The 57,671-nt window shown below is 66.8% G+C and carries 37 protein-coding genes and 1 pseudogene (2 of these 38 running past the window's edge); 16 read left to right on the top strand and 22 right to left on the bottom strand.

Annotated elements, in window-relative coordinates; translation table 11 throughout:
• The 6 genes from pmbA to Q352_RS23390 form a co-directional block, all read left to right on the top strand.
• Window positions 1-76 carry the 3' end of a metalloprotease PmbA gene (pmbA, locus tag Q352_RS0111025; RefSeq protein ID WP_028499393.1) on the top strand. It extends 1,271 nt beyond the left edge of the window, so only the last 76 of its 1,347 coding nucleotides appear in the window; its start codon lies beyond the left edge, outside the window; it ends in the stop codon at window positions 74-76.
• A gap of 84 nt (window positions 77-160) precedes the next feature.
• Window positions 161-664, top strand: a complete 504-nt coding sequence (locus Q352_RS0111020) for a disulfide bond formation protein B (RefSeq protein ID WP_233495258.1) — start codon at window positions 161-163, stop codon at window positions 662-664.
• Between the two features lie 16 nt (window positions 665-680).
• Window positions 681-2,144, top strand: coding sequence for an aminoacyl-histidine dipeptidase (locus Q352_RS0111015; RefSeq protein ID WP_028499391.1), 1,464 nt, complete (start codon window positions 681-683; stop codon window positions 2,142-2,144).
• A 92-nt stretch (window positions 2,145-2,236) separates the two neighbouring features.
• Window positions 2,237-2,860 (top strand): PAQR family membrane homeostasis protein TrhA, encoded by a 624-nt coding sequence (gene trhA, locus Q352_RS0111010; RefSeq protein WP_028499390.1) that lies wholly within the window; start codon window positions 2,237-2,239, stop codon window positions 2,858-2,860.
• A gap of 71 nt (window positions 2,861-2,931) precedes the next feature.
• Window positions 2,932-3,645, top strand: coding sequence for a response regulator (locus Q352_RS0111005; protein ID WP_028499389.1), 714 nt, complete (start codon window positions 2,932-2,934; stop codon window positions 3,643-3,645).
• A 63-nt stretch (window positions 3,646-3,708) separates the two neighbouring features.
• A complete protein-coding gene (locus Q352_RS23390) occupies window positions 3,709-3,849 on the top strand; it encodes a hypothetical protein (protein ID WP_156952528.1) in 141 nt (46 codons plus the stop codon).
• Here Q352_RS23390 and Q352_RS0110995 read toward each other — a convergent pair.
• The 8 genes from Q352_RS0110995 to Q352_RS22300 form a co-directional block, all read right to left on the bottom strand.
• Window positions 3,846-4,547: an RHS repeat-associated core domain-containing protein gene (locus tag Q352_RS0110995; RefSeq protein WP_158537458.1), complete on the bottom strand. Its 702-nt coding sequence runs from the start codon at window positions 4,545-4,547 to the stop codon at window positions 3,846-3,848. The genes Q352_RS23390 and Q352_RS0110995 overlap by 4 nt on opposite strands.
• 192 nt (window positions 4,548-4,739) lie before the next feature.
• Window positions 4,740-6,200, bottom strand: a complete 1,461-nt coding sequence (gene baeS / locus Q352_RS0110990) for an envelope stress sensor histidine kinase BaeS (RefSeq protein ID WP_028499387.1) — start codon at window positions 6,198-6,200, stop codon at window positions 4,740-4,742.
• The gene (locus Q352_RS0110985; protein ID WP_244879574.1) at window positions 6,197-7,609 is read right to left on the bottom strand and encodes an efflux transporter outer membrane subunit; all 1,413 of its coding nucleotides are present in this window, start codon (window positions 7,607-7,609) and stop codon (window positions 6,197-6,199) included. Before Q352_RS0110985 ends, baeS begins: the two co-directional genes overlap by 4 nt.
• The gene (locus tag Q352_RS0110980; protein WP_028499385.1) at window positions 7,606-10,704 is read right to left on the bottom strand and encodes a multidrug efflux RND transporter permease subunit; all 3,099 of its coding nucleotides are present in this window, start codon (window positions 10,702-10,704) and stop codon (window positions 7,606-7,608) included. Before Q352_RS0110980 ends, Q352_RS0110985 begins: the two co-directional genes overlap by 4 nt.
• On the bottom strand, window positions 10,701-13,790 hold the full coding sequence (locus Q352_RS0110975) for an MdtB/MuxB family multidrug efflux RND transporter permease subunit (RefSeq protein WP_028499384.1): 3,090 nt from the start codon (window positions 13,788-13,790) through the stop codon (window positions 10,701-10,703). Before Q352_RS0110975 ends, Q352_RS0110980 begins: the two co-directional genes overlap by 4 nt.
• Before the next feature lie 37 nt (window positions 13,791-13,827).
• The gene (locus Q352_RS0110970) at window positions 13,828-15,075 is read right to left on the bottom strand and encodes an MdtA/MuxA family multidrug efflux RND transporter periplasmic adaptor subunit (RefSeq protein ID WP_036386026.1); all 1,248 of its coding nucleotides are present in this window, start codon (window positions 15,073-15,075) and stop codon (window positions 13,828-13,830) included.
• A gap of 163 nt (window positions 15,076-15,238) precedes the next feature.
• Window positions 15,239-16,402, bottom strand: coding sequence for a diguanylate cyclase domain-containing protein (locus Q352_RS22305; protein ID WP_051528882.1), 1,164 nt, complete (start codon window positions 16,400-16,402; stop codon window positions 15,239-15,241).
• A gap of 195 nt (window positions 16,403-16,597) precedes the next feature.
• The gene (locus tag Q352_RS22300; RefSeq protein WP_051528881.1) at window positions 16,598-17,596 is read right to left on the bottom strand and encodes a helix-turn-helix domain-containing protein; all 999 of its coding nucleotides are present in this window, start codon (window positions 17,594-17,596) and stop codon (window positions 16,598-16,600) included.
• Between the two features lie 207 nt (window positions 17,597-17,803).
• Here Q352_RS22300 and Q352_RS0110955 point away from each other — a divergent pair, with 207 nt between their 5' ends.
• Genes Q352_RS0110955 through Q352_RS0110945 form a run of 3 tightly spaced genes read left to right on the top strand, consistent with a single transcriptional unit; the run spans window position 17,804 to window position 20,739 of the window.
• The gene (locus tag Q352_RS0110955) at window positions 17,804-18,961 is read left to right on the top strand and encodes a branched-chain amino acid ABC transporter substrate-binding protein (protein WP_028499381.1); all 1,158 of its coding nucleotides are present in this window, start codon (window positions 17,804-17,806) and stop codon (window positions 18,959-18,961) included.
• Between the two features lie 24 nt (window positions 18,962-18,985).
• Window positions 18,986-19,477, top strand: coding sequence for an L-2-amino-thiazoline-4-carboxylic acid hydrolase (locus Q352_RS0110950; RefSeq protein WP_156952527.1), 492 nt, complete (start codon window positions 18,986-18,988; stop codon window positions 19,475-19,477).
• Window positions 19,474-20,739 (top strand): Zn-dependent hydrolase, encoded by a 1,266-nt coding sequence (locus tag Q352_RS0110945; protein ID WP_028499379.1) that lies wholly within the window; start codon window positions 19,474-19,476, stop codon window positions 20,737-20,739. The genes Q352_RS0110950 and Q352_RS0110945 overlap by 4 nt, the downstream gene beginning before the upstream one ends.
• 50 nt (window positions 20,740-20,789) lie before the next feature.
• Here Q352_RS0110945 and Q352_RS0110940 read toward each other — a convergent pair whose 3' ends face one another.
• A complete protein-coding gene (locus Q352_RS0110940; RefSeq protein ID WP_084300079.1) occupies window positions 20,790-21,191 on the bottom strand; it encodes a hypothetical protein in 402 nt (133 codons plus the stop codon).
• Between Q352_RS0110940 and Q352_RS0110935 the strand changes: the two genes are divergently transcribed.
• Window positions 21,190-22,062, top strand: a complete 873-nt coding sequence (locus tag Q352_RS0110935; RefSeq protein WP_084300077.1) for a pyruvate formate lyase family protein — start codon at window positions 21,190-21,192, stop codon at window positions 22,060-22,062. The two genes, Q352_RS0110940 and Q352_RS0110935, sit on opposite strands and share 2 nt — an antisense overlap.
• On the opposite strand, the gene Q352_RS0110930 is transcribed toward Q352_RS0110935, so the two are convergent.
• From Q352_RS0110930 to Q352_RS0110915, 4 genes are all read right to left on the bottom strand, one after another.
• Window positions 22,052-22,501 (bottom strand): pyridoxamine 5'-phosphate oxidase family protein, encoded by a 450-nt coding sequence (locus Q352_RS0110930; RefSeq protein WP_028499376.1) that lies wholly within the window; start codon window positions 22,499-22,501, stop codon window positions 22,052-22,054. The genes Q352_RS0110935 and Q352_RS0110930 overlap by 11 nt on opposite strands.
• Window positions 22,502-22,595: 94 nt before the next feature.
• Window positions 22,596-23,309 carry a DUF554 domain-containing protein gene (locus Q352_RS0110925; protein ID WP_028499375.1) on the bottom strand — a complete coding sequence of 238 codons (714 nt, stop codon included), beginning with the start codon at window positions 23,307-23,309 and terminating at the stop codon, window positions 22,596-22,598.
• Window positions 23,310-23,323: 14 nt separating this feature from the next.
• On the bottom strand, window positions 23,324-23,956 hold the full coding sequence (locus Q352_RS20735; protein WP_051528880.1) for a UbiX family flavin prenyltransferase: 633 nt from the start codon (window positions 23,954-23,956) through the stop codon (window positions 23,324-23,326).
• A gap of 9 nt (window positions 23,957-23,965) precedes the next feature.
• Window positions 23,966-25,417, bottom strand: coding sequence for a UbiD family decarboxylase (locus Q352_RS0110915; RefSeq protein ID WP_199905489.1), 1,452 nt, complete (start codon window positions 25,415-25,417; stop codon window positions 23,966-23,968).
• A gap of 348 nt (window positions 25,418-25,765) precedes the next feature.
• Here Q352_RS0110915 and Q352_RS0110910 point away from each other — a divergent pair, with 348 nt between their 5' ends.
• The 4 genes from Q352_RS0110910 to Q352_RS20730 all read left to right on the top strand — a co-directional run bounded on the left by Q352_RS0110910 (window position 25,766) and on the right by Q352_RS20730 (window position 31,236).
• Window positions 25,766-27,277, top strand: a complete 1,512-nt coding sequence (locus Q352_RS0110910; RefSeq protein WP_028499373.1) for a NosD domain-containing protein — start codon at window positions 25,766-25,768, stop codon at window positions 27,275-27,277.
• Between the two features lie 77 nt (window positions 27,278-27,354).
• The gene (locus tag Q352_RS0110905; RefSeq protein ID WP_036386024.1) at window positions 27,355-28,449 is read left to right on the top strand and encodes a porin; all 1,095 of its coding nucleotides are present in this window, start codon (window positions 27,355-27,357) and stop codon (window positions 28,447-28,449) included.
• A gap of 120 nt (window positions 28,450-28,569) precedes the next feature.
• Entirely contained in the window at window positions 28,570-29,478 is a 909-nt protein-coding gene (locus Q352_RS0110900) for a LysR family transcriptional regulator (protein WP_028499371.1), read from the top strand.
• A 129-nt stretch (window positions 29,479-29,607) separates the two neighbouring features.
• Window positions 29,608-31,236 (top strand): methyl-accepting chemotaxis protein, encoded by a 1,629-nt coding sequence (locus tag Q352_RS20730; protein ID WP_084300075.1) that lies wholly within the window; start codon window positions 29,608-29,610, stop codon window positions 31,234-31,236.
• A 15-nt stretch (window positions 31,237-31,251) separates the two neighbouring features.
• Here Q352_RS20730 and Q352_RS0110890 read toward each other — a convergent pair whose 3' ends face one another.
• The 9 genes and pseudogenes from Q352_RS0110890 to Q352_RS20710 form a co-directional block, all read right to left on the bottom strand.
• A complete protein-coding gene (locus Q352_RS0110890) occupies window positions 31,252-31,716 on the bottom strand; it encodes a GNAT family N-acetyltransferase (RefSeq protein WP_028499370.1) in 465 nt (154 codons plus the stop codon).
• A 96-nt stretch (window positions 31,717-31,812) separates the two neighbouring features.
• On the bottom strand, window positions 31,813-34,719 hold the full coding sequence (locus Q352_RS24295) for a salicylate synthase (RefSeq protein ID WP_051528878.1): 2,907 nt from the start codon (window positions 34,717-34,719) through the stop codon (window positions 31,813-31,815).
• A 4-nt stretch (window positions 34,720-34,723) separates the two neighbouring features.
• Complete coding sequence (locus Q352_RS0110880) at window positions 34,724-35,497, bottom strand: thioesterase II family protein (protein WP_036386023.1); 774 nt, start codon at window positions 35,495-35,497, stop codon at window positions 34,724-34,726.
• Window positions 35,494-36,615, bottom strand: coding sequence for a Gfo/Idh/MocA family oxidoreductase (locus tag Q352_RS0110875; protein WP_028499368.1), 1,122 nt, complete (start codon window positions 36,613-36,615; stop codon window positions 35,494-35,496). The genes Q352_RS0110880 and Q352_RS0110875 overlap by 4 nt, the downstream gene beginning before the upstream one ends.
• Complete coding sequence (locus tag Q352_RS20720) at window positions 36,612-46,199, bottom strand: type I polyketide synthase (RefSeq protein ID WP_036386022.1); 9,588 nt, start codon at window positions 46,197-46,199, stop codon at window positions 36,612-36,614. The genes Q352_RS0110875 and Q352_RS20720 overlap by 4 nt, the downstream gene beginning before the upstream one ends.
• On the bottom strand, window positions 46,192-47,403 hold the full coding sequence (locus Q352_RS0110865; protein ID WP_028499367.1) for an MFS transporter: 1,212 nt from the start codon (window positions 47,401-47,403) through the stop codon (window positions 46,192-46,194). Before Q352_RS0110865 ends, Q352_RS20720 begins: the two co-directional genes overlap by 8 nt.
• Entirely contained in the window at window positions 47,400-49,217 is a 1,818-nt protein-coding gene (locus tag Q352_RS23915; protein ID WP_211249622.1) for a condensation domain-containing protein, read from the bottom strand. The genes Q352_RS0110865 and Q352_RS23915 overlap by 4 nt, the downstream gene beginning before the upstream one ends.
• A gap of 1,387 nt (window positions 49,218-50,604) precedes the next feature.
• Window positions 50,605-53,556: pseudogene (locus tag Q352_RS24105) on the bottom strand (non-ribosomal peptide synthetase); the annotation flags it as partial.
• 296 nt (window positions 53,557-53,852) lie between these two features.
• Window positions 53,853-54,680, bottom strand: coding sequence for a helix-turn-helix transcriptional regulator (locus tag Q352_RS20710; protein ID WP_211249621.1), 828 nt, complete (start codon window positions 54,678-54,680; stop codon window positions 53,853-53,855).
• A gap of 376 nt (window positions 54,681-55,056) precedes the next feature.
• Here Q352_RS20710 and Q352_RS0110850 point away from each other — a divergent pair, with 376 nt between their 5' ends.
• The gene (locus Q352_RS0110850) at window positions 55,057-57,198 is read left to right on the top strand and encodes a TonB-dependent receptor (protein WP_211249620.1); all 2,142 of its coding nucleotides are present in this window, start codon (window positions 55,057-55,059) and stop codon (window positions 57,196-57,198) included.
• A 47-nt stretch (window positions 57,199-57,245) separates the two neighbouring features.
• On the top strand, window positions 57,246-57,671 hold the beginning of the coding sequence (locus Q352_RS20705; RefSeq protein WP_211249619.1) for an ABC transporter ATP-binding protein. Its footprint extends 1,404 nt past the window's final position; 426 of the gene's 1,830 nt are visible here — the first part of the coding sequence; the start codon lies at window positions 57,246-57,248; its stop codon lies off the right edge, out of view.

Genomic DNA, 57,671 nt, shown 5'->3' with positions numbered 1-57,671 from the left:
CACCGACGTCGAAGTGCGCGGCGGCAAGCAGACCGGCTCGATCCTGATCGAGCGCATGACCATCGCCGGCGAGTAACGGGTCGTTAACGGACCGTTCATTTGCCATAAATCAGTATGTGATAATTTGAACGGTCCATCCTGAATTCCGGAGTCATCCAACGTGCTGTCGAACTTGCTGCCGTCCCGCCGGGGCGGCTATTTCCTGATTTTCCTCGCTTGCGCCGGTGGCATGGCCTTTGCGCTGTATGCGCAGTATGTGATGGGCCTGCAGCCATGCCCGCTGTGCGTGTTCCAGCGCGTGGCCATCATCCTGACCGGCCTGCTGGCGCTGCTGGCGGCCATCGTCAATCCGCAGGGCGGCGTCAGTCGCGGCCTGTTCGGCGGGCTGGTCACGCTGGCCGCGCTGGGTGGCGCCGGCGTCGCCGGCTGGCAGACCCGGCTGCAATTGCTGCCGGCCGACCAGGTACCGGCCTGCGGCCCGGGCCTCGACTACATGCTGGAAACCATGCCGCTGAGCCGGATGCTGGCCAAGGTGTTCCATGGCAGCGGCGAGTGCGCGGCCATCGACTGGACCCTGCTGGGACTGTCGATGCCGATGTGGTCGCTGGTGTTCTTTATTGGCGTGATCGTATTTTCGCTGTGGCTGCTGGCCCGGCGCCGTTGATTCGGGAGTTGTTGTCATGAGGGTGTTGAACGAGCTGGAGCCCCGCCCGCTATGGGCCCATTTCCAGACGCTGTGCGATTTTCCGCGGCCGTCGAAGCACGAGACGGCGCTGCGTGACCATCTGCGCGCCTGGGCCGAGGCACGGGGCCTGGCCACCCGGCTGGATGCAGTCGGCAATCTGCTGATCTGCAAGCCGGCGACACCGGGCATGGCCGACCGGGAAACCGTCGTGCTGCAGGGCCACCTCGACATGGTGACGCAGAAAAATGCCGGTACCGAGCATGACTTCCTGCGTGACCCGATCCGCCCGCTGATCGGCGACGACGGCTGGGTCCGCGCCGAGGGCACCACGCTGGGGGCCGACAACGGCATCGGTGTTGCCGCTGCGCTGGCAGTGCTGGAAAGCGACGATCTGCCGCATCCGGCGATCGAGGCGCTGTTCACCCTGGATGAAGAAGCCGGCATGACCGGTGCCCAGGGACTGGGCACCGACCTGCTGACCGGGCGCCTGTTGCTGAACCTCGATACCGAGGACTGGGGCGAGTTCTATGTTGGCTGCGCCGGCGGTATCGATGTGCTGCTGGAACGCTCGCTCGACAGCGAAGCGCTGCCGGCGGACCGCGAGGCACTGCGGATCGAACTGACCGGGCTGCGTGGCGGTCACTCCGGCGTCGACATTCACCTGGAACGCGGCAATGCCACCAGACTGCTGGGCCGGGTACTGGCGGCACTGGCCGCCGAACATGACGCCCGGCTGGTGTCGCTGGAAGGCGGCACGCTGCGCAATGCGCTGCCGCGCGAGGCCTTTGCCGTGATCGCCGTGCCGGCCGCGCAGCGTGCGGCAGTGGCAGCAACACTGGACCAGTGGCAGGCGCTGCTGCGCGACGAGCTGGCCGGGGTGGATGACGGCGTGACGCTGGTGCTGCGCGAGGCGCAGGCGGCACGCATGCTCGACACGACGGCCTCGGCGGCGGTGATGGATCTGGTCAACGCCTTGCCGCATGGCGTGGCGCGCTGGAGCCAGCGGGTGCCGGGCGTGGTCGAGACCTCGAACAATATCGGCGTGGTCCGCGCCGGGGAAGACGGTTTCTCGGCCGTGCTGCTGGTGCGTTCGCTGCTGGACAGCGGGCTTGCCGCCCGTGTCGGCGAGATCGCTGCCGTCGGCCGGCTGGGAGGCTGCCGTACCGCGACCGAAGGGCGCTACCCGGGCTGGACGCCGAACCCGGATTCGCCGCTGCTGGCGCTGGGCCTTGACGTGTACCGCCGCCATTTCGGCGGCGAGGCGGCGGTCAAGGTCATTCATGCCGGCCTTGAGTGCGGCATCCTGGCCGGCAAGTACCCGGGACTGGACATGCTGTCGTTCGGGCCGAACGTGCGGGGTGCGCACTCGCCGGACGAGCGGGTGGAAATCGCCAGCGTGGCGATGTTCTGGCAGTTGCTGGCGGCGCTGCTGGCCGCGACCCCGGTACGTCACATGTAAGCAGTCGTTGCCGGCGCTTGCGTGCCGGCAACGATTTTGTGACCATTTCCCCCATGCGGCAACCGGGCCGCGCAATGAACAAGAAGGCAAGCATGTATCGTGGCGAACGTTTCAACGCCATCAGTCACCTGATCGGCGCCGTGGCCAGTGTCGTGGCACTGGTGGTGATGGTGGTGCGCGCGGCGGACAGCGGCGACGCCTACCGGATCGTCGGCGCCAGCCTGTTCGGCGCCGCACTGGTGCTGCTGTACGCGATTTCCACGCTGTATCACAGCGTGCGCGGCCGGGCCAAGAGCGTGCTGCAGAAATTTGACCATTGCGCGATCTATCTGCTGATCGCCGGCAGCTACACCCCGTTTGCGCTGGTGACCCTGCAGGGTCCGTGGGGCTGGACGCTGTTCGGGCTGGTCTGGGGGCTGGCCGTGTTCGGCATTGCCCAGGAGGTCACCATCGGCCGCAAGAGCCCGACGCGCTGGCTGTCGCTGGTCATCTATCTGGTCATGGGCTGGCTGGTGCTGATTGCCGTCAAGCCGCTGATGCAGCAACTGGCAACCCCGGGTCTGGCATGGCTGGTCGCCGGTGGCGTGACCTACAGCGTCGGCGTGTACTGGTTCATCAACGATGAACGGATTCCCCACGGCCATGGCATCTGGCACCTGTTCGTGCTTGGCGGCAGCCTGTGCATGTTCGTCAGTGTCTTCCAGTATGTGATCTGAGCCGGTTTCCCCATGGATGGGGCGGGCGAGCCCATGGCAAAATGACGCCCCATGCATTACGGAAGGCACGGATGAACGAAACCACAGCCAGCGACGCATTGACGGTCATGGTGGTCGAGGACGAGCCCAAACTGGGCCAGCTGCTCGTCGACTACCTGCGTGTGGCCGGCTACCAGACTGAATGGATTGCCGATGGTGAGGCGGTAGTGCCGCGCGTGCGCGAGGCCGAGCCGGCGCTGATTCTGCTCGACATCATGCTGCCCGGACTCGACGGCCTGTCGATCTGCCGTGAGCTGCGCGCTTTCTCCAGTGTGCCGATCGTCATGGTTACGGCCCGGGTTGAGGAAGTCGATCGCCTGCTCGGGCTCGATATCGGTGCCGACGACTATATCTGCAAGCCATTCAGCCCGCGCGAAGTGATTGCCCGGGTCAAGGCGATCCTGCGCCGGGTACGACGTGGTGACGCACTGCCGGCCGAGCCGGCGCTGGTCATCGACGAAGTCCGCTGCGAAGCCCGCTTCCAGAGTCAGCTGCTGGATCTGACCCAGGCCGAATTCCGCTTGCTGAAGACGCTGGCATCGGCCCCGGGGCGGGTGTTCTCCCGCGATCAGCTGCTCGACCAGTTGTATGACGACTACCGTGTGGTGACGGATCGAACCGTCGACAGCCATATCAAGAACCTGCGCCGCAAGCTGGAGCACGTCTGTTCCGACTGCGAGGCGATCCGCTCGGTATACGGGGTCGGCTACAAGCTCGTCGTCCAGACCTCGGACGGACGGCCGTAACGGACCAGCCTGCCAAGCGTTGTGCCGAAGAAACGGGCAGGGCCCGGCAGCGAAGAGGACACCATGCCTACGGTATACGGCGAGTCGATCGCGAGCACTTCCCGCTGCAGGGTCCTGGCGATGATGGCGGCCGGTGATTGCGCGCCACCGTGGGTGGACTGGCAGACCATCAGGTACAGCGGGGAGTCGGGGGGGCTGGCCTAGTAGGCCGGGATCCGGGCCAGGTCGTCGGCCCACAGCTCCGGGGGCAGAAAAATGCCCTGAAAATTTTCTATTCTGCCTCGCTCGTTGATGTGGGCTGCGGCCAGGGAACCGTCCCGGTAGCGGGCACCAAACAGGAAACTCCTGCCTGATCGCCCGTGCATGCTGTTCATGATTTCCCCGTGCACAGTCCCGGAGTACAGGCGACCGGTTGCTTTCACGATGCCCATTCCCACCGGGACGAGCAGCCCGAGCAGCATCGAGGCGATGCCCAGACCCGTTGCAACCCAGCCCAGGGTGCGTGCCAGTTCGGGATCACCGCTTGCTGCATGCACGCTGGCAGCGATGCCGACAGCCGAGGAGGCCAGGCCCAATACCCCGCTGGTCGCCGCAAGCAGTGCTCCGGTGGCGGTCATGCCGATGAACACCGAGATGCCCAGGGTGAGAAGGCCCAGCACCAGACCCAGAACACCCACGGTGACCCCGGAGATGACCGCCGCGCTGGCATGGCCGGACGGATCGGTGTGGTTGACCGGATCGCCCCCGCAGAAGGCATAGGGATTGATTTCCCCCATGCCGAACGGGCTGTCCGGGTCCTTGCCGAGAAAACCCTGCAGCATCGGGTCATGGCTGCGGGTGCCATGGCCAAGGTGACAGAGCTGACTGCGCACGCTGATCCCGTCGACGCGCTCGCCATGCATGCCGATCAGCGGACGGATACTCAGCGGGGGCGCTGCCTGTATGCTTGTGCTGGACTTGATGGACATGAGAACGGGGCCTCGGGTGGGTGTCGGGGCGGGCCCGGTTTCCTTCGTTCTATAAAGCCTGCCTGCACGTAGCCAGACCGCTCTGACAAGCGGCCATCGCCCGCCCGTGGCGCCCGGGGCCGCCGGTCAGACGCTGCCGCGCAGCCTCGGCAGGCTGATCTCCATCCACAGCCCGCCCAGCGGCGACTGGCGGGCGGTCAGCGTGCCGCCATGGGCTTCGACGATGTTCTGGCAGATCGCCAGGCCGAGTCCCGATCCGCCGCTGGCACGGTTGCGCGAACTCTCCATCCGGCTGAAACGATCGAACAGGCCCGCCAGCGACGCCTGCGGCACGCCAGGCGCGGAGTCCTGGATATCGATGCGGACCCGGTCGCCGTCGGCATGGCAGGCAATGTCCAGTCGCCCGCCGGCATCGGTGTAGCGCACGCTGTTTTCCAGCAGATTGTTGAACAGCTGGTTCAGGCGGTCGGCGTCGCCGAACACCCGGCAGCGGCCCGCGTCGCACGGTGACAGCGACACGGTCAGCGACTTGCCGGCCAGCCGCTCACGGAACGCACCGAGCGACAGCAGCAGCAGCTCGGCCAGATCGACCTCGGCCTTGCGGTAGCTCAGGGCACCGACATCGGACAGCGACAGCTGGTACAGGTCATCGACCAGCTTGGTCAGCGTCGCGACCTCGACCTGCAGCGAGCGCAGGGAGTCCGGCGTCAGCGCGCGAACACCGTCTTCCAGTGCCTCCAGTTCGCCGCGCAGGACCGACAGCGGCGTGCGCAGCTCGTGCGAGACATCGGCCATGAACTGGCGGCGCATGTTCTCGTTTTTTTCCAGCGTATGTGCCAGCTGGTTGAAATCCTGGCCCAGCCGGCCGAACTCGTCGCTGCGGGTGATCGGCACCCGGGCGCTGAAATGCCCGGCCGCGAGCTGGTGGGTGGCGCCGGTCAGCCGCTTCAGCGGCGCCAGAAAGCCGCGTGCCAGCCACAGCGCCGCGCCGGCGGCCAGCAGCACCGACAGGCCGACAATGATCCAGCTGCTGCGCAACTGCTGGTCGAGGAAGTGCAGGTCGGCCATGCGCGTCAATCGCGCCGGCGACGTGCTCAGTACCCAGCCGACCGTGCGGCCGCCGACTTCGATCGGACGCGAGAACGTGTCTTCCTGCGGCGGTTCGCCACGGCCGCCGATCACCTGGCGCTGCTGGTCGAGCAGCCACAGCCGCGTGCGCAGCCCGGGCAGCGGCGGCGGAGGTGGCCCGCCGCCGCCACCACGGTGTTCCATGCGGCGATGGCGGTGGCCATTGCCATCCAGCTCGCTGTCGCGGTCGGCCGGCGGGGTCAGGGTACGGATCAGTCGCAGCCAGTTGTCCGGGTCCTCATGGACAAAGGTCCAGTCGCCGTGCTGCGCATACAGCCGCGCCATGGCATCGGCGACGATCTCGACCCGGGTCTCGTTGCTCTTGCGCACATAGTCGAGGAAGCCGTTCTGGAAGCTGATCCGGAACGCCATGCCGATGCCGAGCGCCAGCAGCAGGCAGGCGGCGAGAATGGCGAGAAACAGCTTGCCGGTGACGCCTGGCGGCCTGAGCAGGTTCATGGCGTGGTCGCCTCCGGGGCAAGGTTGCCGTTCCAGCCACCGCCCAGCGCCTTGATCAGCAGCACGCTGGCCGAATAGCGCCGGCCTTCCAGCTGCAGCGCGGTAATCTCGCTCTGGCGGCGGCTGGCCTGCGCGGTGGCCACGGTGGTGAAGTCGGCCGTGCCGGCGCGGTATTCGTTCAGCGCCAGCCGCTCGGCCTCGCGGGCCGCGGCGACGGCTTCCTGCTGGCGGAGGGCTTCCTCGGCCAGCAGGGTCAGCGCGGCCAGGTTGTCTTCGACCTCCTGCAGCCCGGACAGTACCGTCTGCCGGTATTGCGCCGCGCTGGCGTCGTAGGCGGCGCGCGCCTGCTCGACCCGGGCCGAGCGCGCGCCGGCATCGAACAGCGTTTCCGCCAGTCCGGCGCCGAGCGACCAGACCCGGGCCGGGGTGTTGAACCAGCTGGCAAAGCCGGCCGCGCTGAAACCGCCCGAGGCCGACAGGGTCAGCGCCGGGAAATACGCCGACTGCCGGACGCCGATGGTGGCGTTGGCTGCTGCCACCGCGCGTTCGGCGGCGGCGATGTCGGGCCGGCGTTCGAGCAGGCTGGACGGCAGTTCGGCCGGCGTCGCCGGCAGTGCGGGCAGGGTGGCGGTGGCAGGCAGGTCGAAATCGGCCGGCGCCTTGCCGACCAGAATGGCGATGGCGTGTTCGAGCTGGCGGCGGCTGAGGTCGTAGTCGATGGCCTGGGCCTCGACCGTTTTCAGTTGCGCCAGGGCCTGGGCGACATCGGCGCGGGTGACCAGGCCGGCGTCGAACTGGTTGCGGGTCAGGGTCAGCGACTGGCGATAGGCGGCGATGGTGTCGGCACTGAGCTGACGCTGACGCTCGGTCACGCGCAACTGCAGATAGTCCTGCACCAGTTCGGCCTGGGCGGACAACTGCGCAGCGGCCAGACTGGCGGCACTGGCCTGGGTGCTGGCGTCGCTGGCCTCGACCGTACGCCGGACCTGACCCCACAGATCCGGCTCCCAGCTTGCATCAAGCGAGAACACATGGCCATTGGTGACGGCCTGATTGCCGCCGGTCTGCTTGCGGCTGGTGCTGGCCGTCGCGCCGACGGTCGGGAAGAAGCCGGTCCGGGCTTCCTGCGCGGCGGCACGCGCCTGGCGGTAATTGGCCAGGGCGACCTGCAGTGTCTGGTTGTTCGCATTCAGCGCCGCCACCAGCCGGTCGAGTTCCGGGTCGGCGTAGACGGTCCACCACGCGCCACGCGGCGCGTGATCGGCCGGGTCTGCAATTTTCCAGCCCGGGGCCGCTTCCTTGTAGTGCGCCGGCAGCGGCATGTCGGGCCGTACATAGTCCGGGCCGACGGCGCAGGCCGCCAGCAGCGGCAGGCACAGCAGTGAAGGCATCAGGGCACGCAATTTCAACTCGGTTCTCCTGCTTGCGTATCGGGTTCGCCGCGCCACTGGCGTTGGCACCAGGCACGGAAACGATCGAGGTAAAGGTAAACCACCGGGGTGGTGTACAGCGTCAGCAACTGGCTCATCAGCAGGCCGCCGACGATGGTGATGCCGAGCGGGCGGCGCAGTTCGGCGCCGTCGCCGCCGCCGATTGCCAGCGGCACAGCGCCGAGAATGGCCGCCAGTGTGGTCATCAGGATCGGCCGGAAGCGCAGCAGGCAGGCGGCGTGGATCGCCTGGCGCGGGCTCATGCCGTCGCGGCGCTCGGCCACCAGGGCGAAGTCGATCATCATGATCGCGTTCTTCTTGACGATGCCGATCAGCAGCAGCACGCCGATCAGGGCGATCAGGCTGAATTCGCTCTTGAACAGCATCAGTGCCAGCAATGCGCCAAGGCCGGCCGACGGCAGCGTGGACAGGATGGTCAGCGGATGGATATAGCTTTCGTACAGGATGCCGAGCACCAGATAGACCGTGACCAGTGCGGCCAGTATCAGGAACAACTGGTTGCGCAGATTGTCCTGGAAGGCCTTGGCCGTGCCCTGGAAACTGCCGTGGACGGAGGACGGCACGCCAAGTTCGGCCATGATGCGATCGATGATTTCGGTCGCGTCGGACAGTGACTTGCCGTCAGGCAGATTGAACGACAGCGTGGCTGCGGCGAACTGGCCCTGGTGATTGACCTGCAGCGGCGCATTGGTCGGCTGCCAGGTGGCGAATGCCGACAGCGGCACGGAAGTGCCGGCGCTGTTGACCACGAACAGCTTTTTCAGTGTCTCCGGGCTCTGGGTATATTGCGGCTGCACCTCGACCACCACCTTGTACTGGTTCAGCGGCTGGTAGATGGTCGATACCTGGCTCTGGCCAAAGGCCGCATACAGCGTGCTGTTGACGTCGGCCACGGTCAGACCGAGCCGGGACAGCGTATCGCGGTCATAGGTCAGGAAGGTCTCGACGCCCTTGTCCTGCTGGTCGGAATCGACATCGAGCAGACCCGGGTCGTTCGAGAACGCCTCGCGGATCTTCGGCTCCCACAGACGCAGCGCGGCCAGGTCGTCCGACTGCAGCGTGTACTGGTAGGTCGAGTTGCTCTGGCGGCCACCGACGCGGATATCCTGCATCGGCATCATCATCAGTTGCGCGCCGGGCTCCTGCGACAGCTGCTTGCGCAGCCGGGCGATGACTTTCTCCGCCGGCGGTCGCTGGTCCTTCGGTTTCAGGGCGATAAACATCTGGCCGCTGTTGGAGCCACTGGTCGAGGCGGAAATATTCTGCACCGCCGGATCGGCACGGACGATGGTCATGAAGCGCACCAGCTTGTCGCGCATCGCCTGGAACGAAATGCTCTGGTCGGCGCGGATAAAGCCGCCGATCTGGCCATTGTCCTGCTCGGGGAAGAAACCCTTCGGAATGGCCACGTACAGATAGACGTTCAGGGCGATGGCAATGCCGAGCAGCGCGATCATCAGCCGGGCGTGGTCCAGCGCCCAGGTCAGCGACCGCCCGTAGCCGCGCTGCATGCGCTTGAGCAGGATGCCGAAGCGGCGGACCGGCCAGCTGCCTTTCTCTGCCTCCATGCCCGGTTTCAGCAGCCGGGCGCACAGCATCGGCGTGGTGGTCAGCGATACCAGCAGCGAGATCAGGATTGACACCGACAGGGTGACGGCGAATTCGCGGAACAGCCGGCCGACGATATCGCCCATGAACAGCAGCGGGATAAAGACCGCGATCAGCGAAATGCTCATCGACAGCACGGTGAAGCCGACCTCGCGCGAGCCCTGCATGGCGGCCTGCAGCGGCTTCATGCCGGCCTCGACATGGCGCGAGATGTTCTCCATCACCACGATGGCGTCGTCGACCACGAAGCCGGTGGCGATGGTCAGCGCCATCAGCGACAGATTGTTCAGGCTGAAGCCGCACAGGTACATGGCGGCGAAGGTGCCGATCAGCGAGACCGGTACCGCCACGCACGGCACCAGCGTCGCGCGGCCGTTCTTCAGGAACAGGTAGACCACCAGGATCACCAGGCCGACGGCGATCATCAGCGAGCGCTCGACCTCGGTCAGCGACGCGCGGATGCTCGGCGAGCGATCGAGGTTGATGTTCAGCTCGACCGCGCCCGGCAGCAGGCGTTTCAGCATCGGCAGTTCGGCCTTGATGCGGTCGACGGTGGCGATGATATTGGCGTTCGGCGCGCGGGTGACAATCAGGATCACCGATTCCTTGCCGTTGGCGTAGCCGGCATTGCGCCGGTCCTGCTCGCCGTCCCGGACCGTGGCCACATCGCTGAGCCGCACGGCGGCGCCGTTCTTGTAACTGATGATCAGCGGCGCGTAGTCGGCGGCGGTTTTCGCCTCGTCGTTGGCCTCGATCTGCCAGCGGCGGTCGTCCTTCTCCAGTGCGCCCTTCGGCCGGCGCTGGTTGGCGGCGGACAGGGTCTTGCCGATCGCGGTCAGCGACAGGTTCTGGTTGGCCAGCGCATCCGGATTGACCTCGACCCGCACCGCCGGCAGCGAGCTGCCGCCGACATTGACGTCGCCGACGCCCTCGATCTGCAGAATGCGCTGGGCCAGAATCGTCGAGGCGATGTCGTACATCTTGCCGCGGCTCAGCGTGTCCGAGGTCATCGACAGGATCAGGATCGGCGAGTCGGACGGGTTCGCCTTGCGATAGGTCGGGTTGTTCGGCAGGCCGGATGGCAGCAGGCTGCGCGCGGCATTGATGGCTGCCTGCACATCGCGCGCGGCGCCGTCGATATCGCGGTCCAGCTCGAACTGCAGCGTGATCCGCGACGAGCCGAGCGAGCTGCGCGAGGTCATTTCCGTGACCCCGGCAATGCGGCCCAGCGCGCGCTCCAGCGGCGTGGTCACGCTCGATGCCATGGTTTCCGAGTTGGCGCCGGACATCGACGCCGAGACCGAGATGGTCGGGTAGTCGACCTGCGGCAGCGGCGCCACCGGCAGGAACAGGAAGCCCAGTGCGCCGGCGAACAGAATGGCGATCGTCAGCAGCCAGGTCGCGACCGGGCGGTGGATGAACAGATCGGACGGTCCGCCGCTCATGCTGCGCTGTCCGGATCACGGCGGCGCAGGCGCTGCGCCAGCCGGTCGAAGGCCAGATAGATCACCGGGGTGGTGAACAGCGTCAGTACCTGGCTGAGCACCAGCCCGCCAACCATGGCCACGCCGAGCGGGCGGCGCAGCTCGGCGCCGATCCCGGTGCTGAACATCATCGGCAGCGCGCTGAGCAGGGCCGCCATGGTGGTCATCAGGATCGGGCGGAAGCGCAGCAGGCAGGCCTGGTAGATGGCCTCGCGCGGCGGCAGCCCGCGTTCACGTTCGGCTGCCAGGGCGAAGTCGATCATCATGATCGCGTTCTTCTTGACGATGCCGATCAGCAGGATGATGCCGATGATGGCGATCACGCTGAGATCCTGCCCGGCCAGCATCAGCGACAGCAGTGCGCCGACGCCGGCGGTGGGCAGGGTGGACAGGATGGTGATCGGGTGGATATAGCTTTCGTACAGCACGCCGAGCACGATATACATCGCCACGATGGCGGCAACGATCAGCCACAGGGTGCTGTTCAGCGAGGCCTCGAACGCCAGCGCCGCGCCCTGGAAGCTGGTGATGATGTCCGCCGGCATGCCGATGCCGCGCTCGGCGGCGCGAATGGCCTGCACCGCATCGCCGAGCGATACGCCGGATGCCAGGTTGAACGACACCGTTGCCGACGGGAACTGCGCCAGATGGTTCAGCACCAGCGAACCGCTGCGTTCACTGACGCGGGCCACGGCGGTCAGCGGCACCGTGCTGCCGTTGCTGCCGGTCAGGTAGATGCCCTCCAGCGCCTGCGGACCGGCTGAATGGCGTGGCTCGACGCCGAGCACTACCCGATACTGGTTGGCCTGGGTGAAGATGGTCGAGACCATCCGCTGGCCGAAGGCGTCGTACAGTGCGTTGTCGATCTGGGCGACGGTAATGCCGAGCCGGCTGGCGGCGTCGCGGTCGATGTCGACCTGGGCCACCAGCCCCTGGTCCTGCAGGTCGCTGGTCACGTCGGCCAGTGCCGGCACGGTTTTCAGCCGCTCGACCAGGGCCGGTATCCACTTGCCCAGTTCTTCCTGGGTGCCGGCCTGCAGGGTGAACTGGTACTGGGTACGACTGATGCTGTCCTCGATGGTCAGGTCCTGGATCGGCTGCATGTACAGCTTGATGCCGGGAATGTCGGCTACCCGCTGCTGCAGCCGGTTGATGATGGCGGGCGCCCGCTCGGCGCGCTGGTCGAGCGGCTTGAGATTGATCTGCAGGCGGCCGCTGTTCAGCGACGCATTGCTGCCGTCGATACCGATAAACGACGACAGGCTTTCCACGTCCGGGTCCTGCAGCAGACGTGCCGCCACCTGCTGCTGGCGCTCGGCCATGACCGCGAACGACACCGTCTGCGGCGCCTCGGTGATGCCCTGGATCACGCCGTTGTCCTGCTGCGGGAAAAAGCCCTTCGGGATCAGCCAGAACAGCAGCAGCGTCAGGGCGAGCGTGCCGACCGCCACCGACAGCGTCAGCCGCTGGTGTTCGAGCACCCAGTTCAGGTAGCGGCCGTAGCGGGCAATGACGCGGTCGAAAAAGCGCTCGCTGGCGCGGGAAAAGCGGCTTTGCCGCTCCGGCGGCACGTGGCGCAGCAGCCTGGCGCACATCATTGGCGTCAGCGTCAGCGAGATCACGCCGGAAATCAGGATGGCGACCGCCAGGGTGACGGCAAATTCGCGGAACAGCCGGCCGACCACATCGCCCATGAACAGCAGCGGGATCAGTACGGCGACCAGCGAGAAGGTCAGTGAAATGATGGTGAAGCCGATTTCGCCGGCCCCCTTCAGCGCCGCCTGCAGCGGCGTGTCGCCTTCTTCCAGATAACGGGTGATGTTCTCGATCACCACGATGGCGTCGTCGACCACGAAACCGGTGGCGATGGTCAGTGCCATCAGCGTCAGGTTGTTCATCGAGAAGCCGGCCAGGTACATGACACCGAAAGTGCCGACCAGCGACAGCGGCACGGCGACACTGGGAATCACCGTGGCCGACAGATTGCGCAGGAACAGGAAAATCACCATCACCACCAGTGCCACGGCGAGCATCAGCTCGAACTGCACGTCCCTGACCGAGGCGCGGATGGTCGAGGTGCGGTCGGTCAGGATCCTGACTTCGACCGCCCCCGGCAGCGAAGCCTGCAGGGTCGGCAGGATCTCGCGGATGCGGTCCACCGTCTTGATGACATTCGCCCCGGGCTGACGCTGGACATTGAGGATGATGGCCGGATCATGGTCGGCCCAGGCCGACAGCTTGTTGTTCTCCGCGCCCTCGGCAATGGTGGCGACATCGGCCAGCCGGACCGGCGCGCCGTTCTTGTAGGCGATGATCAGCTTCAGGTAGTCGTCCGGCGATGTCAGCTGGTCATTGGCCGACAGCGTGGTCGCGCGGGTCGGGCCGTCGAAGCTGCCCTTGGCCGAATTGACGTTGGCGCCGGAAATGGCGGTCCGCACGGCCTCGCTGTCGAGGCCGTAGGCCGCCAGCGCGCGCGGATTCAGGTTGACCCGCACCGCCGGCCGCTGGCCGCCGGACAGGGTGACCAGGCCGACGCCGGATACCTGCGACAGCTTCTGCGCGACCCGGGTGTCGACCAGATCCTGGACCCGGGTCATCGGCAGGGTCTGCGAAGTGACGGCCAGGGTCAGTACCGGCGGATCGGCCGGGTTGACCTTGCTGTAGATCGGCGGATTCGGCAGATCGCCTGGCAGCAGGCTGTTGGCGGCATTGATGGCTGCCTGCACTTCCTGCTCGGCCACGTCGAGGCTGAGGTCGAGGTTGAACTGCAGGGTGATGACCGACGCACCGCCGGAGCTTTGCGACGACATCTGCTTGAGGCCGGACATCTGGCCGAACTGCCGCTCCAGTGGCGCGGTGATCGACGACGTCGTCACGTCGGGGCTGGCGCCCGGATACAGCGTGACCACCTGGATGGTCGGGTAGTCGACTTCCGGCAGCGCGGAGATCGACAGGGCGCGGTAGCCGACCAGACCGGCCAGCAGCAGTGCCACCATCAGCAGCGTGGTCGCGACCGGGCGCAGGATAAACGGGCGGGACGGGTTCATGCCGGTCTCCGGCCGTCAGCGGGCAGGCGGCGGCCGCTCATTGCGGCTGGCCCTTGTGGCGTTTCTGCGCGGCCGGCTTGCTGGCCGCGGCGGCACGATTGCGTTCGAGACGGGCGGGATCGACGATCTCGACCCGGGCGCCCGCCGTCAGCTTGTCGACGCCGTCGGTCACCAGCCGCTCGCCGGCCTGGACGCCCTTGCTGATGACCACGCGCGTGCCATCGCCGGCCGTGGTCGATACCTGGCGCATGGCGACCTTGTTGTCCGCCCCGACCACCCACACGTAGCTGCCTTTCTTGCCGGTCTGCACGGCCGCAACCGGTACCACTACCGCCTGCGACAGCGTGCCGGCGCGAACGCGGGCATTGACGAACTGGTTCGGGAACAGCGTGCCGTCCGTGTTGGCGAATTCGGCCTTCAGCTTGATGGTGCCGGTGCTGGTGTCGATCTGGTTGTCGAGCGTCAGCAGCCTGCCGACCGCCTGCCGCTGCTTCATCTCCCGGTCCCAGGCCTCGACCGTCAGCGTCTGGCCGGCGTTCAGCGGCGCCAGGATGGAGGGCAGCTGCGTTTCCGGCAGGGTGAACAGTACCTGGATCGGCTGGACCTGGGTGATGACCACGATGCCGGTGGTGTCGCCGGACGAAATCTGGTTGCCGACATCGACCTGCTTGAGGCCGACCCGGCCGCTGACCGGTGCGGTGACCCGGCTGTAATCGAGCTGCAGCCGTGCCGAGTCCACCTGGGCGCGATCCGCCTTGACCGTGCCCTGCAACTGGCGCACCAGCGAGGCCTGGGTGTCGACCTTCTGCGCCGCGATCGACTCCTGCGCCAGCAGGGTGCGGTAGCGGGCGAGGTCGGCGCGGGCATTGTCCAGATCGGCCTGATCCTTGGCCAGCTGGCCTTCGGCCTGCGCCAGGCTGACCTGGAATGGCCGCGGGTCGATTTCGGCCAGCAGCTGGCCGGCCCTGACCGTCTGTCCCTCGGTGAAGTGCAGCTTCATCAACTGGCCGTCGACCCGGCTCTTGACCGTTACGGTGCTGGCGGCGGTCACGGTGCCGAGTCCGCCGAGCCAGACCGGCACATCGGCCGTGCTGGCGGTAGCCACCTGCACCGGCGGCTGCGGCATTCTGCCGCCGGGTCCGCCGGGTCCGTTCGCGGCGCCGGCCGCGCTCTGCTGGCGCAGCGAGTAGATGCCGTAGCCGAGACCACCGATGACGACGGCGGCGATCAGGAGCAGGGACCAGCGGCGACGGGCGCCGGATTTCGGGGACGTGGACGGATTCATGGGCTTTGCGCGAAATGGACGGACGGGAATGACCGGATCGTGAGCAGGGTAGCAGCCGCCTGTCGCCAGAGAATGAAGAAACTGTGGAAGAAGTGCGTCCAGACGAAAAAACCCGCGTGCGACCCCTGTCGCACGCGGGCGGGCATCTGACGGCGGCCTGACCCTACAGCATCTCCAGGCTGACCTGGTTCAGCACCGACTTGCGTGGCCGGTGCAGCAGGCTGTTGACGGTCTGCGTCATCTGGTCGGCGGTCATTTCCTCGGCGCCGAGCCAGACAATGCGGAAACTGGCGGTCACCACGCCGAGCGGATGGCCGGGGTGAGGGATGCCGAGCGCACTGACGGCCGCGCGCATGTGCTCGACAAACTGCTCGGCCATGGCCGGCGAACTGGCAGAGAACAGCATGCTGAACTGCTCCGATCCGGTCTGCAGCATGGTGTCGCTGGCGCGGCGCAGCCGTACCTGGACGACATGGGTGATGGCGCGCAGGGCCTTGTCGATGGTTTCCGGGCCGTTCAGATGGCTGAATGCCTTGAAGTTGTCGATCTCGACCACGCAGAACGCCAGCGGGTCGGCCCGGTGGTGGCGGGCCAGCGCTGCATCGAAAGCCGGGCCGACATGGCAGCGGTTGAAGGCATGCCCGAGCTCGTCGATCACCGAGCGGTTGCGGCCGGCGGCCTTGGCGTCGTACAGCAGGGTGTCGACGGTGGCGTAGATCTGGTCAGCCCCGAGCCGCTGCTCGTCATGCGCATTCCACCAGACCGTGCCAAAGCTGGCGGTGACGATGCCGGGCGGGTTGCAGGCGTGCGGAATGGCCAGGTCGGTGACGACCTGCTGCAGCTGGGCGACAAAGGCGCAGGCCTTGTCGGCCGATTCGGCCGAGAACAGCACGCCGAATTCCTCTCCGCCAAGCCGGGACAGGCTGTCGCTGGTGCGGCGCAGTTTGCCGCGGATCGCAGTGGCCACTTCGCGCAGCACGGTATCCCCGGCCGGATGGCCATAGAAGTCGTTGTAGGCCTTGAAGTTGTCGAGATCGAACAGGCACAGCGCCAGTGGCGCATCGCGCCGGTGCAGGCTCAGTGAAGTCTCGAACAGCTTGTTGAAATGACGCCGGTTGAAGGCGCCGGTCAGCTCGTCGATGGCCACCAGCTGCTTGAGCCGCCGGTTGGTCAGTTCGAGCAGGTCGATGCGTTCGAGCAACTGCTCCTGTTCGTCATTGAGGGCCTGACAGCGGGCACGCAGCTTCTGAATCACCAGATTCGGATTGGCGTAGTAATACGACGGGGGCTTCGAGCCGTTGTTTTCCATGACCTTCGTAACCTTCATGACCTTCCCTTGTCAGCAATGCCGCGAAGCGCTGCAACGCGCGGGCATCGCAAAAACCGGGGCGACTGGAGGAATGACCGCAGCAGCGGAATAAATTCCGGTTGTGGCTGCACCATGCTATCTGTTTACCGTAATCCGAATGTTTGCCGGCAATGACAAAAGATTTGTCGGCGCGAAAATATCAGCCGGGATGAATCAGCCGTCCGGGTTCTTGCGGAATTCGCTCGGCGTGGTGTCGAACCGGTCGCGAAATGAAGTGGCAAAATTGGCTGCACTGGAAAAACCGACTTCCAGTGCGATTTCATGGATGCTCAGCGGCGTGGTCGACAGCAGCTGGCGGGCGCGGCACAGGCGTTCCTCGCGCAGATACTCGAATACCGACTTGCCGGTATGGGTGCGGAACGCGTTGGACAGCTTTTTTTCGTAGGTACCGATATGGCGTGAAATGTCTTCCAGGCTGATCGGCCTGGCGATATTTTCCGCCATGTATTTCATGGCCGCGCGGACGATGACCAGATCGTGGCTGGTGATGTCCGGCTCTTCGATCACCGCCTGCGGGGCGGTCCCGGTGGCCAGCTGCAGGTGAATGCGGATGCGTGCCAGCACTTCTTGTGGCAGTCCGGCCAGTGCCCCGGGGCCGGACAGTGGTCCGTGGCGATCGAGAAATTCCCGGCTGCACACCGGTACCGCCGCGCCCGGCAGCAGGCGCGTGCTGCGATAGCCGCGCCACTGGCCGCTGCCGAACCGTACCGACAGATCGGCCGCGTCGCTGAGGTAATTGCGGTGGTGGGCATAGAGAATGTTCAGGTCCAGCCCCGGGTGGGCGGCAAGGAAGGACGGCAGGCGCGGCACCAGCCAGCCCAGCCCGAACAGCGGAATTACGCTGAGGGTGATCTGTCGCGTGCTGGCGCTGTCCAGCACCTGTCCGGTCGCCCCGCGCAGCAGGGTAAAGGCCGAGCGGATGGCCCGGTAGTACTCGCCGCCGGCTTCGGTCAGTACCAGCTTGCGGCCCTGACGCTCGGTCAGCGGTGTCTGCAGGAATTCTTCCAGCAGGCGCAGTTGATGACTGACCGCCGAGGCGGTGATGCCCAGTTCGCGAGCAGCGGCAGTGACGGTATCGAGCCGGGCAAAGGCCTCGAAGGTGCGCAGTGCCCGCAGCGGGGGATCGTTCTGATAATCGGGAGTTGTTTCCATTTTGATATGTGAAATTAATTCATTATTTGAATAATATCTCAATATCAGAAAAATGGCGATGATTTGTATCTTGATGATAAAAAGCGATAAATTGCTTTCTGAATAAATCGAATCAGCTTATTCGTAATCATTATTTGTCAGTTCGTGAAGTGGTTATTTAATATTTTTCAACATTAACGGCAGTAGCCCATCACGACTGGATCTCCCATGACACGTTTTCTTCGCACCTTTTCTGCCGTCACGCTGGCGGTACTTGGCATCGCTTCGGCCGCCCACGCGGCCGGCCAGGAAGTCAGGATCGGCTTTGCCGGCCCGCTGACCGGTCCGTCCGGCCGGATCGGCAAGGATCTGGAAAACGGCGCCCGGCTGGCCATTGACGATGCCAATCGCGCCCGGCCGGTGATTGGCGGGCGGGCGGTGACGTTCACCCTGGTGCCGGAAGATGACCAGTCCGATCCGCGCACGGCCGTGACGGTTGCCCAGCGGCTGGTCGATGCCGGCGTGGTCGGCGTGGTTGGTCACTGGAATACCGGCACCAGCATCCCGGCATCGCGCATTTATCGCGACGCCGGCATTCCGGAAATCGCCCCGGCCTCGACCGGCCACCAGTACACCCGACAGGGCTATGCCACGGCTTTTCGCGCCATGGGCCACGATGACGTCGGCGGCAGCCATACCGGCCGCTATGCGGTGCAGGCACTGAAGGCCGGACGCATCGTGGTTATCGACGACCGCACCTCGTTTGGCGCCGGACTGGCCGATCAGTTCATCAAGGGGGTGCAGGCCGCTGGCGGCCATGTGCTCGGGCGCGAGTACGTGAACGACAAGACTACCGACTTCAGCGCGGTGCTGACCTCGGTCAAGGGCAAGAAGGCCGATCTGGTGTTCTTCGGCGGGCTGGATGCACAGGCGGCGCCGATCGCCCGTCGCATGAAGCAGCTGGGTATCCAGGCCACGCTGCTGGGCGCCGGCGGCTTTGTCAGTCAGACCTTCCTCAAGCTCGCCGGTCCTGACGGCGAAGGCGTGACGGCGCTGGAGCCCGGTTTGCCGATAGCGCGCATGCCCGGCGGCAAGGCGTTCGAGAGCGCCTACCGCGCCCGTTTCCACACGCCGATCGAGCTGCATGCACCGTTTGCCTATGACGCGACGCGGACACTGATCGCGGCAATGCAGGCAGCCAACTCCACCGAGCCGGCCAAATACCTGCCGGCGCTGAAGAAGGTGAACTACGCCGGCGTGACCGGCCGGATCGCCTTCGACCGGGAAGGCAATCTGCTCGACCCGGCCTTTACCCTCTACCAGGTGCGCAACGGGGCCTGGGTCCCGGTGTCCACCGTGGGCGGTGCCAGAACGGCCGCCCGTTGATCACCCATGTCAAAGGAAGCGCAAATGAGTCATGACCCGGAACTCGGCATCCTCGCCCGGCGCCGCATCGAGGCGGAAATCATCAAGCCGATCTATGAAATCCTCAAGCGCGACTTCGGTGCCGGGCGGGCGCAGGCGGTCATCGGCGAGGCGGTCGGCCAGGCCGCCGTGGCCGCCGGCCGCGAGTTCGCCGCACAGGAACCGGACGGCACCAGCGTCGAGAGTTTCGTCGCCCTGCAGCGGTTGTGGGAGAAGGACGACGCGCTGCAGGTCGAAGTCCTGGCCAGCGATCATGAGCGCTATCACTACGACGTGACCCGCTGCCGCTATGCGGAGATGTACCAGCAGATGGGCCTGGCCGAGATCGGCCATCTGCTGTCCTGTAACCGCGACAGCGAATTCATCGTCGGCTATGCGCCGCAGGTGAAGCTCGAACGCAGCAGCACCATCATGAGTGGCAAGCCGCGCTGTGACTTCCGCTATGCGCTGAAGCACGACGACGGGGAGCCGGCATGAGCAACGACAACTTCGATCACGTCCGCATCGACGGCGCCAGACTGTGGCAGTCGCTGGCCGGGATGGCGCGCATCGGCGCGACCGAACGCGGCGGGGTGTGCCGGCTGGCGCTGACCGACCTGGACCGGCAAAGCCGTGACCTGTTCGTCGACTGGGCGCGCGCCGCCGGCTGTGACATCCGCGTCGACCGGATCGGCAATGTGTTTGCCCGCCGCGCCGGCCGCGATGATCGGCTGGCGCCCGTGCTGACCGGCTCGCATGGTGATACCCAGCCGACCGGCGGGCGTTTCGACGGCATCTACGGCGTGCTGGGCGGACTGGAAGTGCTGCGCACGCTGGACGATCACGGCATTCGTACCGACCGGCCGCTCGAAGTGGCGTTGTGGACCAATGAAGAAGGCTCGCGCTTTGCGCCGGCCATGATCGGCTCGGCGGTCTTTACCGGTGCGTCGACACTCGATTACGGGCTGTCGCGCCAGGATGCCGACGGGCTGAGCCTCGGCGACGAACTGGCACGGATCGGCTATGCCGGCGACGAGGCCCCCGGCCATCCGCTGCACGCCGCGTTCGAGCTGCATATCGAGCAGGGACCGATCCTCGAAGCCGCCGGCCGCACCATCGGCGTGGTGACCGGTGCCCAGGGCCAGCGCTGGTACGAGATTACGTTTACCGGCGTCGACTCGCATGCCGGTACCACGCCAATGGAGGTGCGCCGTGACGCGCTGGTCGGACTGGCCGAACTGGTGCTGTTCGTCAACCGCCTTGGCCACGCCGGTGCGCCGCAGGCGCGCGCCACCGTCGGCCGGGTTGAAGTCGGCCCCAACTCGCGCAATGTCATCCCCGGCCATGCGTGGCTGACGGTCGAGTTTCGCCATCCGGACGAGGCGATACTGGAGGAAATGGATGCCGCACTGCGTGCCGAGGTCGCGCGCATCGCCGCCGCCGCCGGGCTGCAATCCCGGCTGGAGGCAATTTTCCACTATGCGCCGGTGCCGTTTGATCCGGCTTGCGTGGCGGCGGTCAGGACGGCGGCGACCGAACTCGGCTATTCCCGTCAGGATATCGTGTCCGGCGCCGGCCACGATGCCTGCCATCTGGCGCGCAGCGTGCCGACTGCGATGATCTTCGTGCCATGCATCGACGGGCTGAGCCACAACGAGGCCGAAGACATCACGCCGGCCTGGGCTGAAGCCGGGGCCAATGTGCTGTTGCGGGTGATGCTGGCGGCAGCCTCCGTCGACCGGAACGGGAGCGTGGTCTGAGCTTGTCTTTGCACGGTTTGTGACATGGACATGATATGCAATTTAATTAATTAAATTTGCAATTCGTCATCGTCACTCACGCGCCTGCCCGTTCCCGGGCGCGGGGCCCGTGCAAAGGATTTCTCTTGTTTACCGACATCATCAAAGGCGCCCAGCGCGGGCTGCTGGTGCCCGCCGTCTTCGGCCAGGTGGCCACGCTGCACCGGCACAACCATGACCGCGAAACCGGGCTGGCCATACTGGCGCTGGTTCGCCGGCTGGCACGCGAGGCACAAGCCAGCGGCGCAGGCGGACTGGTTGCGGCGTTCTCGCCCGCCTTGTGGGGACACTGGCACGATCGTCGCATTCCGGTCCGGCGCGAGGTGCTGAACGGCTCGCCGAAGCTGCGGGATACCGGCGGTGATGTGACGTGGCCGCGCGCCTGCGGCGGCTGGCGGTGCGCGCTTCCACATGACTGCGCCGTTGTGTGCCGGCGTATCGAACACCATCGACGCGCTGTTTGCGATCAAGAAACTGGTGTTCGATCCGGCCAGTGCAATCACCTCGCTGCCCGAACTGCTCGACTGTCTGATCAACGACTGGGGCTACGCGATGATCGGGCCGTACCAGAACACGCTGATGGGCCAGGCCGAGCTGGCCGAACAGGCGAAGCGCTATCGGGAATGGCGCGATATTGCCCTGCAACTGCCGAAGTGGGGCAGCGGCCACGCCGAGGTCGATGCGCTCGGTGAATGGTTCATGGACCGGCTGGTGACGCTGTGCGTCGACACGCTGCGTGGTCCGCACCCGGTGCTGAAACCGGCACTCGATACGATTGCCGCCAGCTTCGGGTCGATCGAGTTTGTGGCGACGCCGGGTATCGGCACCTTCGAGGGCTATGTCGGCGACGGACTCGATTGCGGGGCATCGGCCGATGGCCGCCGCAACGGCATGCCGATCGCGTCCGATCTGTCGCCGACACCGTCGCCGCAGGACCTGCCACCGGCACCGGCGTTCCGCAATATCTATCAGGCGCTGCAGAGCTGGCGCGTCGACGCAATCGAATACGGCTTGTCCAATGCGTCGCCGGTGGACATGAACATTCCGGAGAACTTCCCGCTGGAAGACCTGAAACGCTTCGTCAAGGCCTACGCGCGCGGCGAGACCGGCTCCAATCTGATTACGCTGACCTGCACCGACCTTGCCACCTGCCAGGCGGCAGCACAGGACCCGGAACGCTACAACCTGGTGCGGGTGCGGATGGGGGGCTGGACCGAGTTCTACGCGGCCATGTTCCCGATGCACCAGGAACAGCACCAGCGCCGGCAGTACTTCACGCCATGACGCTGCCGTCGTCGCGACGCGCCCAGCGGGTCTTGTGGCCGAACAGGCGCCGGTTGTCGGTGAACTTGAGCTGATCGAGCGCCAGTTGCCAGATCTGCGAGGCGTGCAGTCTGGCCAGCGGGTGGCGCTCGCAGTACAGCTGCAGCGCTACGCTGCGCTCGATCTGGTCGAGCAGGGTGGCATGGGCGGTGAACTGCAGGCCGCGGATGTCGCGCAACGCCTCCGGCTGGCCGCTGATGGTGCCTGCCACCTGCGGCCGGTCGAGCATGTGCCTGCCGTGCCGGGTATCGCTGCTGCTCAGGATCAGCAGCGCGGCGCCCGGCTCGTCGAACGCATAGAAGCAACTGGCGGCCCACGGGCCGTCGTCACCACAGGTGGCGAGGCTGAGCACATGGTGGCCGATGATGAAATCGCGGATCGGGGCGGGCAGGGGCTGCATGGCGGGGGTCGACTGGCGAAAGAAGAAATGAAGAAAAAAGAAGAGAGGCCCGTGCGCACCGGCGCCATGCTGGCCGCCGGCGTGCGGACCAGGGTCAGAACAGGATAGACCAGTAGTGCGAGAACGGCATGACCAGAAACAGCGCCGGCAGCATGTTGGCGACCGGGAACACCTTGATACCGCAGATGCGCAGGCCGGTGGCCAGCATGATCATCCCGCCGACCGACGAGAAGTCGTTCATCATGTCCGGCGTAGTCAGGGGCAGGATCATGGCTGCGCCCAATGCCAGGCCAACCTGGATCACCAGTTGCGGAATGGCAATGGTGGCAACCGAGTAGCCGAGCGACGTCGCAAAGATGGCCGCGGTGAACAGGTCGAGAATGGTCTTCACATACAGGATCGACGCGTCACCGGTCATGCCTTCGTGCATGGCGCCGAAAATGCCGGTGCCGCTGGCGCAGAACATGACCAGGATGGCGACGAACTTGAGCACGAACTCTTCCTGGCTCAGCCCCTCGCGCGGCGGGAAGAACTTGTCGACGATATTGCGGGCCCCGGCGCCCACCCGACCAATGGCGGCCTCCAGGCAGCAGAGCTCGCCGAGCACGGCACCGAGGATCAGCGCCAGGATCACTGCCGGCAGGAATTTGACCTTGACGATCAGTACGACGCCGAGGCCCATCGAGGCCAGGCCGAAGGTTTGCGGTAGTGCGGTGCGCAGCCGCTCGGGCAGCCGGGTGCCGAGGAAGGCCCCGATGGCGCCGCCGATCACGACGGCGGAACCGTTGACAAAGGGTCCGATAAGCATGATGTGCCTTTATTTTACGAAATGACCTTGAGAGGATCGTGGTGATGGCCCGGCCGCTGGCCGGTGATGCCGGCCGGCGCGATGTCCTCGCCCCAGCGCGGCAGCGCATCCAGGTCCAGGCCAAACAGATCGAGGGCACGCCCGACGCTGTGGCTGATGATGTCGTCCAGCGTCTCCGGACGCTGGTACAGCGCGGGGACCGGCGGGAAAACGATCCCGCCCATTTCCGTGACCAGTTGCATATTGCGCAGGTGGCCAAGATTGAGCGGCGTCTCCCGCGCCATCAGCACCAGCCGGCGCCGATCCTTCAGCACCACATCCGCTGCGCGGGTCAGCAGGTTGTCCGACAGGTTGTGAGCGATGGCGCCGAGCGTGCGCATGGAACACGGCGCAACCAGCATCCCCAGCGTGATGAATGAGCCACTGGCAATCGAGGCACCGAGGTTCTCCAGCGGATGGACCACGTCGGCCATCTGCAAGACATCCTCCCGGCTGTAATCCGTCTCGAGCCTGCGGGTCATTTCCGCGCCTTTGGAAATCACCAGATGGACTTCGATGTCCAGTGATTTGAGCATCTGCAGGGCTTTGACGCCGTACTGGAAACCGGTCGCTCCGCTGATACCGATGATGATGCGTCGTGTACTCATGACGGCTCCTTACTTGAAGTCGGGCAGGAAGCGTGTCACATCGACTTCCTTGAACTGCGAACGCTGGAAGCGGCTCTTGAGATGGAACGGCACGGTGCAGTCGAAGATGGTCTTGCACGAGATGCCGTGGGCGCTGATGCTCGGGCTGAAGGCCGGATCCTGCGACGGATCAAGCGGATGGCAGCGCACGCCGGGGATGAATATCGTGCTGACATCACCCTGGTAGCGGGTCTGCATTGCCCACAGCACGTCATTGGTGTCGAACAGGTCGACATCTTCATCGACCAGCATCACGTGCTTCAGCTCCGGGAAGGCAGAGAAGGCCAGCAGCGCGGCCTGGCGCTGGCGACCCTCGTCGCTTTCCACCGTTTTCCTGAACTGCAGCACGGCCAGGTACTTGCCACCGCCCGAGCTGTGCGCATAGACATTCAGCAGTTTGCCCGGCATGGCGCTTTCGACCATGCCGAGAATGCTGGCCTCGGTCGGGATGCCGGCCATGCTGACGTGTTCCTCGCTCGGGCCGATGGTGGTCTGCAGGATCGGGTTGCGACGGTGGGTGACCGACTTGACCTTGATCACCGGCACTGCCGGCTTGGCTTCGCCGGTGTAGCCGGGGAATTCCGGCATTGCCTTGCCGGTATTGGTATTCTGGTCCTCGCGAACGCGCACGTTCGGCAGCAATTCGCCTTCAATCACCACTTCGGCATGTGCAATGGCGCGGGCATTGACCGTCAGGCATTCGACCAGTTCGACCGGACGGCCGCGAATTGCGCCGGCAACCGTCAGTTCATCGAAACCCAGCGGCGTCGTCGGCGGCTCGAAGCAGGCACCGATTTCAATGGCAGGATCGACGCCGAGGCTGATCGAGATCGGCAGCGGCTTGCCGGCGGCCTCGGCCTTCTGGCGGAACGCGTCCAGGTGACGACCGGGCACGAAGTACATCGAGATTTCGTCGCGACCCTGTATGCACAGGCGATGGATGGTGACATCCGACTCGCCGGTTTCCGGATCGGACGCATAGCACATGCCCATGGTGAAGTACGGACCGGCATCTTCTTCGGTGTTCGTCGGGGCCGGCAGCAGTGTGCGCAGGTCAAAATCGGCATCGCTGGCCAGATGCACCACTTCCTGACACACGGCTTTGTCGCGGCTGATCACCACCGGCGGAATCGGATTCTGTACCGACTTCATCAGCAGGCGTCCCAGCTCCGCCGGCGGGCAATCCAGTAGTTGGCCAACGCGTTCCCGCGAGGCCAGCAGGCCGATAGCGACACGGAAGTTGTCAAAGCCCTTGATCTTGTTGAACACCATCGCCGGACCTTTTCGGGTCGGACGCATGCAGGTGCCGCCGGCACCGACATGACGATAGACACCCGACAGCTCGGCTTCGGGGTCGACTTCGACATCGGTGGTGACCAGCTCGCCGGGCAGGCCTTGCAGTAATGCAAGTGCGGAGCGCAAATCATGTACCGGGCTGTTTTTTCTCGGGCTGGACGAATCAGGCATGGATCCACCTTTCAGATAAAGGGTTGGTTGATTTATTCGTCGGCAAATATATTCCAGAGGTGAATATCATCAAAATACTATTTTGGTTGGTCAATCCATACCGAAACGGTAATGCTATTGAAGTTACTGATTTGATCTGGGTCAATATTCAAATGCCGGGTGATTAACACAATATGTCGGCGAAATAGGCCGGACAGGATACGTGGCAGGATGTGCACCAGAAGGCCGTTCGTGGCAGGGGAAAATTAATAGTTTGCCCTGCCACGGAAAATCAAATGGTCAAGCAATATAAAGGGTAATCACATGGAAAAATATAAACTGGCACTGGCAGTAATCAGTCTGCCGTTACTGGCTCACACCGCAACGGGCGGTGAAATTCTGCATGTCAATAATTATCAGGATGATGGCAGTGAAGGCACGCTGCGCTGGGCTATCGAAAAGAATAACCAGAATCCGGGAAATCACACGATCGCCATCGATGCGGTCGGCAAGGCGCCGTATGTCATTACCGTCAAGTCGCCGCTGCCACCGGTCAAGGGCCCGGTGACGATTGCCGGCAGCGACTGGAGCCGCAATGGCACCTATGTGGCCATCGACGGTGCCGGCTATATCGGCCAGGGACCCCATGCGTGCCCGGGGGCCGTTGCCGGCCAGTTCGGCGCCAATGTCCGCACCACGACCTCGCCCGGCCTGGTGCTGCGCGATACCCAGGGGGTGGATATCAGCGGGGTGGAAATCCGCAACTTTTGTATTGGTGTGCTGATCAATCGTGCCAGCGGCAACGTGATCCATGATAACCGCATCGTTGGCAACCACGGTGGCGCCGGCATCATGATCACCGGTGATGACGGCAAGGGAAATTCCACTGCCACCACGACCGTGCACAACAAGATTCTGCGCAACGAGTTCATCAATAATGGCGATGCGATGGAAATGACCCGTGGCGCAGCGTTCAACCTGATCGCTGACAACCGCGTCACCACCGATGCCAGCAATGAGGAGCCGTCGCAGGGGATCGAAATCCTGTGGGGCAACGACAACTTTGTCGTGCGCAACCACTTCTCCGGCTACTCCGACGGCGTGCAGTTGAACTGGGGCAACCGCAACTACATCGCGGCCAACACCTTCACCGGCATTTCGTCGGCGGTCACCCTCAGCGGGACCGGCAATATCGTCGACGGCAACATCATGACCGGCAACCGCGTCGCGGTATCGGTGCGCCCGCAGGGCTCGCCGAATGCAGACGGCACGCCGGGCATCAATCGCATTTCCGGTCCGGCGCTGAACCGCATCACCGGCAACTCGATGTGGAATAACGGCAAGGATATCAAGCGCTGCTTCGCCGGCGGTGCCTGCCTGCCGCAGCACAAGGGCGCGATCGTGTTCGGCGTACCGGGGCTGGAGCACGCCGTGTTCAGCGGCAACCGTGGTGGTGGCGTCGAGTCCGATCCGGCCAAACTGGAGAAAATCTGTGCTGATGGTGTCACCGGCAACTGCGAACCGATGCCGAACCACAATCAGCCTGCACCGCAACTGCTGTCTGCCAGGCGAGCCGGCGACGAGGTCCGGGTCAGCGGCCGCTTCACCGGCCAGGCCAATACCTTGTCGCGCATCGAACTGTTTGCCAACAGTGATCGCCGTTCGGATGAAGCCGAACAGTATCTGGGCTTCGTCTCCGCGCCGGTCGACGGCAACGGTAACGGCAACTTCTCCTTTGTTGTCGATGGCCGGCACGTCGCCAACTTCACCGCCACCGTGACCACTGTCGATGGTGCCACCTCCATGCTCAGCAAGCCGCTGGCACTGGGTAAATAAGCCGTTCCGGACCGGTGCCGATGGCGGTTTCCCGCCTGCGGCCCCGGTCCGGGCATCAAGGGTCCGGGGTATCGATAATGACAAAAACACAATGGCAACTGGCGCTTGCCGCTTGCGGCATGAGCCTGGTCGCAGCGGCGCAGGCCGACACGATGATCTATGGCCGCATCCATGCTGATATCGAGAGCACGGTCAGCGGCGCACGTGGCGCCAGGGCGACCACCAGGGTACAGAACAACGCCTCGCGGGTCGGCTTCAAGGGGACGGAAGACCTCGGTGACGGGCTGAGTGCGATCTGGCAGGTTGAGTCGGGTGTCGCCATCGACGATGGCAGCAGCGGCGGCTCCAATCAGTGGGCGGGGCGCGAAAGCTTTGTCGGCCTGAGCTCGAAGACCCTCGGCACGCTCAAGCTCGGCAGTTTCCTGGTACCGCTGGATGACCTGCACGGCATTGCCGGCAACATGTTCCAGTACGTCAGCGGCATTTCCAACGATGCAGCGTTGTGGCTGAACGGCGGCAATCTCGCCACCGGCGGTTTTGACATCCGTGGCGCCAATTCGATCAGCTACCAGACGCCGGAGATCAACGGCTTCACCTCGCGCATCCAGCATTCGCTGACCAGCGGCGCTGGCGGCGCCGAATCCACCAGCCATGGTGGTGCCACAGTCACCTCCGGTGACATTGTTTACAAGAGCGGGCCGCTGTCGGTCGCCTACGGCATCCAGGCGAACCGCAGCATGTCGCGAACATCGTCCGGTTTTTACGACAATGCGCTGGCGAATATGCTGGTAGCTGGCTACAGCTTCGGCGACCTCTATCTGGCCGGCCTGATCGAGCATGACACGATGGAGAACATCAACCGCAGCGGTGACCGTCGCAACCGCAACTACGCCAGCCTGACCGCCAGCTACACACTGGGTCGCAATGTGTTCACCGTGCTGGGCGGCAAGGCCGGATCGTGGACCGGCGACGCGGGAGTGGACAACAGTGGCGCGACCATGGGCACCGTGGCTTACAACCATGTGCTGAGCAAGACCACGCAGGTCTATGTGCTGTATACCGCGCTGCGCAACGACAGCAACGGCACCTATGTGCTGGGTGGCAGTCCGGCCTTGACGCCCCAGGCCAGAAATCAGCATTCACTGGCCCTCGGCATGTGGAAGAACTTCTGATTTTCACCCGGGGTGACTGACGTACAATCCGCCCGGGGTCGCTGACCCCGGGGCATCCGGACTCAGGCACCTGCATTGAAGTCGCTTCCCTGCCATTCCCTTGCCTGCGAGAACATGCTCATGGACCTGAAAAGACTGCGTTATTTCTGTGGCATCGTCGAACAGGGCTCGATCAGCAAGGCGGCCCGCGTGCTCAGCATGGCGCAGCCGCCATTGAGCAAGCGCCTGCAGGAACTGGAAGAAGAAGTCGGTGTCGAGCTGCTGATACGCAATGGCCGGGGCATGGTGCCGACTGCGGCCGGCCTGCATTTGTACAAGCGCGCCAGTGAAGTGCTGCGTGGCATGGAAGACATCAAGCGTGAAACGATGGCCATCGGCACCAGCAAGAAAAAAGTCCTGCGCATCGGCTTGTCGTATCTGTTCAATTGCTATTTCAGACCGCTGATTCTGGCGCTGCACAAACGCCATCCCGACGTGGAACTGGAAATCTCGGTGTCGGATACCAGTGTGCTGGAAAGCATGCTGCAGAACGACCGGATCGATGTGGCGCTGGTACAGAACCCGTATCGTCCGGAAGGCTATGACGCGGTCAGCCTGCCGCCGGTGCGGACCGTCGTGGTGATCAGCAAGGCGCTGATGCCGGAAGTGAATACCAGCACCTTTGCCCTGTCGGAGTTTGACCATCTGCCACTGGTAGTGGTGCGCAGGATTGGCGGTGGCGGCACGCACAGCACCATTCTGGAACAGTTGCGCACGCTGGGCGTGGTGCCGAAAACGGTGCTGCACGTGTCGGAAACCGGCTATGTGCTGGACTTGCTGAACAACGGACTGGAGGGCGTGGCCTTGCTGCCGGCGTCCGAAGTCGATCTGGCGCGACTGCCAAATTGCCATGTGGTGGATGTCTATCCGTCACCGGTGCTGTTCTTCCCGGCGGTGGTCAAGCTGACCACTGCGCCAGCCATGCCCGAGCTGATGGACATCATCAAGGCCGGCTACCCGTTTCCCGGGTCGCCCTCCGCCGGCGGCTGAGACCGGCAGGGAATTCCCGAGCGTATTCCCGAATTGAAAGACTCACCGGACTCGCGCGTTGCGATCAATACAGGGGAAACCGTCAGGTGCCTCTCGCCGCCGCATGGCCCGGTCAATCAGGACACTGTAATGACAATCAATAAACGATTGCTGCTGAATGTATTCGTGGCACTGACCGCCATGCTGTTGCTTGGCGCATATGGGCTGGTGCAGCTGAATCAGGCACAGGGCCGGTTCGATTATGTGCATACCAGGATGCTGCCCAGCCTGTCGGCAATGAGCGAAGCCCGGCACGCGCTGACCGACATGCGTCTCGCCACCTACGGCCACCTGATGGTGGCCGCGCCCGCCGAAAAGGCCGGCTACGAAGTCAGGCTGAAACAGGCGGACCGGCATTTCGAGCAGGTGCTGGGAAAATACCGGGACGGTAATGCCGTCGATGCGCGTGACCAGCTGCTGCTGGACCACGAACAGGACAGCTTCACCACCTACCGTAACGAGCGCGAAAAATTCCTGGCCTTGTCGCGTGCGGGGCAATACGCCGCCGCCCGTGCCCTGCTGCTGAGTGGTTCGTTTTTCAATGCCGCCAGGCAACTGAATCAGGCGCTGGACGATCACAGTGCCTATACCCGGCAACTGGTGGAGAACGTGACCAGCCGCAACGATGCTGCCTATGCGGCTGCGGTCGGCTGGTCAGTGCTGACCATCGTCATTGCCTTTGTGCTGTCGGGGCTGCTGTTCAGCCGGCTGGTGCATGTCATCCGCGAAGGACTGAACGGCATGCAAAGTGCGATGGAAGAGATCGATCAGTCGCTGGACTTCACCCGTCGTGCGGCGGTGCTGCGTCAGGATGAAATCGGTCGTACTGCCCAGGCGTTCAATCGTCTGCTATCCCGGGTGCAGGCCAATCTCGGCAGCATGCTGACGGAAGCAACCGATGTGGCCGTGGCCTCGCATGAGCTGGCGCAGACCGCCGAACAGGTGTCGGTGGCGGCGGCAGCGCAAAGTGAAGCGTCCGCGCATATGGCCGCCACCGTCGAGCAGATGACCGTCAGCGTCAACCACGTTGCCGAGAGGGCGCAGGAAACGCTGGCGCTGGCCGACGAGGGCGGGCGCATGGCGGAGCAGGGTTCGGCCGTGATCTCGCAAACCATCCGGGACATCCATGAGATCTCGCGCGTGGTCGAGGTGGCCGGTACCAGCATCCGCGAACTGGGCGAGTATGGCGCCGAGGTCGGCAGCGTGGTGCAGGTGATTCAGGATATTGCGGACCAGACCAATCTGCTGGCGCTGAACGCGGCCATCGAGGCGGCCCGGGCCGGCGAGCAGGGGCGCGGTTTTGCCGTAGTGGCCGACGAGGTGCGCAAGCTGGCCGAGCGCACATCGAAATCGACCCATGAAATCGCCGGTACCATCGGCAAGATGCGCAGCCATTCCGCGCTGGTGACCGGGCAGATGCAGTCGGTCATGCAACTGGCAACTGCCGGCGTCGAGCATGCCGATGCTGCCGATCTCGCCATTCAGCGTATCGGCAACACCGCACAGGGCACAGCCAGCATGGTTGGCGAGATTGCCACCGCGATTCGCGAGCAGGGGATGGCCAGCAACAATATTGCCGTTCAGGTCGAGCACACCGCACACAGCTCGGAAGAGTCCAGCTCGTCTGCGCAACAGACCGCCCGGAGTGCGGAACGGCTGGACGAACTGGCGCGCCGCCAGATCGCTACCCTGAACCAATACACCCTGCAGGCGGGGTGAGGCGGAATACCTGGCTCAGTCGCGCCGCATCGGCACGAAGCGGACGCCGTTGCGTTCGGTCTCCGGGCCGCTGACACAGAAGCCGAAGCGCTCGTAGACCGGCACCGCATGCAGCGACGAGTTGACGGTGAAGGCGCCGTACTCGCCCGGGCGGCGTGCCTCCGCGAGCGCATGCTCCCACAGGGCACGGGCGATGCCGCGCCGGTGCTCGTCGGGGGACACGAACAGGTGGTGAACGTGAGTGCGGTCGCGCAGCGCGATCACGCCGCGCAGGGTGTCGCCGCGGGTGGCGGTGTAGTAGCGGAAAGCCGGGTCTGCAATCAGGGCGGCAATCGAGGACGGATGCAGTGAATACAGGAACGGACCGACCTGCTCGTCATCCGGTGTGGCGACAAAATGGCTGGCCAGTGACCGGATCAGCGCGCTGATGCTGTCGACCCGGGAAGATTCGGCAAGGCCGATGCGCAAGGTGTCCGGCATGGTTCAGATCCTGGATAAACGCCCACTGTACCAGTTTGCCCGCTGGCCACGGCGAACGGCTGCGTTCCGCGCGCCCGGCCGGGCGCGCGGTGCTGCCTAGACGGCGGCCGTATGCAGGTGCTGCGCCACGCAGGCCAGTTTCTCGCAGGTTTCGGTCCATTCCCGTTCGGGCGTGGACAGCGGCACCAGTCCGGCGCCCGCCTGCAGCCAGCAACGATTGCCGTCGCGGTACACCGAACGCAGCACCAGGGCGGCATCGGGCGCGCCATCGCTGTCGACGATCATCACGCAGCCGCTGTACAGCCCGCGCGGCTGTGCTTCGTGGCGGCGAATGCTGTCCAGTGCCTCGCGCTTGGGAATGCCCGAGGCGGTCACGGCCGGGAACAGTTTCTCGAACGCATCCCAGGCATGGCAACCGGTGGCAAGCTGGCCACGCACCCGCGATGCCAGATGCTGCACGCTGCCGCGCCGGCAGACGTCCATGAATTCGCTGACACCGAGCGAGTCGGTATCGCAGAAGGCCGACATCTCGCTCATTGCCAGCTTGACCGACACCGCATGCTCGGCAATCTCCTTGGCATCACCGAGCAGTTCGCCCTGCAGCCGTGCGTCCTCGCCGGTCTCGCCGGCCAGGGCGCGCGTGCCGGCCAGCGGCTGGGTGCTGACCTGGCCGCGGGCATCGACCTCCACCACCGTTTCCGGGCTGAAACCATAGGCCTGGAAATCGCCGTCGCGCAGCAGGAACGAGCGTGCCGGCGTGTTGGCGCGGCGTCCTGCCAGGTAGCTGGACACCATATCCAGTGATGACGGCACTTCGACTGCGCGCGACAGGATCACCTTCTGGTAGTCACCGGCCTGCATTTCACCGACGGCGGCGGATACCTGCTGTTTGAAGCGGGCTTCGGCCTCGCGGTTTTCCAGTACGCCGATCGCCTTGCCCAGGGGGGACCGGGTCGGGATGTCCCCGGCCATGACCAGGGCAGCCAGCCCGGGCAGGGCCGCGGGGTCGAGGCTGCGGATCAGGGCCAGCCCGTCGCGCAGGCGGATCTCGCTCTGCGGGATGGACAGGCGCAGCAGCGGCTCGCCGTCGCTGGTGGCATGAATGCCATAGGCCAGGTGTGCAAACTCGAACGTGGCACGGCCATAGGCCCGCCAGTCAGTGAACGGAATGTCGGCAAGCGCCTCGGCGATGCCGGCGCACGGGCGACTGCCTTCACGCGAGGTGCCGTTGCTGTGATGCACCGTTCCCCGGGCGTCGACGACCAGGCTCAGTGCCGCATCCATGCCGATACTCCACTCGCCGCGACACTCGTACAGCGTGTAGTGCCGGGTCGGCAGCTTGCCGGCCAGCCGGGCAGCCAGCTCCAGCGGCGCGCTGTTCACCCTGATCTGCTGCTCGGCGTAGCGGCGGAGAGGGGGCGCGCGGTCTGCGGCCATGGCCAGCGCGACCAGGCGCCGCCGGTCGATCTTGCCGACCGGTGTCAGCGGCCAGGCGTGGAGGGTTTCGATCTGGTCCGGCAGCATGAGGCGGCCCAGCCCGCGCGCACTCAGCGCCTGATTCAGCGCCAGACCGTCGGGTATCCGTTCCCCCGCAGGCTGCACGAAGGCGCAGATCCGCTCGCCAAGCAGCGGGTCGGGAACCGCGACCACGATCGCCGCCTGCACGCCGGGCAGTGCGCACAACTGGGACTCGATGTCGGCGATGGCGATTTTTTCGCCGCTGCGCTGGATCTGTTCCTTCAGCCGGCCTTCGACGATCAGGTTGCCATCGCCATCCCGGCGCACCAGATCGCCGGTGCGGTAGAAGCCATCGGCGGTAAAACTGAGTGCATCCTGCTCCGGCGCGCGGTAGTAGTGCCGGATGGTATACGGCCCCCGCGTCTGCAGCTCGCCGGCCATGCCCTCGTTGACCTCGCGGCCCTGCTCGTCGACGATGCGCAGCCTGTCCCGGGATGACAGCGGGCGCCCCTGGGTATGGAGAATGGTATTCAGCGGATCATCCAGCCGGGTGAAGCACAGCAGGCCTTCCGCCATGCCGAACACCTGCTGCAGGCACGCGCCGGACAGGCCGGACAGCTGCCGCGCCAGCGCCGGCGCCAGCCGCGAGCCGCCAACCTGCAGGACGCGCAGACTGGACAGGTCGCTGGTTTCCCATTCCCGTGCCTGTGCCCACAACTGTGCCAGCGGCGGCACCAGGGCCAGATGGGTGACCCGCTCGCGTGCGATCAGCGGCATGGCCACATCGCAACTGGCGGTGGCCGAAAGCACGACCGTGCCGCCGCAGGCCAGCGTTCCGAACACGCCCGGGCACGCCAGGGTGAAATTGTGGGCGGCCGGCAGCACGGCCAGGTACACGCTGTCGCTGCCCAGCGCGCACAGCGCTGCCGAGGCGGTGAAATTGTAGAAATAGTCGGCGTGGGTGCGCGGAATCAGTTTCGGCGTACCGGTCGTGCCGCCGGACAGCAGCAGCACGGCCACCTCGCCGGGCGCCGGGGCCGGCCAGCGCGCCGGTTCGCCATCGACGTCGTCGAGCGCCCGGAAGGATGACGGGCCCTGGCCGGGATCGCCATCGACAATCACCTGCAGCGCCGGGCGGGTGGCCGCGATGCTGGCTGCCAGCGGACGATAGTCGAAGCCGTGTGCCGTTGCGGGAATGAAATAGGCCGTCGGCTCGGCGAGGCGGCACAGTGCCTCGATCTCGCGCGAGCGCTGGGTCGGCATTGCCAGTACCGGGATGACGCCAAGGCGGAACAGGGCCAGGCAGACCGACACGAAGCCGATGCCGTTCGGCAGTTGCAGCATTGCGCGGTCGCCACGGCGCAGGCCGAGCCGGTGCAGGCCGGCCGCCAGTCGTTCAACCCGGTGGTCGAGCCCGGCGAAGGACAGGCGCTGCTCACCGTCGACCAACGCCGTATGGTCGCCATAGCGGCGGGCCCAGAGCGGCAGGCATTCGCCCAGTGGCGGGGGCGGGGCGTCTGGAACCGGGTAGCGTGTTTTTTCCATGGGATCACCTGTCTGGATAAAAGGTTAGGGATTCAAAGTGATGCATGACCTGGCCGAGAAAGGCGCGCGGTCGCTGCGTCACATGGAAGTGGTTACCGGCCACGGTCACCGGTGGCCCGGCATGGCGCAGCCACGCCTGCCATGCCTGCACCTCGTCGCGGCTGGCTTCGCGGTCATGGCTGCCATGCAGCAGCAGCGACGGGGTGTGCACAGCCGGCGACGGCGGGGCCGGAGCATGGCGATAGCGCTCGGTGGCGCGAAAATCGGCGCGCAGCAAGGGCAGGAACAGGGCACGCAGTGCCGGGGTGGAGAGCAGTTCCGCGCCGCAGCCACCCATTTCGACCAGCTGTTCGACAAACGCCTGATCGCCGAGGTGGCTGAGTTGCCGCCTGCCCCCGAGATGCGGGGCGTGGCAGCCTGACAACACCAGGCCGGCCGGCGGCGTACCGTTCTGCTCCAGCCGGGCGCAGGTCTCGAAAGCGACCTGGGCGCCCATGCTGTGTCCGGCCAGCAGCAGCGGCCGTGGGTCTGGCAGGGCGCGGATGGCGTCGGCGAGCTGATCGGCCAGCTGGTCGATATGCTCCGCGCAGGGCTCGCCCATGCGGTGGTCACGCCCCGGATAGGTGACCAGCGTGACGTCCAGCCCCAGATCGTCGAGCGGGTGCCAGTCGCGAAAGGCGCCGCGGCTGGCGCCGGCAAACGGGCACATCAGCAGATGCAGGGCAGCAGGCTCGCAGGCGGTGACCAGCGGGCGCAGCAGGGCAGAAGGTGCCGTCATGCCATGGCGCCTTCACCGGGCGGGGCAAGCAGGGCCTGGTCATCGATCACCCGTGGCGCCGGCAGGCTGCATTCGCGGGCCGGGCCGGCGCAGCGCAGGGTCTGGCGCCACAGGCGGGCCAGCGCCAGTTGATGGGCGGCATCGAGGCCGGCCGGCAGTGCCTCGCCGTCAAGATGCCGGCGCAGTGCCTGCAGCAGGGTACCGACACCGGCCGGACCATCGATTTCGAACGCCTGGCGCCAGTCTGCCGGCGCCGGATGCAGGATCAGGGTGGACGGGCGGGCAAGATGGGCGCCGCCCGGGCCGGCGGCGGCGTGATAGAGACTGTGGCTGGCCTCGCGATGTTGCGGATCGTGCAGCGCCGGGGTCCACAGCACCGGCCCGTGGCTGGCTTCCAGCGACAGGTAGCCGGCCGGCCAGCCCAGCGTGAGCTGATGCATGACCAGGCTGTGCAGGTCGGGATCATCGGGGTCCAGATAGGATTGCAGCCTCAGGGTGGCCGTGCTGTCGGCCAGGCGCAGGCGCAGGGTATGGAAGGCCGGGTCGTCGCCGTCAGGCAGGCGCTCGACCGTGGCGGTGTCGGTGCCGCTCGCCAGCAGCAGCAGGTCCAGCGATGAATACAGCAGCTGCCGGCTGGTGACGAGATGCGCGAAGCGGGGGGCTTCGCCGTCGAGCAGCCGGCGCACGCGCTGCGCACGGTCGATCCAGCAGCGGCCGGCCGGGGTGTGCGGATAGAAACTGTTGACCCAGTAGACAAGGCGGCGCTGTGCTGCCAGCGCCTGCAGCGGGGCGATGTCGTCCGGGTGCAGCGGATGCTCCTGCAGCACATGCATGCCGCGTTGCAGGAAGGTTCTGGCCAGGGCGCTGCCGGCACCGCCGGCCACGGTGGATCGCACCACCACGCAGACCATGTCGATATCGTCCGGTACCTGTTCCGGCGCGGTATACAGCGGAATGCCGAAAGCGTGCGCCAGTTGCCGGGCCCGGGCGCTGCCGGTGGCCAGCAGTCCGGCCAGCTCCAGCCCGGGCTGCGGCTCGATAAAGGCATTCAGGTACAGTTCGCCGAACTTGGCGCCGGCAACGAGTACCCGCCGGTTCCGGGTGGTCGGGGTGCTCATGCGGTCTCCCTGATTTCGTGGTGCTGCCGCCACTGCCCGAACAGCGTGGCGACCTGTTGTGCCAGCCGGTCGTCCATCACCAGTTGCCAGTGATCGCCGTCCAGCGTGTGCCGCTCGGCCCCGGCCGCCCAGTCCTGCCAGTCGTGCCCGGCGGGTTGCCACGCGGTCGGGCGGTCGGCCGCGCTCAGCCACAGGCACGGGATCGGCAGCGGCGCCGGCCGCGGGTGGCAGACCAGCAGCGCCAGCAGGTATTCGATGCGCTGCAGCCACTCGTGCGTCTGCGCCGGGTCCGGTGCGGCGGGCAGCAGGCCGGCCGCCGTGGCGTTGTGCAGGAAGCAGGCGAGCTGCTGTCCGGGGTCCCGCTGCGCCAGGTCATCGGGCAGCGACACCGCGATGCGCCCCTGCGCCAGCAGGCGCAGCAGGGCCGTGCGATCCGGGCAGCGGAAATCCTCGCGGCAGACCGGGTCGAGCAGGACCAGCGATACCGTTTCTCCCTGTTCGTGCAGCAGGCGCGCTGCCTCGGCGGCCACGAAGGTGCCGTAGGACCAGCCGAGCAGCGCATACGGGCCGTGCGCCTGCTGGCGGCGTATCGCGGCGACATGGTGTGCGGCCAGTGCCGTCAGCGTGTCCGTGCGCGGCGCGTCTGCCGCCTGCAGGCCGAACACCTGCCGGTCCAGCCGCCTGGCCAGTGGCAGGTAGGCGCCGACTTCGCCGTCCGAGGCATGAAACATGAACAGCGACCCGGCATGGCGTCCCGATGCCAGCAGCAACGGCATGTCGCCACTGCCGCTGGCCGGCAGTGGCTGCAGCGTGGCGCAGAAGTCGGCCAGCAGCGGATGTGCAAACAGGTTTTGCAGGCTGGCGCCGTGCACCCCGTCGCGATGGAGTCGCGCGACCATGCGGGTGGCGATCAGGCTGTCACCGCCGCACAGGAAGAAATCGCTGTCGCGGCAGATGTCCTGCGACAGCAGGCTTTGCCAGGCCGCGATAACCTGCGCCTCCAGTGCCGGCTGCGCCACGGCCGTGGCCCGGCCCTGCCCGGAGGCGGCCACCTCCGTCGCTTCGCCCTGCGGCAGTTGTTCGCACTGGCGCAGTTGCAGTGCGGGCAGGCTGATGCCGGGCTGAGCGCGCAGCCAGCGCTCGACCTGGCGCGTGTCCAGCCGGGCGACGTGTTCGGCCCGGGCCAGCACCAGATGCTGGCGCATCGGCGAGCGTTCCTGCTCGGGCCAGTTCAGTTTCAGGGCAAAGCCGGCCTCGGTCAGGGCATCGCGCCACTGCGGCAGGTCGAGCATCGGCTTGTCGTCGTCGACGCGGAAATCCTGGTAGCCGTTGAGACTTTCGATAAAACCGATGCTGGCCATCTGCAGCACGCTGTCGCGTTCGGTTGCCTCGATCAGCAGCAGCCAGCCACCGGGTTTCAGCAGGCGTCCGAGGCGACGCAGCGAATGCACGACATGGCTGGCATCGTGCAGGACGTTGACGGCGACGATCAGGTCATAGCCGTCGTCGGCATGGGCGTCGAAATCGACCGGCCGGTTGATGTCGAACAGCGCGTAGCCGACTTCGGGCCGGTCGGCAAAGGCCTGTCTGGCACTGTCCAGAAACAGGGTCGAGACATCGGTGAAGCGATAGCTGTGCAGGCGGCCGGCCAGCGCCGGCAGCAGGTGACGGGTGGTCGCCGCCGTGCCGGCGCCGACTTCCAGCACCCGCAGATCGTCGCGTTCGCCGGCCAGTGCCGCCGCGAGTTGCGCCGCGCTCCGGTTCAGGCAGTCGCTGACCGGATTGTCGCTGTACAGGCAGCGTGCGATCTCGTCGTCATCGTCGAACAGCAGGGCCAGCGGCGACTGTGTGCCCGTGAGCAGCGCATCGTGCCGGGCGATGCAGGTTTCCAGATAGCGGCCCAGTGTGCGACTCCAGCCGGCCTGCGGCAGCGGGGCGACCCCGGACTGCGGCTGCAGCGGGCGCAGGCAGATGAAAGTGTCGCCCTCGCGCCGCAGGTCACCGTGCGCGCACAGCATGGCCAGCCACTGCCGCAGCAGCCGGCCATATTGCGGCAGTGCCTGCAGGCGGGCGTGGACTTCCGCCACGTCATGGGCCTGGCCGGCCTGGCTGAACAGGCCGTGACGGTGCAGTGTGCCGGTGATGCCGGTGCGGGCGCGGGCTTCCAGCCAGGTCCAGGTGGCATCCACTTCTGCCGACTGTGCCGGGTCCAGCGTTGGCAGCAGTAGCGGCGTCAGGGGCGAGAAGGCCGGGGTGATGAGCGGTACGCTGTCGTCCGCGACCAGATCCAGCATGATGGCGCGGCCGTCGGCAGCGGGTCTGGCCGCTGCCCGGGCAATGCCGGGGCAGCGGCACAGCAGGTCTTCCAGCGTGCGCAGGTCGGGGCTGTCGGCATCCCGTTCGCTCAGCGGCCAGCGCTGGCGGGGGAAGTCATCCAGACTGCCATCCTCGTGCTGGCGCACGAGTCCTGCCCGGGTCATGCGTGCCGGCTCGGCGACCAGACCGCGCAGCAGGGCGCAATAGTCGTCGAACATGGCCGCGGCCGTGCCGTCTGCCAGAACGTCATCCATGCAGTACCAGCTGAAAACCAGTTCGCCGTTGATCTCCATGACCTGGTGATCGAGCCAGACCTGCGGCGTCTGGGTAAAGACGTGGACCGGATCGCCGAGCAGGCCGGTCATGGCCTGGTCGATGCTCTGACCGTCCAGCGACATGCCGAGCATGCTGGTGAACACGACCGGCATCAGTGGCTGCCGGTTTTGCGCCCGGCCCCGGCCCAGCTCGCGCATCAGTTCCACACCATTGACCTGGCTGTGCGCCAGGTGCTGCCACAAGCGCTGCTGCGTCTGGCGGATGCTGTCCTGCAGCGGAGACGCATGGGCCAGATCGAAGTCGATCAGCAGCACCGAGGTGAAATCGCCGATAAGGCCGGGAACCTGCGGGTGGTCCGGGCGGCGGTTGAAGAAGGTCAGATTGAGGGTAAAGCGCGGGTGCCGGCTCCAGCGCTCCAGCGTATGGGCGAACAGGGTCAGCAGCGCGGCCGACGGCGTGACACCCCAGGCCTGCCACTCTGTTTTCAGCCGCTGCCAGTCCGCCTGCGGCAGGCGGGCCTGGCAAGGGGTAAAGGTCGGCGGCATGCCGCTGCGCACCCTGCATGCCGGCAGCCGCGGCGCCGGCGGCAGCTGTGGCAGCAGGTCCTGCCAGTAGCGCCATGAAGCGCGCCAGGCCGGTTGCCCGCGTCGTGCCTGCTCCGCCAGCACGTAGTCGCGGAAACCCAGTTCGAGCGGCGGCAGGATGTCGCCACGATAGGCATGGGCCAGATCGTCCATCATGACCTTGAAGCTCTGCACGTCGAACAGCAGCAGGTCCAGGTTCATGTGCAGGCGGTAGCGGCGGTCGTCGATCTCGCTGATGACCAGCTCGAACAGCGGCCAGCGGTCGGCCGGCAGCACGCGGCTGGACAGTGCGTCCCGGGTTTCGGCCAGTGCCGTTTCCTGCTGTGCCGGGGTCAGCGCGCGCAGATCGTGGCGTTGCGGCCGATAGTCCGGCACCCGGGGCAGGATGCGCTGGCGGCCATCGGCGTCGATCACCATGCGCAGCATGTCATGGCGCTGTATCAGGCTGTTCCAGGCGCGCTCGAAGCGCGGCAGTTCGAAGCGCTCGTGCTGCAGGTCCCACTCGAACACCACATGGCAGGCCACCCCGCCATAGTCGATCAGGTCGGTGCGCCCCAGCCAGTACGCATGCTGGATCGGGGTCAGCGGGAAGGGATCGAAGCGACGGGCCGCATCGTGAACCAGCGGGGCGGTCGCGGCCAGGTCTGCCTGCGGGGCCGAGGCAGCGATCAGGCGCGCCAGCCCGGCCAGCGTCAGTTCGCGATAGGCGCTGCCGGCATCGAGGCGGATGCCGAACTGGCGCTGGACTGCGCTGCCCAGCTCAAGGAACAGCAGCGAGTCGAGACCCAGTTGCAGCAGATCGCGTTGCGGCGTCAGCTGCGCCGGATCATCGAGACGCAGCTGGGCTGCAACATGGGCGCCGAGCCAGCGGATCAGGGCATCGGCGTCATGCGGATCGCAGCCGGCTGGCGGGGGGAGGCTGGCCGATGCGCTGGCCGGGGGCAGAGGCCGGGATGCGGCCGTCGTGGCGATGCCCAGCCATTCACGCCGGACCGGATCGAGTCGTTGCGGCACGACCCGCATCGCCAGCCGGTAGGGCGCTCCGCGCATTACCGCCTGTTCCAGGTGCCACAGGCCCTCGGCCGTACCGAGGGCGCCCATGCCGTCGGTGGCGAGCCGGTCCAGCAGGGCGGCATCGGCGGCATGACCCACGTCGGCCCAGGCGCCCCAGGCCATGGAAATGACGGTCAGGGCACTGCCGGCAGGAGCGGACTGCGCCAGTCCGTCCAGATAGGCGCTGGCCAGGGCATGCGCGCCCTGGCCCGCCGCGCCCAGCGCGGCGGCAGCGGAGGAATAGAGCAGCAGATAGCGTCCCTGATGCGCAAGCAGCCAGTCGTGCAACTGGTGTGCGGCTTCCGCTTTGAGTGCCAGTACCGGTGCCAGTCGTTCGGGGGTGAGCAGGGCCAGCGGCACATCGTCGAGCCGGCCGGCGGCGTGAATGACCCCGTCGATGCCGCCATCGGCCTGCAGCTCGTGCAGTGCGGCGGCCAGTTGCATCGGGTCCGCCACATCGCAGCGCAACCAGCGCAATTGGCAGGCATGGTGGCTGCTGACGGCATGGCGGAAATCGGGCCAGTCAGAGGCAGCGTGTGGCGCCAGCAGGGCAATGCGCGTTGCGCCCTGCCGTGCCAGCCATTCGACGCTGATCCGGCCCAGCCCGCCGAAGGCGCCCGTGACCAGATGCCAGCCCTCGCTGCACAGGCTGCCGGCCGGCAGGGCCGGCGCCATATGTGTCTGCAGCGCCAGGCGGGGCTGCAGTGCCTGCCCGTCGCGCATGGCGATCCAGCATGAGCCGGCTGCCGCGCCCACGGCGGCCGGCAGCGCCGCCCAGTCTGCGTCGAGGGCAAGGTCGATTGCCACGATCTGCCGTCCGGGCTGCTCGATCGCCGCCACGCGCAGCAGGCCCCATGCCGCACGGTGTGCCGGCTGGACCCGGTCGCCATCGCGGAGTGCCCAGGCAGCCCGGGTGATCACGAACAGCGGACGGCGCGCCGGATCGGCCAGCGCTTCCAGCAACGGACCGGTCATGTCCCGCGTTGACGGCGATGCCGGGTCCAGCGGCAGCAGGATTCGCGCCGCCTGCGACGAAAAGGTGAACCCGGCCTGTTGCAGCGCGTCAGTCATCGCCGCGCAGGCGTCTGGCAGCGAAAAGTCGCCGTGATCGGGGACCGCGGCCAGCCCGGACGGGGCCCACTGCCAGTCGTAATGCGTGTCCGGTGCCGGTTGCGGGCCCGGCAGCCCGGGCTGTGGCGCGGTACCGGTCAGGGAACGCCAGCATCCGGCCGCGTCGCAGCCCTCGATTTCAAGCCGGGCCTGGCCAAAGGCTGCCCCCTGCCAGTGCAGCCGTACCTGCGACAGCCAGTCCGGCGCGCTGGCCGGCATGTCCGCCGCCACGCCGGGCCGGCCATCGCCATGGCGGTGTGACAGCACATCGCTGACCTGGCGCAGCCGTTCCTGCCAGGCATCATGCTGGCCGGCGCAGTCGGACCAGTCCGCCAGATAGCAGCCGTCGCGGGTCAGTGCCTGGCCGAGCCGCGCATCCGGGTCGCTGTCGCCCGGCGCGGCCAGTCTGGCAGACATGCCGCCGGCGACACGGGCCAGCAGGATGTGTTCGCTGATCTGCGCGGTCGGGCTGCCGTCATCCGGCAGCCAGTCGGTCCGGGCAAAGCCGGCCGCGCGGCACTGTGCCGCCCAGTGTGCCGTGGACAGGAACAGGCCGCCCCCGCGGGCATCCTGGTCATGCAGTGGCAGGACCAGCGGGCCGAACACGAAATCGAACAGCCGCATCGGCCGGGTGATTTCGCGCATCAGCAGGCGGCCGCCGGCTTTCAGCAGCGGGCGCAGGTTCGCCAGGGCGCGGCCGACGTGCTGGGTGGCGTGGATGACATTGGCGGCGATGATCAGATCGTAGTTGCCGGCAGCGAAGCCCTGGGCGCCGGCGTCCTGCTGCAGATCGAAGCGGCGATAGTCGATAAAGGCGTGGTCGCTGAATTTCTGCCCGGCGCGGCGCAGGAAGATCGGCGAGATATCGGTAAAGTCATAATGCAGTGCAGGCTGCCCGGCCAGTTCCGGCAACAGCCAGGCCGTGGTGCCACCGGTGCCGCCGCCGACCTCCAGTATCCGGAACGGCTGCGGCGGCCGGCGGTCGGCCTGCCGTTCCCGCATCAGGCCGGTCACCACGCCAGCGGCAATCTGGTTGAAGTAGCGGCCGAAGCTGAATTCCTGATACAGCACCTCGACGCCGCTCGATGCGCCGTCGGGGAAAATCACCGCCACCGGTTCGAGCTGACCACTCATCATCGCGTACAGGCTGTCGCCCGCCCGGGCCAGGGTGTCGGCAATGACATCCAGTCCTTCGCAGTAGCTGCGCAGTTCCAGCAGCAGCGTGTCACGCCGGGCGTGGGGAACCGGTTGCGCCGGCAGGTAGCACTCGCCGTCACGGCGGTAATAGCCATCCTCGACGCAGGCATCGAGCAGGCGGACCAGCAACTGCCGGTGGCGGGGCAGCAGCCGTCCGCTGCGCAGGATGCCGGTGGCGGACACCCCGTGCGCAAAGGCGTCGCCGACGCAGCGCTGCACCAGGGTATCGACGTAGATGGCATGCAGCAGGGTCACGCCGTCATACAGCGCCTGCAGCCGTGGCAGATCCAGGCTGGCGGCGGCGTGAGTGGCGACGCGGCGGCCGGCGGCGAGGGCCGCGTCGGCGGCCGTGCCGGGTCCGGTTTCCGCCGGTTCGGCTTCGCGCCAGTAGCGCGTGCGGTCGAACGGATAGCAGGGGGCATGCACCTTGCGGCCTTTCGTGGCCAGCAGGGTCTGCCATGGCAGACCGACCCCGGCGGCATACAGCTGCCGCAGCGCCAGGCCGCTCAGGGCCGGTGCCGGTTGCTGCCGCCGTGCGCTGGCGATCCAGTGGGCGCGATCCGCTGCTTCGCGCCGGCCAATGCCGGTCAGCGATGCATCGGGCCCGAGTTCCAGGCACACGCTGACACCGTGGTCCAGTGCGTAGCGCACTGCCTGGTCATGGCGCACCGGCTCGCGCAGATGCCGGCGCCAGTAATCCGCTTCATTCAGCCGGTCGGCATCCACCACCGTGCCGAGCAGGGTGGAGATCAGCGGCAGTCGGCCGGGTGCGGCGTGGAGCGGGGCGGTCGCATGCTGGTAGGCGTCCAGGATCGAGTCGAGCAGGGCCGAGTGGGCCGCGCCGGCCACGCTCAGCCGCTGATGGCGGATCTCCCGCGCGTCGAGGACGGCGGCCAGCGCGTCGATGGCATCGCGCAGACCGGAGAGCACCAGATGGCGCGGGCCATTGCACACGGCCAGATCCAGCCCCAGTTCCCCGGCCAGCGGCAGCAGTGTCGCCTCGTCGGCGAACACGGCCAGCATGGCCCCGCCGGCACATTGCTGCATCAGGGCGCCGCGGCGCTGCACCAGCGGCATGATCTGCTCGATGCTGTAGTGACCGGCGACTACCGCCGCCGCATATTCGCCCACCGAGTGACCGAGCACCATGTCCGGTTCGAGACCCAGCGCCTGCCAGTGGGCGGCCATGGCCAGCCCGAAGGCGACGATGGCCGGCTGGGCGTAGTCCATGCGTTCCAGCAGGGCACCGTGCTGGCCGGACATGACTTCGCGCAAGGGCGGATCGAGTGGCACGTCGCAGGCGGCAAGGCAGCGCTCGAGGCAGGCGGCAAAAGCAGGCGAGCCCTCGGCCATGGCCCTGCCCATGCCGGGCCAGTGCGATCCCTGGCCGGTGAACAGCCAGAGCTGCCTGCCGGCGACGTCGTGACCGGTCTGCAGCAGGATGTCGCTCTCGCCGGCGGCATGGGCATCCAGCGCGGCAGCGGTTTCCTCGCCCAGCGGCACGGCCAGCCGGAAAGCCAGGTCCAGTTGTCGCCCGTGCAGCGCGGTATGTGCCAGGTCGCCGGGCGGGGTGTGGCGCATGGCTGCGGCATAAGCGGCAGCCAGTCGTCGCAGGGCGCCGTCGCTGGCCGCACTCAGCAGCAGCGTGCCCTGGCCGCTGGGTGTGTCGTCACACGCAGCGTTGGCGCGCAGTGCCTCGGGGAGGGCGGCCACGATCATGTGGCAGTTGGTGCCGCCGATGCCGAACGAGGACACGCCGGCCAGACGTTCGGCACCGGTCCATGGCGTGGCGGCGGATGGCACATGGAACGGACTGGTTTCCAGGGCCAGTGCCGGGTTGGCCTGGCGGAAATGCAGGCTGGGCGGAATCATCCCGCGTTCCACCGCCAGTACCACCTTGATCAGGCTGGCAATGCCGGCCGCCGTGTCCAGGTGGCCGAGGTTGCCCTTGACCGAGCCCAGCGCGCAGCGCGGGCCGCCATGGCGACCGGCAAAGGCACCGCGCAGCGCTTCCAGTTCGACCGGATCGCCGAGCGGGGTTGCGGTGCCGTGCGCCTCGATCAGACCGATCTGCGTGCAGTCGACCCGGGCGAGCATCAGGGCTTCGCGGATCACCTCGCGCTGGCCGGCCACCGACGGCGCGGTATAGCCGACCTTGCGATTGCCGTCGTTGTTGACTGCGCTGCCGCGCAGCACGGCCATGACCGGATCGCCGTCGCGCAGCGCGTCGCCCAGCCGGCGCAGGGTCACCACACCGACGCCATTGCCGGGGAAGGTGCCCTGTGCCCCGGCATCGAACGGCCGGCAGTGACCGTCCGGCGAGAAAATCATGCCCGGCTGGTGGAGATAACCGGCCTGCTGCGGAAAGGAGAGTGCCACGCCGCCGGCGATGGCCATGTCGCATTCGCCGGCGCGCAGGCTTTCGCAGGCCAGATGTACGGCGACCAGCGAGCTGGAGCAGGCGGTCTGCACCGACAGCGCCGGGCCGCCGAGATTCAGCTTGTAGGCGACGCGGGTGGCGAGGTAATCCTTGTCGTTGCCCATCAGCGACTGCAGCCCCCTGACCTGTGCCACCTCGGCAATGCGCAGCGGTTCGCGGCCCGGATAGGTACTGACCCGTGCCGAGCCGAACACGCCGGTCTTGTGTGGCACGTCCCGTGGTGCGTAGCCGGCGTGTTCCAGTGCATGCCAGGCGGTTTGCAGGAACAGCCGCTGCTGCGGGTCCATCGACTCGGCCTCCTGCCGCGAGTACGAGAACAGCGCGGCATCGAAGGCATCGGCCTCGTCGAGCACGGTGCCGACATTGACGAAATCCGGCGAGTCGACGGTGGCGGCATCCAGCCCGGCGTCGAGCAGCGCCTGGCGCGAAAAGCGGCGGCTGCACTCGCGCCCGTCGAGCAGGTTCTGCCAGAAAGCCTCGCTGTCGGCCGCCTCCGGGAAGCGGCAGGCGAGGCCGATGACGGCAACCGGTTCGCTGTCCGGGTAGTACTGCTCCAGCAGGGTCTCGATATCAGGGGCCGGGCAGGGGACGGAAAGGGCGTTAGCCATGTTGGGCATCCTGAAGGGGAGGAGTGGCGGAAGTGGTGCGGCGAAGCCGGCGGCACAGCCGGCTGGCCGGCCACAGGCTGAGAAGGGCCAGCGCGGCGAGCAGGGCCAGAACCGGGCGATAGCCGGTGTCGTGGGCCAGACGCAGCGAGGCCATCGAGGCAAGCATGGCGACGGCCATGTCGGTGGACTGGAACAGGGCGTAGTCCGACGCGGGCTGGTGCGGACGCACCAGTCCCATCAGCGCGTTGTACAGGGTGACGAAACCGATGGCGGCGGCGACATTGACCAGCCCGAACAGCAGCAGCCAGGCCGATGGCCTGAAGTGCGGATAGCCGAGGGCGAGCAGGGTGGCCAGCGCGGCATGCAGCACCATCACCGGCAGCAGACTGCGCCAGGCGCCAATGCGCCGGGCCAGCAGCCCGCCGAGCAGGATGCCAAGGCCACTGGCCAGCGTGCTGTACAGGGTGATGGCTTCGCCCAGCTCGGTCAGGCTCAGTCCCTGGTCGACCAGCAGCACGGTCTGCAGGCCCAGCAGGCCGCGCATCGCCAGGTAGTAGATCGCCGTCAGCGCCAGTGCCGGCCACAATGCGCGCAGGCTGTGCAGGTCGAGCCTGGCCGGTCGCTGGCCGGCCATCGGCCGGGTCGGGCGCCGCAGCAGCAGGGGCGGCACCAGCAGCAGCAGCGACAGCGCTGCCATGGCGAAGAAACCACGCTGCCAGCCGGCGTGCTGGGTGATGGCCAGAAAGGCAAAGGCACCGAACGGGATGCCCAGATAGCTGCCGCCAACCTGGGCGGCATTGGCGAACGGCCGGCTGCGGTCATCGGTGGTGCAGATGGTGATGCCGTTGGCGTAGATGCCATGGCTGGCCGACAGCAGGGTCAGCAGCGTCAGCGCCAGCACGATCGTGACCACCGAGTGGTCCGGCGGCAGCAGGCCGATGGTCGCCAGCAGCGCGGCCATGCCCAGCTGCAGCAGGACCAGACTGCCCTGATAGCGGTTGCCGAGCAGCGACAGCGCGTGGCGTTCGCACCATGGCGCCCACAGGAATTTGCCGACCCACGGCAGCAGGGTCAGCGACAGCCAGCTGAGCTGGGCCAGATCCAGGCCGGCATGGCGGAAATAGCCGACCACGCCCTGCAGGACCAGGGCGGTGACCATGCCCTGGTGCAGGTAGTAGCACCAGTAGGGAAGATAGCGTGTCATCGGGGGGGCTCCTGCCGGCGCTGGCGGCGCGGCAAGCGCCGCTGCGGTTCCGTGCCGGTGGATGGTGGCTGGCCGCCGAGACGGGCCGCCAGCGCTTGCGGGGACGGATGGGCGAACAGGTCGGTGACCTGCAACTGGCCATGGCCGGCCTGTTGCAGCCGGACATGCAGTTGCACCAGCTTCAGCGAGGTCGCACCGGCATCGAAGAAATTCTGCCGTGGCAAGATCGGCTGGCCGACCACCTGCCGGAAATGGGCGCACAGCTGGGCCACGCGTGCCGCGTCGTCGACCGACGGGGCGGCCGGCGGCCGGTCGACCACTGCCACAGGGGCCGGGCCGGCCGGCCGCAGCGGCGTTGCGCGCGGCAGCAGCGTGTCCAGCGCCAGCTGCCAGGCGTCGTCGTCGACTGCCAGCCGGCGCAGCAGGGCGCCGTATTGCTGGAACATGGTGCGCAACTGTGCCGGCTCGAACAGCGCCTCCACCGCATCCCAGTTGAAGCGGAGCTCGCCTTCGGATTCATAGACCTGGTGATCCAGCCAGACCTGTGGCGTCTGCGAAATGCCCCGGCGCGGCGTCAGCCACGACGCATGGGCGAGAAAACGGCCATGGTCGAAGCCGAGCGCGCTGGTGAATACCACCGGCATGGCGACGGCGGCCCGGCCCTGTCGCTGCGCCAGTTCGCGCATCAGTTGCAGTGCGGAGACCTCGCGATGCGCCAGGTCCTGCCACAACTGGCGCTGCAGGCCCTGTGCGCTGTCCAGCCAGTTGCCGGCCGGCTGCCAGGCGAGCAGCAGCAGCGAGGTGAAATCGCCGAGCAGGTGTTCGATCTGCGCATGCACCGGCTGGCGATCGAACAGGGTCAGGTTCAGGCACAGCGCGCGTTGCGCGCTCCAGGCCGACAGGACGGCGGCGTAGGCGGCCAGCAGCAGCGCCGACGGCGTCAGCCGGGCCGCGCTGGCGCGTGCTTTCAGTGCCTGCCAGTCGGCGGCCGGCAAGTGGTCGGACAGGCGGACGAAGTCCGGGACGCCGATGCTGGCCGGATCGCAGCGCAGCGGCAACTGCGGCGGTGGCGGCAGCCGGTCCAGGCGCTCGCGCCAGTAGGCCAGCGAGGCCTCACTCGCCTGCTGCCCGGCGACGTGGGCCCGGTAGTCGCGGAAACCGATTTCCAGCGGTGGCAGGGTGCAGGCCGGTTGCAGATAGCACTGTTCCAGCTCCGCCAGCAGGATCTGCATGCTCAGGCCGTCGAGCAGCAGATTGTCCAGGCACAGATAGAGCCGGAAATGACCGTGTGCGTCTTCTGCCGCCTGCAGATCGAACACCGGCCAGCGGCCAGGGTCGAGTACCTGACGCGACAGGCGCCGGTACAGATCGTCGGCATCGTCGAGACGGGCAAAGCGGTGGCGCGGCAGCACGAACGGCGGCACCGTGGCCAGTACTTGCAGCTGGTCGTTGCGCACCACGGCGCGCAGCATGTCATGGCGCTGGATCAGCCGGTTCCAGGCCGTCTCGAAACGGCCGACATCCAGCTTGCCGGCGTCGAACTCGACAAAGAACTGCGATCCCACGCCACCGAGGGCAAACCCCGGCTGGCGGCCGACCAGATAAGCCTGCTGCACGTCGGTCAGGGCGAACGGCAGGTGGCGCGATGCCGGGTCGGGACGCAGCGCCGTGGCGGCCGGCGGCGGCCGATGCTGCAGCGTGGCGGCGAAGGCGGCCAGCGTCGGGGCCGAGAACAGGTCGCCCAGTGTCGCCTCGTAACCGGCCCGTTCCAGTTCGCCGATCAGGCGTGTGGCCAGCAGGCTGTCGCCAGCCAAGCTGGAAGAAGTCGCTGTGACGCTGCAGGTCGGGGACGGCCAGCAGCGTCTGCCAGATTGCGGCCAGCGTCAGTTCGGTCGCACTGCCGGGGGCGTCCTGTCCGGCCGGGCGCGCCGCCGGCGGAGTGCAGCGGGCGATCAGCGCCTGATGATCGATCTTGCCGTTCGCGGTCAGCGGAAAGGCATCAAGGAAATACAGCCGCTGCGGCAGCATGTAGGCCGGCAGTTGCGCCGCCAGTGCTGCGCTCAGCTTGCGCGGGTCCGGCCGTGACAGTGCCGCTGGCGCGCGCAGGACAAAGCGCTGCAGTTCGTCCACCCGGTCTGCGCGTTCGCCGTGCAGGCCCCGGGCCTGGAAGTGTGCCTGCCAGGCGGCGGCGTCCATCAGGCTGGCGGCGGCGGGAAGGCCGTCCGTCGCCAGCAGATCGGCACTGACCAGAGCCAGGGCCGACGGGGCGTGTCGTTCCAGCACCAGCAGCAGGGCACCCGGTGCGGCCAGCCCGGCCAGTTGCGTCAGCCCGTCGGCCCCGAGCCGGTGCAGGGCGTTGTTCGCCCAGACCACATCGGCGGTGTGGGCCAGCGCTGCCAGTTCGGCGGCGCTGGCGTGACGGGCGCTGGCATGCGGGTATGCGGCCAGACCGGCGCTGGCACCCCGTACCCGGTCCAGGGAGTCGTCGAGTGCGATATAGGCCAGCTGGCCGGCATCCAGCCGTTGCAGCAGCAGGTGCCCGCCCAGAGCGCTGCGTGCGCCGATCTCGATCAGCCGCAGCGGGCGGCGCAGGGTCTGCGCCAGCCCGGCCAGCACACCGGCGAAGGCCACGATGGCGCGCCGTGTGCCGGCGCTGTCCAGCAACCGCCGTTCGGGTGCCCAGAACGGATGGTCGAGCAGGGTGTGGGCCGGCTGCCGCCCGTGCAGGATGTCGGCCAGCGTGGCGTGGTGGTCGCCCAGGGCGTCGGCCATGGCCTGCAGCGGACTGTCGGCCGGCGGCTGCCAGCCCGCTGCATCATGGCGTGGTCCGCGCCGGCAGGCGTGGCCATCGCGGACCAGCCGGCCGTCGGCGCACAGCAGTTCCAGCCAGCGGCTGAACAGTCCGTACCAGGCGGCGCTGGCGCCGTAGTGCATCGCGACCAGCCCGGGATCGAGCGGGGTGCGGAAATCCACGCCGTGGCGCTGCAGATGGTCGTGCAGGAAATCGGCCACCAGACGGCGAATGGCATCCTCACCGGGGTTGGCCGGATCGTCGGCCAGTGGCGTGAACAGACTGCCGTAGTCGCCGGGCAGCGCCGGGTCGGCCTCCCGCCGGCTGCACAGTGACGGGCCGGCACCGACCACGAATGCGGCCAGTGATTTTTCACGCTCGCCAAGGGTGAGCGCAATGCCTGCCCGTACGCCATCGAGGCGGTTCAGCACCGCATCGATCTCGCCGAGTTCGATGCGATGGCCACCGATTTTCACCTGCCTGTCGCGCCGGCCGAGGAATTCCAGCGTGCCGTCGGGCCAGTAGCACCCCAGATCGCCGGTGCGATACCAGCGGTCGTCGCCCTTGCCGACAAACTGCTGCGCCGTGCGCTCGCGGTCATTGAAATAGCCAAGCGCGACGCCGTCGCCGCCGATCCACAACTCGCCCGCCACCCAGTCCGGGCAGTCGCGCCCGCTGCCGTCGACCACGCGGTAGCGCTGGTTGGGCAGCGGAAAGCCATACGGAATCGAGCGCCAGTGGGGCTGCACCTCGCCCACCTCATGCGCGTTGGACCAGATCGACGCCTCGGTAGCGCCGCCCATGGCGACCAGTTGCCCGTCGGCGCGGAAAGCGCGATAGCGGGCCGGCAGGTCCAGACCGATCCAGTCGCCGGACAGCATCACCAGCCGCAGCCGCGCCGGCGCCTGCCGCGCAAAGCCTTCGCTGTAGGTCAGCAGCATGTCGAACAGTGCCGGAACACTGTTCCAGACACTGATCCGGTGCCGTTCGATCAACCCGCACCAGGCTGACGGATCGCGCCGCTGCCCCTCGTCCACCAGTACCAGAGTGCCGCCGGCGGTCAGCAGGCCGAAAATATCGTAGACCGACAGATCGAAATGCAGGGCCGACAGGGCCAGCAGGCGATCGTCGGGGCCCAGCCGGTAGCGCCGGTTCAGCGCGGCGCAGGTATTGAGTGCGCCGCGGTGGGAAATCACCACCCCCTTGGGCGTGCCGGTGGAGCCGGAGGTGTAGATCACATAGGCGGGGCTGTCCGCTGCCACCGTGACCGGTGCGGGAATCGGGGCATGGCGGATGGCGTCCTGCCAGCACAGCCGGCGGGCCGGGTCCTGCTCCCCGGGACCGGGCGTGCTGTCGTCATCGCGGCTGGCCAGCACCAGGGTGATGCCGGCATCGGCATGAATCTGCCGTCGCCGGGCGGCAGGCTGTTCCAGCGGCACCGGCACATAGACCGCCCCGGCGAGCAGCACGCCCAGTACGGCCACTACCTGTCCCGTCCCCCTTGACTGGCTGATCGCCACCCGGTCACCGGCGCGGATGCCGTGTGCGGCCAGGGCGCCGGCGCAGCGTCGTGCCATGTCGACCAGCTCGTCGTAGCGCAGCGGGTGGTCACGGTGGATGACGGCAATGGCGCCCGGCGCTCGGGCGGCCCGCTCGATCACGCCCTCGTGCAGCAGGCCGGACGGCCGCGGGCCGGCCGTGGCATTGACCCGTGCCCGCTGTTCGCACTGTGCGGCGGGCATCGGATCGGGCAGCGGTTCGTGCCAGGCGCGGGCATCGTTGACCAGGTGACGGACCTGCGCGATATAGGCGTTGAACAGGGTGTCGACCAGACCGGCGGGGAACAGGGCTTCATTGCTGTCCCACTGCAGCCACACCGACGAGCCGTGCTCGAAGGCCAGGTGATCGATCCAGACCTGCGGGGTCTGCGAGATGCCCCAGCCCGGCTCGCCGAGGGCGGCGGCGGTATTGTCGCCATACAGCGGGCGGCCCAGATTGCTGGTGAACACCAGCGGGGCGCCGTGCGGATGGCGCTGTTCCTTTTTCAGCTCGCGCAGCAGCTCGACACCGGACCAGTGCCGGTGTTCGCAGGCATCGGCGAAGGTGTTCTGGTTGGCCTGCGCCAGCGTGTCGAACGCCGCGCCTTCGCCCTGCACGTCGAGCAGCAGGATGCTGGTGAAATCGGCCATCAGGCGTTCCACGGCCGGATGCAGGGGCTGGCGATCGAACAGGGTGAGGTTAAGCAGCAGCCGCGACTGTCCGCTCCAGCGCGCCAGTACCGAGGCGAAGCAGGTGGCGAGGGCCAGGGTCGGGGTGACGCCGCAGGCGCCGGCATGCTGTCTGAACGCCTGCCAGTCGGCGTGCGGCAGTTCGGCGCGGCGGCGGCTGATGCGGACCCGGGCCAGTTGCGCGGGCTCCTGTGCCAGCGGCAGGGACGGGGCGGCCGGCAGCGAGGGCAGCTTGTCGCGCCAGTAGCGTTGCGCCTGTTCGCGGGCGGCAGCGGTGTCATGCTGCAACTGGGCCAGATAGCTGCGGAAATCATAATCGGCGTCAAGCGGCGGCAGCGGCTGCCCTGCGACCAGCGCGGCCAGTTCCTCGAACAGCAGGGTAAAGCTGGCCGCGTCGAGCACCAGCAGATCGAGATTGACGTGCAGCCGGTGGCGGCCGTGTGGCAGCAGCGACAGCTGGAAGTCGAAGGTTTCCCCCCGTTCGACCGCCAGCAGCCGGTGGCCGAGTCGTTCGCGCTGTTCGAGCAGGGTGCGCTCGCCTTCATCCTCATCCCGCGTACGCAGATCATGGACGGTCACGCCCTGCCAGACGGGGGCCGTGCACCAGTGTTGCCGGCCATCGGCGCTGAAGGCGACCTGCAGCATCGGGTGGCGGGTCGTCAGTGTCCGGATGGCCCGCTCCAGCGCCCCGGCATCGAGCCCGGCCCCGTCAAACTCCTGGTACAGATGGCAGCCGACGCCTCCCAGCGGCTGCCGGGAGGACCGGCCGACCAGATAGGCGTGCTGCACCGGCGTCAGTGCAAACGGCGCGCCGTCGCGCATGCCCGGCCAGACTGTCGTGACGGGGAGAATGGCCGGCGGCTGGGCACCGCCCTGCAACAGCCGGCTCCAGCCGACCAGCGTCGGTTCGCGATACAGGTCGCGCAGCGTCAGGTGGTAGCCGCGTGAACGCAGCCGGTTCAGCCACGCCATCAGGTGCATCGAGTCCAGCCCCAGCTGCAGCAGACTGGCCTGGGCGTCGAGCTGTCCGGGTGCCATGCGCAGTTCGCGGGCCAGTTCCTGCCGCAGCGAGTCGCTGTCGACAGAAGAGGGAGGGAGGATCGGGGCCGGCAGGGATGCGCGGGGGTCAGACATGGTATGCCGCCTCTGGTCATGAAGGGGGGGCAGTCGAGCGGGGACGGAGGTCACGGACCATGGGCACGGCAAAATGGTCCACGGGTTTCAGCCGGACAATGTCAGTCGCTGTGGGGGCTGCGGAACCGCTCGAATGCAGAATCTGGAATCGCCTTACGCAATTGGCATGGCGCTGGGTGCTGAATGATAATTATTCCCTGACGGGATTCCACCCGGATCGGGCCTGCCCTGGCCCGTATCGGTCCGCAGGAGAAACGGGCCGCAAGGGCCGTCCGGCTGGCGCAGACGGTCTGCTGTCAGCGCCGTTTCAGTGTTGACGGGTTGACGCCAAATTGCTTCTGAAATGCGGCTGCGAAATGGCTGGCATTGGTGTAGCCAAGATCTGATGCAACCGTCATTACCGGGGTGTCGCGGGCCGACAGCCGCCGGCGGGCTTCATGCATGCGCTCCTGCTGGAACAGCCCGTAGACGCTGTTGTTGAACAGCAGACGAAAGCCGCGCTTCAGCTTGAGGACACTGAGGTCGGCCTCCCTGGCCAGCGCGGCGATGGTGGGTGCCTGACTGAGATCACCCAGCAGGCGGTCCCTTGCGCGCAGCAGGCGCTGGCGATCGACCAGACTGAGGTCGGCCGGACACTGGCGCCGCGCGGCGGCGTGGCCTTCCAGTGCCAGGCCGACCAGGGTCAGGCTTTGCCCCATCAGCCACAGCGGGCTGCGCCGGGCGCCGTCATCCGCCCCCAGTTCCATGACGTGCAGCGCCCGGCTCAAGCCCTGCGCCGTCGCCCGCATTTCCGCATTGTGGCCGCATGGCACATAGCAGCGCCCGCTGCCGAGTTCCTGCTTCAGCGAGCGTTCCAGCTCCGGGGCCCAGCTGGCAAACAGGTCCGGCCGGACCGAGACGGTCACGCTCTCGAACGTTGCGGCGTGGCTGGCACGGCCCCGGCAGCCGGGGTTGTAGTTGATGCAGCCGCCGCCTTCGGCCAGCGCGTGCTCAAGCTCGCCGCAGCCGCCATGGAACGAGTAGCTGGAGCTGCCCTGAAGCGCGCACGAGAAGTGGATCCTGTCCCAGTCGTCGTGGACGTTCACGGTCATCGGTTGCCGGAGTTCGCCTTTCCAGACCAGCACGTCGACGCCGTCCTGCAGCGCAATGCGCAGCAGCCGGCAGCCGGTGTCCGGTGTCCGGTGTGGCGTGTCCGACCGGCTGCCCGGCCAGCAGGGCCGATATCGAGGTGGAAGGCGGTTGCGGCGATGGCATGCGTGTCCAGCTCCTGTGCGGCATACCGATCCGGGCACAAGTTGGACCGGTCCGGGCGGTAATGCAAATGAGAATCTTTTATTATTCGCGCTCTTTCAATGACAGTCGAGCGGAGTTCGCTCCCGACGGGGATTCCGCCGGAAGGGCCTGCGCCACCCGGCCACAAAAGGAATGAATTGCATGCTGTGCCAAACAGACCGCGGAACAGGGGAGCTGCGCACATTGTGGCGTGTAAATCCACTAGTCATGGCGCTGTCGATGGCCCTGCTGCCGGCCTCCGGGCTTGCCCTGGCCGAGGCCCCGGACATGGTTGCGGTTCCGGTGCAGGCCGGGCGTGACGGGAGCGGCAAACCGGTCGCTCACGACGCCGGAGCGGGCCATGATGTCCCGGTCGAACTGCCGGCCCTGACCGTCACTGCCCGCCAGGGCGTGGAGCGGGCGAAGGACATTCCTTTCGGTCTCAGCGTCATCAGTGGCAGGGAGCTGGAGGTTCGCCATCTGCTGACGCTGGATGACGCCTTGCGCAGCATGCCGGATGTCAATGTCAATTCGAATGGCGGACCCAATTCCGCGAACGTCATGATTCGCGGCGTCGGTTCGCTGAATGCGGTCAGCATGGACGACGGCTCGGTGGCGCTGAATGTCGACGGCGTGACGATGTCGATGCGCAATATGTCGCTCGGCACACTGGATATCGAGCGGGTCGAGGTGCTGAAGGGGCCGCAGGGCACGCTGTTCGGCGGCAACAGCCTGGCCGGGGCCGTCAATGTGACCACCCGCCGGCCGACGCGCGAAATGGAAGGCCATGTCCGGGTCGAATACGGGCAGGAGCGGCAGCATCTCGAGGAGGCGGTCATCAGTGGGCCGCTGTCCGGTCAACTGAGCGGCCGTTTCGCCATCCGCAACACCGGTTCGGACCTGTGGGTCGACAATACGCAGACCGGCCAGCCGCTGAGCAAGCCCGGTGATCTGGCGTTCCGCGGCAGCCTGCTTTGGGACGTGACCGCCGGCACCAGTGCGCTGCTGATCGCCGAGCGGCAGCAGATCAGGCGCAGTCCGAGCCTGACCATCCTGCGGCCGTATGGCGAGCCGCCGAAGCTGGACTTCACGCCGAATCTGTTCGACGACGACAAGAAGACGATGGCGCGCTATTCGCTGGAGCTCAATCATGACCTGGGCGCCAGCCGGATCACCTCGATCACGGCCTATACGACTACCGATTTCTTTACCATCGGAGGCTACGACCGCCGGATCATGCAGGCGCTGATGGGAGGGACGCCGGAGGCAAGCGTCAAGGAGGATTCGTCGGCGCAGCGGGGGGTGAGCGAGGACCTGCGCTGGTCCTCACTGCCCGGTGCGCCGCTGTTCTGGGTGGCCGGCCTGAACCTGTCGCACGCCGACCGGCACTTTGATACTTACTATATGCCTGGTTACCGGCAGGACCGGCGCTATCGCGTTCGCAGTTCCGCGGTCTATGGCGAAGCGACCTATCCGCTGACCGACGCCCTGAAGCTGACCGGCGGGCTGCGGCAGTCGTGGGACCGCAAGTCGTATGACGCCACCTATACCCAGGGCAGCAGCAGCGGCGACAACCGCGAACTGGACGACCACTACACCACCGGTCGCGTGGCGCTGTCCTATGCGCTGGCGCCGGCGAGCAATCTGTATGTGGTGCTGTCACGGGGCTATCAGTCGGGAGGCTTCAGCGATTACTCGGCGACGGTGGCCGGCGGCGAGCCGTACAAGCCGGCCCGGTCGAATACCGCCGAGCTCGGTTTCAAGACCGAATCGGCAGATCGCCGCTTCAGCCTGAACGCGGCACTGTTCGCGACCCGGGTCAGGGATGCCCACCTGCTCGGCTACGACTACAAGACCTATTCCACCAATACCGTCAACGCCGACAGTGACAGCAAGGGCGTCGAGCTCGAGGGGTACTGGCGCTTCGGCGACGGCTTCGAGCTGTCCGGCGGACTGAGTGTGATCGACGCCACGATCACCAGCGATGCCCTCGGTGTCAGCGGTGGCGATGTCCGGGCGGGCAACCGCACGCCGGACGTGCCGCGCTGGGGGGGCAACCTGGCGCTGTCGTACCGCAAACCCCTGCCGTCCTTCCTTGGCCTGCCGTCGCCGGCGGTCAATGCCCGGCTCGGCTACCAGTATGTCGGTGCCCGCCCGGCCGATCCGCAGAACCACTTCGATCTTGGCAGCTACCGGCGGGTCGACCTGCGCGTCGGGCTGACGGCGGGCAATGCGGAAATCTATCTGTACGGCAACAACCTGCTGGACGAGCAGTACGACCTCTACGGCTATTACAACAATGCCACCGCCACCTTTGGCTCGCCGGTGCGCGGCCGGACGGCCGGTATCGGTCTGAACTACCACTTCTGAACCTGATGCTCCGGCCGCAGGCCGGCCGGGGCGCACGAGGAATCCCCATGTCCCGATCCTCCCTGTCCGCCGATGCCGGCGGCGATGGCCTGTCTCCTGCCGGTGATGTCTGGCACCTCATGCAGCCGGTGCGCGGGCAGATCCGCCTGGCCATGGGTCTGTCCGCGCTGGGCACGCTGTCCGGGCTGGCGTCACTGGCGCTGCTGGCGCTGGTGGTCCATGCGCTGCTGCGCGAGCCGCAAGCCTGGCCGTGGCTGCCGATGTCCGGCGCCATTGCCTGTGGCGTCGTCAGTTATCTGCTGCGACTGAACGCGTTCAACCAGTCGCACTATGCCGCGTTCCGGCTGGAAGCCGTGCTGCGCGCCCGGCTCGCCGCGCACCTGGCGCAACTGCCGCTGGGCGAGGTGTATCGGCATGGCGCCGGCGCGCTGTCCAAGGTCATGCAGGACGATGTCAAGGCGCTGCATGTCTTT

It is taken from the genome of Microvirgula aerodenitrificans DSM 15089, from assembly GCF_000620105.1.
GTDB classification, from domain to species: domain Bacteria; phylum Pseudomonadota; class Gammaproteobacteria; order Burkholderiales; family Aquaspirillaceae; genus Microvirgula; species Microvirgula aerodenitrificans.
This window is presented reverse-complemented; position numbering and strand designations above follow the sequence as displayed.

Excerpts from the sequence above, each read along its gene's own strand:
- Q352_RS0111015 (WP_028499391.1), top strand. The coding sequence starts at position 681 with ATGAGGGTGTTGAACGAGCTGGAGCCCCGCCCGCTATGGGCCCATTTC.
- trhA (WP_028499390.1), top strand. The coding sequence starts at position 2,237 with ATGTATCGTGGCGAACGTTTCAACGCCATCAGTCACCTGATCGGCGCC.
- Q352_RS0111005 (WP_028499389.1), top strand. The coding sequence starts at position 2,932 with ATGAACGAAACCACAGCCAGCGACGCATTGACGGTCATGGTGGTCGAG.
- Q352_RS23390 (WP_156952528.1), top strand. The coding sequence starts at position 3,709 with ATGCCTACGGTATACGGCGAGTCGATCGCGAGCACTTCCCGCTGCAGG.
- Q352_RS0110995 (WP_158537458.1), bottom strand. The coding sequence starts at position 4,547 with ATGCATGGCGAGCGCGTCGACGGGATCAGCGTGCGCAGTCAGCTCTGT.
- baeS (WP_028499387.1), bottom strand. The coding sequence starts at position 6,200 with ATGAACCTGCTCAGGCCGCCAGGCGTCACCGGCAAGCTGTTTCTCGCC.
- Q352_RS0110980 (WP_028499385.1), bottom strand. The coding sequence starts at position 10,704 with ATGAGCGGCGGACCGTCCGATCTGTTCATCCACCGCCCGGTCGCGACC.
- Q352_RS0110975 (WP_028499384.1), bottom strand. The coding sequence starts at position 13,790 with ATGAACCCGTCCCGCCCGTTTATCCTGCGCCCGGTCGCGACCACGCTG.
- Q352_RS0110970 (WP_036386026.1), bottom strand. The coding sequence starts at position 15,075 with ATGAATCCGTCCACGTCCCCGAAATCCGGCGCCCGTCGCCGCTGGTCC.
- Q352_RS22305 (WP_051528882.1), bottom strand. The coding sequence starts at position 16,402 with ATGAAGGTTACGAAGGTCATGGAAAACAACGGCTCGAAGCCCCCGTCG.
- Q352_RS22300 (WP_051528881.1), bottom strand. The coding sequence starts at position 17,596 with ATGGAAACAACTCCCGATTATCAGAACGATCCCCCGCTGCGGGCACTG.
- Q352_RS0110955 (WP_028499381.1), top strand. The coding sequence starts at position 17,804 with ATGACACGTTTTCTTCGCACCTTTTCTGCCGTCACGCTGGCGGTACTT.
- Q352_RS0110950 (WP_156952527.1), top strand. The coding sequence starts at position 18,986 with ATGAGTCATGACCCGGAACTCGGCATCCTCGCCCGGCGCCGCATCGAG.
- Q352_RS0110945 (WP_028499379.1), top strand. The coding sequence starts at position 19,474 with ATGAGCAACGACAACTTCGATCACGTCCGCATCGACGGCGCCAGACTG.
- Q352_RS0110935 (WP_084300077.1), top strand. The coding sequence starts at position 21,190 with ATGACTGCGCCGTTGTGTGCCGGCGTATCGAACACCATCGACGCGCTG.
- Q352_RS0110940 (WP_084300079.1), bottom strand. The coding sequence starts at position 21,191 with ATGTGGAAGCGCGCACCGCCAGCCGCCGCAGGCGCGCGGCCACGTCAC.
- Q352_RS0110930 (WP_028499376.1), bottom strand. The coding sequence starts at position 22,501 with ATGCAGCCCCTGCCCGCCCCGATCCGCGATTTCATCATCGGCCACCAT.
- Q352_RS0110925 (WP_028499375.1), bottom strand. The coding sequence starts at position 23,309 with ATGCTTATCGGACCCTTTGTCAACGGTTCCGCCGTCGTGATCGGCGGC.
- Q352_RS20735 (WP_051528880.1), bottom strand. The coding sequence starts at position 23,956 with ATGAGTACACGACGCATCATCATCGGTATCAGCGGAGCGACCGGTTTC.
- Q352_RS0110910 (WP_028499373.1), top strand. The coding sequence starts at position 25,766 with ATGGAAAAATATAAACTGGCACTGGCAGTAATCAGTCTGCCGTTACTG.
- Q352_RS0110905 (WP_036386024.1), top strand. The coding sequence starts at position 27,355 with ATGACAAAAACACAATGGCAACTGGCGCTTGCCGCTTGCGGCATGAGC.
- Q352_RS0110900 (WP_028499371.1), top strand. The coding sequence starts at position 28,570 with ATGGACCTGAAAAGACTGCGTTATTTCTGTGGCATCGTCGAACAGGGC.
- Q352_RS20730 (WP_084300075.1), top strand. The coding sequence starts at position 29,608 with ATGACAATCAATAAACGATTGCTGCTGAATGTATTCGTGGCACTGACC.
- Q352_RS0110890 (WP_028499370.1), bottom strand. The coding sequence starts at position 31,716 with ATGCCGGACACCTTGCGCATCGGCCTTGCCGAATCTTCCCGGGTCGAC.
- Q352_RS24295 (WP_051528878.1), bottom strand. The coding sequence starts at position 34,719 with ATGGAAAAAACACGCTACCCGGTTCCAGACGCCCCGCCCCCGCCACTG.
- Q352_RS0110880 (WP_036386023.1), bottom strand. The coding sequence starts at position 35,497 with ATGACGGCACCTTCTGCCCTGCTGCGCCCGCTGGTCACCGCCTGCGAG.
- Q352_RS0110875 (WP_028499368.1), bottom strand. The coding sequence starts at position 36,615 with ATGAGCACCCCGACCACCCGGAACCGGCGGGTACTCGTTGCCGGCGCC.
- Q352_RS20720 (WP_036386022.1), bottom strand. The coding sequence starts at position 46,199 with ATGGCTAACGCCCTTTCCGTCCCCTGCCCGGCCCCTGATATCGAGACC.
- Q352_RS0110865 (WP_028499367.1), bottom strand. The coding sequence starts at position 47,403 with ATGACACGCTATCTTCCCTACTGGTGCTACTACCTGCACCAGGGCATG.
- Q352_RS0110850 (WP_211249620.1), top strand. The coding sequence starts at position 55,057 with ATGGCGCTGTCGATGGCCCTGCTGCCGGCCTCCGGGCTTGCCCTGGCC.